The sequence below is a fragment of the Corallococcus sp. AB030 genome (assembly GCF_003668965.1).
Lineage (GTDB): Bacteria > Myxococcota > Myxococcia > Myxococcales > Myxococcaceae > Corallococcus > Corallococcus exiguus.
Genome location: NZ_RAWQ01000045.1, coordinates 1 through 50,640 on the forward strand (window position 1 = coordinate 1; position 50,640 = coordinate 50,640).

At 69.7% G+C, this 50,640-nt stretch carries 6 protein-coding genes; 5 read left to right on the forward strand and 1 reads right to left on the reverse strand.

Annotation, left to right across the window (positions count from 1 at the left end; genetic code table 11):
* On the forward strand, positions 1-510 hold a 510-nt coding region (locus D7Y15_RS13900), incomplete at its 5' end, for a hypothetical protein (protein ID WP_233604948.1).
* A 12-nt stretch (positions 511-522) separates the two neighbouring features.
* On the opposite strand, the gene D7Y15_RS13905 is transcribed toward D7Y15_RS13900, so the two are convergent.
* Positions 523-1,686, reverse strand: a complete 1,164-nt coding sequence (locus D7Y15_RS13905) for a hypothetical protein (protein ID WP_120581166.1) — start codon at positions 1,684-1,686, stop codon at positions 523-525.
* 178 nt (positions 1,687-1,864) lie between these two features.
* On the opposite strand from D7Y15_RS13905, the gene D7Y15_RS13910 reads away from it, so the two are divergent.
* The 4 genes from D7Y15_RS13910 to D7Y15_RS13925 form a co-directional block, all read left to right on the forward strand.
* On the forward strand, positions 1,865-2,698 hold the full coding sequence (locus D7Y15_RS13910; protein WP_121752881.1) for a mechanosensitive ion channel family protein: 834 nt from the start codon (positions 1,865-1,867) through the stop codon (positions 2,696-2,698).
* Positions 2,699-3,062: 364 nt separating this feature from the next.
* Positions 3,063-29,273 (forward strand): non-ribosomal peptide synthetase, encoded by a 26,211-nt coding sequence (locus tag D7Y15_RS13915; RefSeq protein ID WP_121752882.1) that lies wholly within the window; start codon positions 3,063-3,065, stop codon positions 29,271-29,273.
* 335 nt (positions 29,274-29,608) lie between these two features.
* A complete protein-coding gene (locus tag D7Y15_RS13920; RefSeq protein WP_121752883.1) occupies positions 29,609-49,453 on the forward strand; it encodes a non-ribosomal peptide synthetase in 19,845 nt (6,614 codons plus the stop codon).
* Between the two features lie 424 nt (positions 49,454-49,877).
* Positions 49,878-50,640, forward strand: a 763-nt coding sequence (locus D7Y15_RS13925; protein ID WP_233604949.1) for a condensation domain-containing protein, incomplete at its 3' end; no start/stop codon positions are given.

The following is a 50,640-nucleotide window of genomic DNA, read 5'->3' on the forward strand; positions in this document are numbered from 1 at the left end:
CCCCCTGCACCGCCTGCCTCCAAGCCGAGCGCCCCGGCCGCGGCGTCGTGCTCGGCGAGCCGGCTGAGCCCCATCCCCAAGCCCACCGCGAAGCCCCTGCCTCCGGCCGTGGCGTCCATGCGCGAGCGCATCATCAAGGCCGCCGTCGCGTGCGACTACGCGGGCCTCCAGAAGCTGGGGGACGAGAAGGGCCCGAGCGTGCGCTTCTCCTACGACCCCGACCAGGACATGGCCACTACCTGGCGCATCCAGGAGGAGTGGAAGGACAGCCCGCAGCCGGTGCTGGCGCGGCTGGTCCACGTCCTCAACCTCCCCTTCTACCAGGAGGGCAATCTGTACTGGTGGCCCACCGCCTTCCGTGAAGGCGCCACCGACGCGGACTTCGCCCTGCTCAAGGGCATCTATCCGGACGAGATGATCACCGACATGCGCAAGGAGAAGAGCTACATCGGCATGCGCGTGGGCATCTCCTCGGACGGCGACTGGCAGGCCGCCATCCAGGGCGACTGATCCGCCCCCAGGTCAGTCGCCGGTGACGAAGCGCGCGACGGCCTCCTGGACCTCCTCGTCACCCATCATCCCCACGTGGTCCGCCTGCGTCTCCAGCCGGTCCACGTGGAGCGGCCCGGGCGGCATGGCCCGCGCCGTCAGGACCGAACCATCTCCGTCCGCGAGCACCGGATCCTCGAACGTGGGCTTCCCGTCGATGAGCCGGAACGACTTGATCAACGGATGCCCCACGCCCACCACCGCCAGCGTGCGGAAGGGCGGCGGCGGTTCATCGTGCTCGGAGAGTGAGCGCGCCAGCTGCGAGCGCGCCTCCAGCATGCGCTCCAGCCACTGGCGATACGCGGGCAGCTCCCGCACCGCCGCGTCCTGGAACACGCCCCACCCGCCGTCGACCCACGCGCCCGGACGGTAGGCATCGAACGTCACCGGCTGGCCGCTCGCGTCCACGAAGAAGTCGCTCTCCATGGGCAGGAGCTGGAACGCGGACGCGAAGGTGAAGAGCGCCTCCGGTGACAGCAGCGACCGGTTGCGTCCCACCGGCGTGCCCAGGGTGAAGTCGTCGAACATGCCCGGCGCGCCCCGGAACGGCGTGCCCAGGAACACCACGCGCTTCACGTGCCGCGCGCCCGCCCACGTGGGCTCGCCCGTGTCGTCACCGGTGCCGTAGCGCAGGCAGTGCAACGTGATCAGCCCGCCCATGCTGTGCGCCACCAGGTTCACCTTCACCCGGCCACCCCGCGCCTCCGCGAGCGAATCCAGCAGCGCGCACAGCCGGTTCGCCGTCACGCGGTTGTCCTGCCGCCAGTCGTAGTCGAAGACGACGAAGCCCGGCAGCCGCTCGCGCCCGAACTCCAGGAAGCGCTTGTAGACGTCGTAGCGAGCCACCCATGGCAGCACCGTGAAGCGCGTCACCGGCCCGTCCGCCTCGAGCGGCCCGAAGCCCGGCGTCGCCCGCTGGCCAGGAAACGGCAGCGCCAGCGACCGCTCACCGCGCGTCAGCACGTCGCCCACGGACACCCAGGCCCGCTCATGCTCGCCGTCCGCCGTCGCGAGGAACGACCCGCGGTACCCAGGAACGAAGACCGTCACCTCCTCGCCCGCGGGCGGAGGCACCGCGACGCGGGAGGCCGTGCAGGCGCTCAGGAACAGCGAGACCGCGACCGGGAGGAGGCGCATGCGCCGCAACCTCAGCCTCGCGCTCCCTCCACGCAAGGCCCAGCCATCACGACCCCGGGCGGGTCATGACTGCCCTCGTGGAAAAATATGGATTCAAGGCAACCCGGCTTGCATGCCCCGACCCGTCCCGTGCAAAAGGCACGTCGCACACCCGGTCCGGGTCAAGGGAGTTCGAACCATGGATGAAATCGTCGTTCAATTGAAGTCACTTGCCCTGACCGAAGCGCTCCCGCTGCTGCTCAAGGTCATTGGGGCGCTGTTCGTCTGGTTCATCGGGCGGACGGTCATCGCCGGCTTCCGCAAGGTGCTGGACATGGGCCTGCAGCGGCGGCAGCTGGACGCCACGCTGATCCGCTACGTCGGTTCGCTGTTCACCGGCACGCTCACGATAATGCTGATCGTCGGCATCCTGGGGCTGATGGGCGTGGAGACCACGTCCTTCGCCGCGTTGATCGCCGCCGCGGGTATCGCCATTGGCGCGGCCTGGTCCGGGCTGCTGGCCAACTTCGCCGCGGGCATCTTCCTGCTGGTGCTGCGCCCCTTCCGCGTGGGCGAAGAGATTGAAGCGGGCGGCGTCGTGGGCATCGTCCAGGAGATCGGCCTGTTCGTCACCACGCTCGACACGTCGGACAACGTGCGGATCGCCGTGGGCAACAACCAGATGTTCAGCGACAACATCATCAACTACAGCCACCACCCGTACCGCAAGATGACGGTGAAGGTGCCGCTGATGCACGGCGTGGACGTGCGGGTGCTTCAGCAGGCCCTGGTGGATCGCATGGCCACGGTGAAGGGCGTCCAGGAGAAGCCCGTGCCGCAGGTAGAGGTCGCGGAGTTCACGTTCCAGGGCCCCATCCTGGCGGTGTGCATCTTCTGCAAGCCCACCGAGTACAACGACACGCAGGCCAACGTGGGCGATGCCATCGCGGAGATCCTCCTGGCCGCGAACTACATCGTGCCCACGGCGGCCCTGCTGACCGCGCCGCCGCCGCAGCTGGCGAAGGCGGGCTGAAAACGCAGTCGGTGACGGGTGGCGAGCAGGCCGGCGTCCGGCCTGCTCCCCCTCCTGGCGGGAGGACGACCCCGCGAGCAGGTTCCCCTCTGAGCGACACCGTGAGTCCTTCCGGTGATGAGTTCGGGGATCCCGCCTCTTCCAATAAATACGCGAATTCATTCGCACTTCCGGCTGGGCGCCCCCATGACAGCTCGGTTGCCCACGGAATAGTGTGGCCAGTGCGGATTTGACCCACCCTCCGCTTCTCACGAGAGAACGGCGCAGGGCGTCATCCCGGAATCAGCGGCAGGCCTTACTTCTCGCGAACGCCACCGCCCCGGGTGGCGCCCGCGATGGCGTCCCCGAGCGCGGAGTACATGAGATGAGCCAGGATCTGTCGAAGCGGATCGCGAACCTCTCACCGGAGAAGCGCGCAGAGCTGCTCAGGAAGATGGCCGCGCAGAAGGCCGTCGCCGGCAACTCCGTCCAAGGCCTCATCCCAGCACAGGACCGCACGCGCCCGCTGCCCCTGTCCTTCGCCCAGCAGCGCCTGTGGTTCATTGATCAGCTGCAGCCCGGCACGTCCCTCTACAACGTGCCCATGGCGGTGCGCCTGGAGGGCGCGCTCGACGTGGCCGCGCTGGAGCGCGCGCTGCGCGAAGTGGTGCGCCGACACGAAGTGCTTCGCACGACCTTCCGCGAGGACGAGTCCGGCCCCGTGCAGGTGGTGTCTCCGGAGCCGGCGCTCGCGCTGGAGCAGCACGACTTCACCGGCTCGCCACCGGAAGCAGCGTGGCGCCTGGCCCGTGAAGCCGCGGCCCGGCCCTTCGACCTCGCGAAGGGCCCGCTGCTGCGCGCGCTGCTGCTGACGTCCGCGCCCAGGGAGCACCTGCTCGTGGTGGTGGTGCACCACATCGTCTCCGACGGTTGGTCCATGACGCTGCTGGTGCGCGAGGTGGCGCTCCACTACGGAGCCTTCGCGCGAGGACAGGCCGTGCCCCTGCCTCCGCTGGGTGTGCAGTACGCGGACTTCGGCGTCTGGCAGCGCGAGTGGATGCAGGGTCCCCGGCTGGAGAAGCAACTCGATTACTGGAAGCGGCAGCTGGCGGGAGTGCCCTCCGCGCTGGAGCTCCCCACGGACCTTCCCCGCCCCGCGGCCCGCAGTGGCCGGGGAGCACGGCATGAGCTCCTGCTGTCGCGCGAGCTGACGGAGGCGCTCAAGGCGCTGGCGCAGCAGGAGGGCGCATCGCTCTTCATGGTGCTGCTGACGGGCTGGCAGGTGCTGCTGTCGCGCTATGCGGGGCAGGAGGACGTGACGGTGGGCTCGCCGGTGGCGGGCCGCACGCGCGGCGAGGTGGAGGGCCTCATCGGGCTGTTCGTCAACACGGTGGTGATGCGCACGCAGGTGGAGCCCTCCGCGTCCTTCCGCGCGCTGCTGCACCAGGTGCGGGAGACGGTCCTCGCGGCCCATGAGCACCAGGAGTTCCCCTTCGAGCGGCTGGTGGAGGAGCTGCGTCCGGAGCGCACCCAGGGGCGCACACCGTTCTTCCAGGTGATGCTCACGCTCCAGGCCTCCTTCCGCGGCGCGGCGTCCGTGGAGGGCGTGAAGCTGGAGGCGATGGAGCTGGACACGCTCACGTCGAAGTTCGACCTGATGCTCCAGGTGCTGGAGACGGAAGCGGGCCTCAAGGGCTTCCTCGAATACGACACCGACCTCTTCACCGCGCCCACCCTGGCGCGCATGGCGGAGCACCTGCGCGTGCTGCTGGAGGGCGCCGTCCGCCGTCCGCACGAGGCCGTCTCCCGCCTGCCGCTGCTCACCGACGCCGAGCGCCACGAGGTGCTCCTCTCCTGGCAGCCGCCCCGCCCCGCCCCGCTGCCGTGGAGCACGCAGCACGGCGCCTTCGAAGCCCAGGCGGACCTCACGCCGGACGCGGTCGCCGCCACGTTCGGGGACCAGTCGCTCACGTACGCGCAGCTGGAGGCACGGGCCTCGCGGCTGGCGCGCCACCTGCGCCGGCTGGGCGTGGGCACGGAAGTGCGGGTGGGCCTGTGCGTGGAGCGCTCGCTCGACATGCTGGTGGCGGTGCTCGCCGTGCTGAAGGCCGGGGGCACCTACGTGCCGCTGGATCCGGCGTTCCCCCCGGACCGCCTGGCGTACATGGTGGAGACGAGCGGGATGCCGGTGCTGGTGTCGCAGCGCTCGCTGGCGTCCATCCTGCCGCCGCATTCGGCGCGCGTGGTGTCGTTGGACGGAGACGCGGAGGCCATCGCGGCGGAGGACGGCGCGCCGCTGCGCGACGCGGCGCCACCGGAGGCCGTGGCGTACGTGCTCTTCACCTCCGGAAGCACCGGGCGGCCCAAGGGCGTGCAGGTGCCTCACGGCACGGTGGCGCGCTTCCTGGCGGCGTTGCGGGAGGCGACGGGCATGTCCTCGAAGGACGTGCTGGTGGCCGTCACCACGCTGTCGTTCGACATCGCGGTGCTGGAGCTGTTCCTGCCGTTGTCGGTGGGCGGGCAGGTCGTCATCGCGTCGCGGGACATCGCCGTGGATGGCTCTCGGCTGGCGGGGCTGCTGCGGCAGTGCGGGGCGACGGTGCTTCAGGCCACGCCCAGCACCTGGCGGCTACTCCTGGAGACGGACTGGCGGGGCCCGGAGCTGACGGCCCTCACCGGCGGCGAGGCCTTGCCGCGAGAGCTGGCCGAGTCGCTGCTCCAGCGCTGCCGCGTGCTGTGGAACGTGTACGGCCCCACGGAGACGACGGTGTGGTCCACCGCGCACGCGGTGGCGTCGGGCACGGGCAGCGTGCCGATTGGCCGGCCCATCTCCGGCACGCAGGTGTACGTGCTGGACAGCGGGTTGAACCCGGTGCCGCGCGGCGTGCCGGGTGAGTTGTTCATCGGCGGCGAGGGCGTCACCCGGGGCTACCTCCACCGGCCGGACCAGACGGCGGAGCGCTTCATCCCGGACGCGTACGGCGGCGTACCGGGCCTGCGCGTGTACCGCACGGGCGACCGCGTGCGGTGGGCCGCCCACGGCGTGCTGGAGTACCTCAACCGCGTCGACAACCAGGTGAAGCTGCGCGGCTACCGCATCGAGCTGGGAGAGATTGAAGCGGTGCTGAGCCAGGCCCCGGGCGTGCGCGACGCCGCCGTGGTGGTGCGCGGCAACGGCGCCGACGCGCGCCTCGTGGGCTACGTGGTGGCGCGGCCCGGACAGGCGCTGGAGTCCCAGGCCCTGCGCGCGCTCATGAAGGAGCGGCTGCCCGAGTACATGGTGCCGTCCGCGCTGGTCGTGCTGGACGCGATGCCCCTGACGCCCAACGGCAAGGTGGACCGCAAGGCGCTGCCCGCGCCGGACTTGTCCACGGAAGCAGCGCGCGAGTTCGTCGCGCCGCGCACGCCGATGGAGGCCCAGGTCGCGGAGCTCTACGCGTCGCTCCTCCAGGTGCCGCGGGTGGGCGCCACCGACAGCTTCTTCGAGCTGGGAGGGCACTCGCTGCTGGCCACGCGGCTGACGTCGCGGTTGCGCACGGCGTACCAGGTGGACCTGCCCCTGCAGGCGCTGTTCGAGTCCCCCACCGTGGCGGAGCTGGCGGTGCGCATCGCGGCCTCGGCGAAGGATGCGCGCTTCGCCGGTCCGCCTCCGGTGGTGCCGGTGCCGCGCACTCGGAACCTGCCCACGTCCTTCGCGCAGCAGCGCATCTGGGTGATGGAGCAGTTCGATCCAGGCTCGGCCGCGTACAACATGCCGTTCTCGCTGCGGCTGACCGGGGCGCTGAACCTGGAGGCCCTGCGCCTGGCGCTGGAGCTGGTGGTGCACCGGCACGAAGCGCTGCGCACCACCTTCCAGCCGACCGAGGACGTGCCCGTCCAGGTCATCGCGCCGCCCGAGCCGCTGGTGCTGCCGGTGGTGGACCTGCGAGCCCTGTCTCCGGAGCAGCGCGAGGCGGAGGTGCTGCGCCGCACGGAGGCCGAGGTGCGGCACCCCTTCAATCTGGAATCGGGGCCGCTGCTGCGCGCGTCGGTGCTGGTGCTGGATGTGCATGAGCACCTGGTGCTGCTGACCATCCACCACGCCGTGTTCGACGGCTGGTCCATGAGCGTCCTGATGCGGGAGCTGTCGGAGGCCTATCGTGCCTTCGTCGCGGGGGCGAAGCCGGTGCTGCCGGTGCTGCCCTTCCAGTACGCGGACTTCGCGGTGTGGCAGCGCCAGTGGCTGTCGGGCGCGGAGCTGGAAAGGCAGATCGCCTGGTGGCGCCGCGAGATTGACGGCATGCCGTCCGTGCTGGAGCTGCCCACGGACCGTCCCCGGGGTCCCCGAGGGGCGCACCCTGGCGCCCTGTTGCCGGTCGCCTTCCCCCTGGAGTTGTCGCGCGCAGTGGAGGCGCTCTGCACGCGCGAGGGCCTCACGCCCTTCATGTTCCTGCTCGCCGCGCTCCAGGTGTTGATTGGCCGCTACTCCGGCCAGGACGACGTGAGCGTGGGGTCCTCCGTGGCGGGCCGCAACGACGCGGAGCTGGAGGGGCTGCTCGGGTATTTCATCAACACGCTCGTGCTCCGCACCCGGATGGGCGGCGAACCCACGGTGCGGGAGCTGCTGAGCCGGGTGCGCACCACCACGTTGGGGGTGCTCGCGAACCAGAACCTGCCGTTCGAACAGCTCCAGCCGATGCGCGACCTGCGCGGGTCGCCGTTGTTCAACGTGCTGTTCCTCATGCAGAACATCCCGGAGGTGGACCTCTCGCTCGCGGGCGTGAAGGTGCAGGTCGAGGAGCGCATGGGCGCCTCCGCGAAGTTCGACCTCACGCTCTCCCTGTCGAGGACCGAGAAGGGCTTCACGGGAGAGCTGGAATACGACACCGACCTCTTCGACAGGTCGACCGTCGTGCGGATGATGCGGCACCTGCGGCTGCTCATGGAGGGCTTCGTCGCGCATCCGGACCGCCGCCTGTCGTCGGTGCAGTTGCTCGCGGGAGAGGAGCGCCAGCAGGTGCTGGTGGAGTGGAATGCGACGCGAGCGCCGTTCCCTGAAGCGTGCATGCACTCGCTCTTTGAAGAGCAGGTGCGCCGTGCTCCGGAGGCGCTGGCTGCTGTGTTCGAGGGGACGCAGCTGACCTACGCGCAATTGGATGCGCGCGCCAATCAGCTCGCCCATGCCCTTCGCCGTCGTGGCGTGGGGCCCGAGGTCCGCGTCGCGCTCAGTGTCGAGCGCTCCCTCGATATCGCCATCGGTCTGCTTGGCATCCTGAAGGCCGGTGGTGCCTGGGTGCCCGTGGATCCGCTCCTGCCCCGTGAGCGTCTTGCCTTCATGCTGGAAGACAGCGCGGCCCAGGTGCTCGTTACCCAGCAGCCACTGGTGGACCGCTTCCCCGAAGCACTGCATGCACGCGCGCTTTGCCTGGACACCGAGCGCGAATCGCTGGCCGAGGAGCCGACGAATGCGCCCGTGACGGGCGTGACGCCCGCGAACATGGCGTACCTCCTCTACACCTCGGGCAGCACCGGCACGCCCAAGGGCACGGCGGTGGAGCACCGCAGCGTCGCCAACCTCGTCACCCACGAGGCGGTGGCCTACGGCATCGGTCCCGGCAGCCGAGTGTTGCAGTTCGCCAGCCTCAGCTTCGACCTCTCCGTGGAGGAGATTTTCACCACGCTCTGCAACGGAGCCACGCTGGTGCTCGCACCGCTGGAGAAGCTGATGCCGGGCGCACCGCTGCCCGTGCTGCTGCGTGAGCAGGAGTTGAGTGTCGTCAGCCTCACCCCAGCGGCACTGGCAGCCACGTCGTCCGAGGGGCTGCCCAAGGTGCGCACCGTCATCTCCGGCGGCGAAGCCCTGCCCGCGGACGTCGTCGCGCGTTGGGCACCAGGACGGCGCCTGCTCAATACCTACGGCCCCACCGAAGCCACCGTCATCGCCACCTTCGGTGAGGTGGTGGCGGATGGAGAAGTGCCGTCCATCGGCAAGCCGCTGGCGAACGTGCACGTCTATGTGTTGGACCCGCACGGCCAGCCGGTGCCCGTGGGCGTGCGCGGTGAGTTGCACATCGGTGGCGTCGGCGTGGCGCGAGGCTATGCGGGACGCCCGGGACTCACCGCCGAGCGCTTCGTGCCGGACGCATTCTCCGGTGAGGAAGGGGCTCGCCTCTACCGCACGGGCGACGTGGTGCGCTGGCGCGCTGACGGACAGCTGGACTTCGTCGGCCGCATCGACGCGCAGGTGAAGGTGCGCGGCTTCCGCATCGAGCTGGGCGAAGTCGAGAACGCCCTACGCGCAGCCCCCTCCGTGAAGGACGCCGTCGTCCTCGCGCGCGAGGATGCTCCGGGTGACAAGCGACTTGTCGCCTACGTCGTGGGTGAGGCGCTCGACATCACGGCTCTCCGCGCGCACCTCAAGCAGCACCTGCCTGAGTACATGGTGCCCGCGGCCTTCGTCCCTCTGGACGTGCTGCCGCTGACGTCCAACGGCAAGGTGGACCGCAAGGCGCTCCCTGCTCCGGACGCGAGCGCGCTCCGGGCTTCGCACGCCTACGAGGCCCCGGCGACGCCGCTGGAGGAGAAGCTCGCGGCTCTCTGGAGCGAAGTGCTTCGCGTGCCCACTGTCGGCCGCACGGACAACTTCTTCGAGCTGGGTGGCCACTCGCTGCTCGCCACGCAGTTGGTGGCCCGCGTGCGTGCGGCACTCGACGTGGAGCTGCCCCTCCGCGCCCTCTTCGAAGCCCCCACCATCGCGACACTCGCGGAGAAGTTGCAGCGCGTCTCTACCGGTACGCGCCTGCCTCCACTCACGCGTGTTCGCACCGAAGGTCCCCAGCCTCTCTCCTTCGCTCAGCAGCGTCTCTGGTTCCTCGACCAACTGGCGCCGGACGATGCCTCCTACAACCTCCCCGTCGCGCTGCGCCTCCTGGGCCGCCTGGACGTCGAGGCCCTGCGCTGCGCCTTCGAGGCGCTGGTGGCGCGGCACGAAGCGCTGCGCAGCACCTTCTTTGAAGAAGAGGGCCAGCCCCTCCAGCGCATCCATGCCCCGGCCGCCTGGGCGCTCCCTGTGCAGGACCTCTCGTCCCTCGATGAGTCCGCTCGCGAAGCGGAGACGCTGCGGCTTGCCACTCTGGAAGCCCGGCAGCCCTTCCATCTCGTCCATGGACCGCTGCTGCGCACCGCCCTCCTGCGATTGGCTGAAGAGACGCACGTCCTCCTCGTGACGATGCACCACATCGTCTCCGACGGCTGGTCCATGGGCGTCCTCGTGAAGGAGTTGGCCACGAGCTACGCCGCATTCTCCGCGGGCCGTGAGCCGTCGCTCGCAGCACTGCCGGTGCAGTACGCGGACTTCGCCCTCTGGCAGCGCCAGTGGCTCCAGGGCGAGACGCTGGAGTCGCAGCTCGGATACTGGAAGCGCCAGCTGACGGGTGCTCCCGCTGCACTGGAGCTGCCCACGGACCGTCCTCGTCCGGCCGTGCAGTCACGTCGCGGCGCCACGGTGCCCGTGCACTTCCCTTCGCAGCTGACGGACTCGCTGCGCAGCCTCGCCCAGCGTGAAGGCGCCACCCCCTTCATGCTGCTGCTCTCCGCCTTCCAGCTGCTGCTGTCGCGCTACTCCGGCCAGGACGACATCAGCGTCGGCTCCCCCATCGCTGGCCGTACTCACGCAGAGGCCGAAAGCCTCATCGGCTTCTTCGTCAACACCCTCGTCCTTCGCACGCAGGTCCAGCCTCAATCGACCTTCCGCCAGCTGCTGGCCCAGGTGAAGGCCACCACGCTCGGGGCCTACGAGCACCAGCACGTTCCCTTCGAGAAGCTGGTGGAGGTCCTCCAGCCCTCTCGTGACTTGAGCCGCAGCCCGCTCTTCCAAGTCATGCTCGTCCTGCAGAACGCACCCGCAGAAGCCCTGCGCGTGCCGGGCATGGCCTTCCAGCCCATTCCCCTGGAGGGCAACTCCTCTCGCTTCGATTTGGCCCTCACCCTCTTCGAGGTGCCTCAGGGCCTCACCGGCTTCCTCGAGTACAGCTCCGACCTCTTCGACGCCTCCACCGCCCAGCGCCTCATGGGCCACTTCGGCGTCCTTCTCTCCTCCCTCGCCGCCCAGCCCGACGCTCGCGTGTCCACGCTGGAGGTGATGACAGCAGAGGAGCGGAAGCAGCTCCTCGTTGAATGGAACGAGACGGACGTCGCCTTCCCGCGCGACACCTGCATCCACCACGTCGTCGCGGAGCACGCCCAACGCGAGCCGGACGCGGTCGCCGTGCGCATGGGGGAGAGAAGCATCAGCTACGCGGGCCTCGACGCCTGGGCCCATGGCCTTGCCGTCCAACTCCACGCGGCCGGTGTCTCCCGTGGCAGCCGCGTCGCCGTCCTCGCTGAGCGCTCTCCAGAGTTGGTGGCGGGCCTCCTCGCCGCACTCAAGGTGGGCGCCGCCTACGTCCCCGTCTCTCCGGGCGTCCCTCCGGAGCGTCTGGCTTTCATGCTGGAGGACTGCGGTGCTTCTGTCCTCCTCACCCAGCAGCACCTGCGCGACTCGCTGCCGCCCCTCTCCGCTCGCATCCTCGCGCTTGAAGTGGAGACTGCGGCAGTCCAGCAGCCGCTGCTGGAGATGCCCGTGGGCCCGGAGGACCTAGCCTACGTCATCTACACCTCCGGCAGCACCGGACGGCCCAAGGGCGTCGCTGTCCACCACCGCGCATTGATGAACCTCGTCTCCTGGCACCAGCGCACCTATTCGCTGTCTCCCCAGGACTCCACCGCTCTCACCGCCGGCGTCGCCTTCGACGCTTCCACCTGGGAGGTGTGGCCTTCCCTCGCCTCTGGCGCCAGCCTCGTCGTCCCTCCCGAAGCCGTGCGTGCGGAGCCCTCCCAGTTGCTTCAGTGGCTGGCCCGCGAAGCCATCACCACCTGCTTCATGCCCACGCCTCTGGCCGAGGCCGTGCTGCGCGAGGAGTGGCCTCGCCCCATCGCCCTGCGTGCCCTGCTGACGGGCGGAGACGCCCTGCACCACGGCCCGCCTCCTTCGGTGCCCGCTGCCCTCTTCAACCACTACGGGCCCACCGAGAGCACCGTCGTCGCCACCTTCACCCCCGTCGCTGCCTCCTCGCGCGACGACGGCACGCGGCCTCCCATCGGACGGCCCATCGCCAACACCCGCACCTACGTCCTCGACGCTCACCTCCAGCCGGTGCCCGTGGGTGTCCCTGGTGAGCTCTTCCTCGCCAGTGAAGGCCTTGCCTGGGGCTACCTGGGTCAGCCTGCGCTGAGCGCGGAGCGTTTCATCCCGCACCCCTTCTCCTCCACGCCGGGTGCCCGCCTCTACCGCACGGGTGACGTCGTGCGCTGGCGCGCCGACGGCCAGCTGGACTACCTCCAGCGGCTCGACTTCCAGGTGAAGGTGCGTGGCTTCCGCATCGAACTGGGCGAAATCGAGGCCTCTCTCCTCGCCCATCCTTCCGTGCACGAAGCCGCCGTCCTCGCTCGTGAGGACGTCCCCGGGGACAAGCGCCTCGTCGCCTATGTCGTAGGTGAGGCGCTCGATGTCTCCGTCCTCCGCGCCCACCTCAAGCAGCACCTGCCCGAGTACATGGTGCCCGCCGCCTTCGTCCCCCTGGAGGCGTTGCCTCTCAACGCCAACGGCAAGGTGGATCGCAAGGCCCTCCCCGTCCCGGACGCTTCGCCGCTCGCGGACTTCGTCGCTCCTCGCGACGCCACCGAAGAGAAGCTCGCGGGCGTCTTCGCCCAGGTGCTGCGCGTGGAGCGCGTGGGCATCCACGACGACTTCTTCGCGCTCGGAGGCCACTCCCTGCTGGCCACCCAGCTCGTCTCTCGCATCCGCGCCACCTTCGATGCGGAGCTGCCTCTGCGCTCCCTCTTCGAAGCCCCTACCGTCGCCGCCCTTGCTGAGCGCCTGCGTACCGCCACGTCCGGCTCACGCCTGCCACCGCTCACCCGCGCCACCCACGACGGCCCGCCGCCACTGTCCTTCGCCCAGCAGCGCCTGTGGCTGCTGGACCAACTCCAGCCAGGCAGCGCCGCGTACAACATCCCCGCGGCCCTTCGGCTGAAGGGCCAGGTGGACATCGAATCCCTGCGCCGTGCGTTCGAAGCGCTGGTCGCCCGGCACGAGACGCTGCGCACCACGCTCGTCCAGCATCAGGGCCAGCCCGCGCAGCACATCCACGCGCCCACTGCGTGGACGATGCCTCTGCTCGACGTGTCCTCACTGCCCGAGCCCCAGCGGGAAGAAGAGGCGCGGCGCCTCGCGAACGTGGAGGCCCTGCGGCCCTTCGACCTGGAAGCCGGTCCGCTGCTGCGCACGTCCCTGGTGCACCTGGGCGATGCGGAGCACCTGCTCCTCGTGACGATGCACCACATCGTCTCTGACGGCTGGTCCATGGGCGTCCTCGTTCGTGAGCTCACGGCGCTCTATGCGGCGTTCGACGCGGATCAGGTGCCTGCCCTCGCGCCGTTGCCCGTGCAGTACGCGGACTTCGCCGTCTGGCAGCAGGCATGGCTCCAGGGCGAAACACTGGAGGCCCAGCTCGCCTACTGGAAGGAGAAACTCGCGGGTGCTCCCGCCGCGCTGGAGCTGCCCACGGACCGTCCGCGTCCGCCCGTGCAGTCGCATCGGGGTTCGACGGTCCCCTTGCGGCTCGCACGGCCCGTGTCCGATGCGCTCAAGGTCCTGGCCCAGCGTGAAGGCGCTACCCCCTTCATGCTGCTGCTGGCCGCCTTCCAGGTGCTCCTGTCGCGCTACTCCGGACAGGACGACATCAGCGTGGGCACGCCCATCGCCGGCCGCACGCAGGCGGAGACCGAAGGCCTCATCGGCTTCTTCATCAACACGCTGGTGTTGCGCGCCCGCGTCCAGCCGGAATCCACCTTCCGCGAGCTGCTGGCCCAGGTGCGAGGCACCACACTCGCCGCCTACGAGCACCAGCATCTGCCCTTCGAGAAGCTCGTCGAAGCGGTGCAGCCCGTGCGCGACCTGAGCCGCAGCGCGCTCTTCCAGGCGATGTTCGTCTTGCAGAACGCGCCCACCGAAGCCCTGAGCGTGCCGGGACTGTCGTTCGAACAGCTCCCGCTCGAATCGGCTTCGGCGAAGTTCGACCTGACGCTGACGCTGCAGGAGTCGCCCCAGGGCTTCATGGGCGTCCTGGAGTACAGCAGCGATCTCTTCGACGCATCGACCGCCCAGCGCATGGTGGGCCACTTCGGCGTCCTGCTGGAGGCAATCGCCGCTCAGCCGGGCTCGACACTCTCTCGCCTGCCGCTGCTCACCGCTCCGGAGCGACAGCAACTGCTCGTCGATTGGAACAGGACGGACGCGGAGTTCCCGCGCGACACCTGCTTCCACGAGGCCTTCACGGCCCAGGCCCTTCGCACGCCTGAAGCACTGGCCGTCGTCTGCCGCGACCAGCAGCTCACCTTCCAGGAACTGGACGCGCGCTCCAACCAACTGGCGCACCGGCTGGTGAAGCTGGGCGTCGGCCCCGACGTGCGCGTGGTGCTGTGCGTGGAGCGCTCCGTGGAGGCCCTCGTCGGCATCCTTGGAATCCTCAAGGCCGGCGGCGCGTACGTGCCGCTCGACTCCCGCTATCCGCGCGAGTGGCTCGCCCACGTCCTCACGGATACCGGCGCGCCCGTGGTGCTCACCCAGCAGCGCTTGCGCGACGCCCTGCCGCCGCACACGGCGCACGTCGTCTGCCTTGACCTGGACGTGGCGGACTTCGACGGGGAATCCCGCGAAGCGCCCGGCGTGGCCGTGTCTTCCGAGCAACTCGCCTACGTCATCTACACGTCCGGCAGCACCGGCCGCCCCAAGGGCGTGATGATCCAGCACCGCTCCGTGATGAACCTGCGGCAGGGGCTGGCCACCACCGTGCACCAGGGCCGAAGCACGGCGGAGCGGGTCAGCGTCAACGCCCCGCTGTCCTTCGACGCCTCCGTCCAACAGCTCGTGCAGGTGCTCGACGGCCACACCCTCTGCATCGTCCCCGACGAGGCCCGCGCCGACGCCGGTGAGCTGGTGAAGCGCATCGTTCACGACGCGCTGGACGTCCTCGACTGCTCTCCCGCGCACCTGCGCCTGCTGGTGGATGAAGGCCTGTTGGAGAAGGACACCCTCCCCCAGCGCGCGCTGGTGGGCGGCGAGGCGGTGGATCCCGGCACCTGGAGCCGCCTGGCCCAGCACCCGCGTCTGCGCGCCTTCAACGTCTACGGCCCCACCGAGTGCACCGTCGACGCCACCGCCTGCGCCTTCGACGCCTCTCCCATTCCCACCATCGGCCGGCCCCTGCCCAACGTCCGTGCTTACGTGTTGGACAAGTCCCTTCGCCCGGTGCCCGTGGGCGTCGCGGGTGAGCTCTTCCTCGGCGGTGAAGGCGTGGCGCGCGGCTACCTCAACCGCCCCGACCTGACCGCGGACCGCTTCATTCCGGATGCCTTCACCTCCACGCCCGGTGCACGCCTCTACCGCACGGGCGACGTGGTGCGCTGGCGCGTGGACGGGATGCTCGACTACCTGGGCCGCGCCGACTTCCAGGTGAAGGTCCGCGGCTTCCGCATCGAGCTGGGTGAAATCGAGTCCACGCTCCTCAAGCATCCCCAGGTGCATGCCGCCGTGGTTCTGGCCCGCGAGGACATCCCCGGCGACAAGCGGCTCGTGGCCTACGTGGTGCCTGCGGAAGGCACGGACTCCGCACTGACGGCGGACGTCCTCAAGGACTGGCTCAAGCAGCTCCTGCCGGAGCACATGCGGCCCTCCACCTTCCTGGTGCTGGAGGCCCTGCCGCTCAACCCCAACGGCAAGGTGGACCGCAAGGCCCTGCCCGCGCCCCAGGGCACCGCGCTCGCCTCCACCTACGTCGCGCCGCGAACCGCCGCCGAGGAGCAGCTCGCGGCCCTCTTCACGCAGGTGCTGCGCGTGGAGCGCGTGGGCATCCACGACGACTTCTTCGCGCTCGGAGGCCACTCCCTGCTGGCCACCCAGCTCGTCTCTCGCATCCGCGCCGCCTTCCGCACGGAGCTGCCGTTGAGGGCCCTCTTCGAGGCCCCCACGGTCGCCGCGCTCGCCCAGCGCCTCCAGGTCCAGACGCCGAGTCTCCGCCTGCCCCCACTCACCCGGACGGCCGAAGAGGGGCCGCGGCCGCTGTCCTTCGCCCAGCAGCGCCTCTGGTTCTTGGATCAGCTCACTCCAGGAGATGCGTCGTACAACCTCCCGACGGCGCTCCGGCTGACGGGCCAGGTGGACGTGGAGTCCTTGCGCCGCGCCTTCGAGGCGCTCGTCACCCGTCACGACTCCCTGCGCACCACCTTCCGCGAGCACCAGGGACAGACCGTCCAGCACGTCCATGCGCCCGCTACGTGGGGCTTGCCGCTCGTGGACCTGTCCGCGCTGCCCGAGGCCCAGCGGGAAGCCGAAGCCCGGCGGAAGGTCGACGAGGATGCGCACCAACCCTTCCACCTGGAAGCGGGGCCGCTGCTGCGCACCGCCCTCGTGCGGCTGGCGGCCGAGGAACACCTGCTCCTGGTGACGATGCATCACATCGTCTCCGACGGCTGGTCCATGGGCGTGCTCGTCCGGGAGCTGGTGACGTTCTACGAGGCCTTCACCCAGGGCATCGCGCCGGACCTGTCACCGCTGCCCGTGCAGTACGCGGACTTCGCGGCGTGGCAGCGCCAGTGGCTCCAGGGCGAAACGCTGGGGACCCAGCTCGCCTACTGGAAGCAGCAGCTCGCGGGTGCTCCGGTCGCGCTGGAATTGCTGACGGATCATCCGCGTCCGTCCATCCAGTCGCATGAAGGCGCGGCCCTCTCCATCCAGATTCCGAGGGAGACGTCCGAAGCCCTCAAGGCGCTGGCCGGACGCGAAGGCGCCACGCCCTTCATGGTTCTGCTCGCGGCGTACCAGGTCTTCCTGTCGCGCTACGCCGGCCAGGATGACATCAGCGTGGGTTCCCCCATCGCAGGCCGCACCCAGGCGGAGACCGAGGGCCTCATCGGCTTCTTCGTCAACACGCTCGTCCTGCGCGCACGCGTGGAGCCGAAGGCGACCTTCCGCGAGCTGCTGGCCCAGGTGCGAGGCACCACGCTCGCCGCCTACGAGCACCAGCACCTGCCCTTCGAGAAGCTCGTCGAAGCCGTGCAGCCCGCGCGCGACGCGAGCCGCAGCCCGCTGTTCCAGGTGATGTTCGCGCTGCAGAACGCGCCCACGGAGGAGCTGCGCGTCCCGGGCCTCGCCTTCCGGCAGGTGGCCGCAGAGGCGCGCTCCGCCAAGTTCGACCTCACCCTGACGTTGCAGGACTCGGCGCAGGGGTTCGTCGGGTGGCTGGAGTACAGTACCGCGTTGTTCAAGCAGGGCACGGTGGAGCGGATGGCCCGCCACCTGCGCACGCTGCTGGAGGACGTGGCCTCAAGGCCCGAGCAGTCCGTGGCCGAGCTGGCGCTGCTCTCCCGAGAGGAACGCCAGCGCATCCTCGTGGACTGGAACGACACCACCGTCGCCAGTCCCACGGACGTGCCCGTCCACGTCCACTTCGCTCGACAGGTCCAGCGCACTCCTGACGCCGTGGCACTTGAACAGGGTGACGCCACGCTGACGTACGCGCAGCTCGAAGTCCGTGCCAACCAGCTCGCACATCACCTGCGCGCGCTGGGCATCGTCCCGGGTGCGCGCGTCGGCGTCGCCATCGAGCGCTCGTTCGAGCTGGTGACGGCGATCCTCGCCATCCTCAAGGCTGGCGCCGCCTTCGTGCCCGTGGATCGCAATGCGCCCGTGGAGCGCACCGCCACCTTGCTGGAGGACGCGGACGTCGGCGTCGTCCTCACCCACCAGCCCTTCGCCTCCAAGCTGCCCGCTTCCGGCACTCGCGTCTGGCTGGACGCGCAGCAGGACGTCATCGCCGCACGGCCCACGCATGCGCTCGACGTCTCCGTGGAGGGAGAGTCTCTCGCCTACGTCATGTTCACCTCGGGCTCCACGGGGCGTCCCAAGGGCGTCTGCGTGCCGCACCGGGGCATCACCCGACTGGTGCTCGGCAGCACCTTCATGCGCTTCGGGCCGGATGAGGTCTGGCTCCAGTTCGCGCCCGTCGCCTTCGACGCCTCCACGCTGGAGATGTGGGGCGCGCTGCTGCATGGCGCGAAGCTCGTCCTCGCTCCGCCCCATGCGCTCTCCCTGGAGGAACTGGCCACGCAGCTTCGCCGCCACCGGGTGTCGGCGTTGTTCCTCACGACCGCGTTGTTCGAACAGATGGCCCTGCACCAGGGTGAAGTGCTCGCGGGCGTGAGTCAGCTGCTCACCGGCGGTGAGCTGATGCCCTGGGCTCGCTTGCGCGACCACCTGGCGCGGCTCCCCGATGACGCGACGCTGATGCACGCGTACGGCCCGACGGAGAACACGACCTTCTCCACCACGCTGCCGTTGCATCGGGGAGCGGTGGTGGAAGGTCCGGTGTCCATCGGCCGGCCCATCCCCAACTCCACCGCCTACGTCCTGGATGCCCACCTGCACCCGGTGCCCGTGGGCGTCGCGGGCGAGGTGTACGTCGGTGGCCCGGGCCTCGCCTGGGGCTACCTGCACCGCCCCGACCTGACCGCGGAGCGTTTCGTCCCCCACCCCTTCACTTCCATTCCGGGCGAGCGGCTCTACCGCACGGGCGACAAGGCCCGCTGGTTGGAAGACGGCACGCTCGACTTCCTGGGCCGCGTCGACTTCCAGGTGAAGGTGCGCGGCTTCCGCATCGAGCCAGGCGAAATAGAGACCGCCCTGCACGCGGCGCCAGGCGTCAACGAGGCGGTGGTCGTCGTCCGAGGTGTCGACACGGATAAGCGCCTCGTCGGCTACGTCACCGCGCACGAAGGGCACGCCCTGGAGGCGGATGACCTCAAGGCCCACCTGCGCCGGCACCTGCCCGAGTACATGGTGCCGTCGGCCCTCGTGGTCCTGGAGGCCCTGCCCCTCAACGTCAACGGCAAGGTGGACCGCAAGGCCCTGCCCGAACCGGAAGACACGTCGCGCTCTGTCGGATTCGTCGCGCCGCGCACCGCCACCGAGGAGCTGCTCGCGGCCCTCTTCGCCGAAGTGCTCCGCGTGGAGCGGGTGGGCCTCCACGACGACTTCTTCGCGCTCGGAGGCCACTCCCTGCTGGCCACGCAGCTCGTCTCGCGCGTACGCGCCGCGTTCGGCGTGGAGTTGCCCCTGCGAGCCCTCTTCGAAGCACCGACCGTCGAGGGCCTCGCGCCGAAGCTGGACGGTGACGGGGCCGCGACGCTCCGCGCACCGCCGCTGCGGCCCGTCGCGCGTGAAGGAGCCATTCCGCTCTCCTTCGCCCAGCAGCGCCTCTGGCTGTTGGATCAGCTCCAGCCGGGTGATGCGTCTTACAACATCCCCACCGCCCTGCGGCTGACGGGCCAGGTGGACGTGGAGTCGTTGCGCCGCGCCTTCGAGGCACTCGTCGCCCGCCACGAGTCCCTGCGCACCACGCTCTCCGCTGCGCACGAAGAGCCGTCGCAATGCATCCAGCCGCCCTCTGGCTGGGAGCTGCCCGTCATCGACCTGACGTCCCTCCCCGAATCGCAGCGTGAGGAGGAGGCCCGGCGCGCGGCGGCGACGGAGGCCCATCGTTCCTTCCGGCTCGCCACGGGCCCGCTGCTGCGCAGCACGTTGGTGCGGCTGAATGAAGCGGAGCACCTGCTGCTGGTGACGATGCATCACATCGTCTCCGACGGCTGGTCCATGGGTGTCCTCGTCCGCGAGCTGGCGGCCTTCTACGAAGCCTTCAGCGAGGGGAAGGCGCCCTCGCTCGCGCCGCTGCCGGTGCAGTACGCGGACTTCGCGATGTGGCAGCGCCAGTGGCTCCAGGGTGAAGCGCTGGACGCACAGCTGGGTTACTGGAGGCAGCAGCTCTCCGGGGCCCCCGCCGCGCTGGACCTGCCCACGGATCGCTCGCGGCCGCCCGTGCAGTCACACCGCGGTGCCACGCTGGACGTGCGCATCCCCACCCAGCTCTCCGAGTCCCTCAAGGCCCTGGCCCAACGCGAAGGCGCCACGCCCTTCATGCTGCTGCTGGCGGCCTTCCAGGTGCTCCTGTCGCGCTACTCGGCACAGGACGACATCAGCGTGGGTTCGCCCATCGCGGGCCGCACCCAGGCGGAGACCGAAGGCCTCATCGGCTTCTTCGTCAACACCCTGGTCCTGCGCGCCCAGATGGATCCGCGCGCGACGTTCCGTGAGCTGCTGGCCCAGGTGCGAGGTACGACGCTCGCGGCCTACGACCATCAGCACCTGCCGTTCGAGAAGCTGGTGGAAGCCGTGCAGCCCACGCGCGACCTGAGCCGCAGCCCTCTGTTCCAGGCCATGTTCGTCCTGCAGAACACGCCCACCGAAACACTGCGTCTGCCGGGATTGTCCTTCCAGACCCTGCCGCTGGAGTCCCACTTCGCGAAGTTCGATCTCTCCCTCGGTCTGCGTGAAAACCGGGACGGATTCGCCGGCACGCTGGATTACGCAACGGACCTGTTCGACGCCGCGACCGTCCAGCGGATGGCCGGACACTTCGGTGTGTTGCTGGAAACCATCGCGAAGCAGCCGGACACGCGACTGGGCGACTTGCCGCTGCTCACGGACGCTGAGCGCCAGCAACTCCTCATCGAATGGAACCCGCCTGCCTCGCAGGTGCCTCGGGAGTCCAGCATCCCCGCGATGGTGGAAGCGCAGGTGCATCGCAGTCCGGATGGACTGGCCGTCATCACGCCGGAGCGGCAGCTGACGTACCGGGAGCTGGACGCGAAGGCGAACCAACTCGCGCACCGTCTGCGCGGACTTGGCGTCGGGCCCGAAGTCCGCGTCGGCCTGTGCGTCGAGCGCACCGAGGACCTCGTCATCGGCGCTCTCGGCATCCTCAAGGCCGGTGGTGCCTACGTGCCACTGGACCCCAGCTACCCGCGTGAGCGCTTGGGCTGGCTGCTGGAAGACGCCCAGGGCCCTGCACTCGTCGCGCACTCCCATCTGCTTTCCGCTCTGCCCGAGACCACCGCCACGCCGGTGTGCCTCGACTCGGACGTGGAGCTGGCGAAGCAGCCGACGACGGCTCCGGTGGTGGACATCCACGCCGGACACCTCGCCTACCTCATCTACACCTCCGGCAGCACCGGCCGCCCCAAGGGTGTCGCCATCTCCCACGGCAACGCCGTCTCCTTCCTCCACTGGGCCTTGGAGACCTTCTCGCCGGAGGAACTGAAGGGGACCCTCGCCGCGACGAGCCTCAACTTCGACCTCTCCGTCTTCGAACTCTTCGCGCCGTTGAGCAGTGGTGGTGCGGTGGTCGTGGCACGCAACGCCCTGCACCTGGCGGAACTGAGCACCGCTTCCCACGTCACCCTCGTCAACACCGTGCCCTCCGCCATGGCGCAACTGCTGCGCCTGGGTGCAATGCCGCCTTCCGTGCGCGTCATCAACCTCGCCGGTGAAGCCCTCCCGGAGACGTTGGCGAAGCAGGTCTACGCCGTGCCCACGGTTGAGAAGCTCTTCAACCTCTACGGCCCGTCCGAAGACACCACCTACTCCACCGCCTCTCTCGTCGGCCGTGACGAAGTGCCTCTCATCGGCAAGCCGCTGCCCGCGACGCGTGCCTACGTGTTGGACGCGTCTCTCCAGCCGGTGCCCGTGGGTGTCGCAGGCGAGCTGTACCTCGCCGGTGAAGGCCAGGCTCGTGGCTACCTGCTGCGCCCGGAACTCACCGCGGAGCGCTTCGTACCGGAGCCCTTCGGTCCTCCCGGCGGCCGCATGTACCGCACGGGCGACCGTGTCCGTTACCGCCTCGACGGGCGCCTGGAGTACCTGGGCCGCATCGACTTCCAGGTGAAGGTGCGCGGCTTCCGCATCGAGCTGGGCGAAATCGAAGCCGCGCTCCGCCGCGCCCCGGGACTCAAGGACGTTGTCGTCGTCGCCAAGGGTGAGGCCGCCGACAAGCGCCTCGTCGCCTACGTCACGCCCAAGGCCGAGGCCTCCCTGGAGGTCGAGTCCCTCAGGGCCCACCTGCGCCAGTGCCTCCCCGAGTACATGGTGCCCGCCGCCTTCGTCGTCCTTCTCTCCCTGCCCCTCAACTCCAATGGCAAGGTGGACCGCAAGGCCCTGCCGGAGCCGGAGGCGCAGCAGGCAGGCAGCACCTACGAAGCACCGCGCACGCTCACCGAGGAGCAGCTCGCGAACCTCTTCGCCGAAGTCCTCCGCATGGAGCGAGTCGGTGTGCGGGACGACTTCTTCGCCATGGGAGGCCACTCCCTGCTGGCCACCCAGCTCGTCTCGCGCGTGCGGGCCACGTTCGAGGTAGAGCTGCCGCTGCGGACCCTCTTTGAAGCCCCCACCGTTGAAGCGCTCGCACCGAAGCTCGCGGGCGCCCGGTCCGCCGCGCTCCGTGCACCGCCGCTGCAGCCTTCGCCGCGCGAAGGCGTCATTCCGCTGTCCTTCGCCCAGCAGCGACTCTGGCTGTTGGATCAACTCCAGCCGGGAGACATCTCCTACAACATCCCCACCGCCCTGCGGCTGACGGGACAGGTGGACCTGGAGTCCTTGCGCCGCGCATTCGAGGCGTTGGTGGACCGCCACGAATCGCTGCGCACCACGCTCTCCGCGGCGCACGAAGAGCCGTCGCAATGCATCCAGCCTCCCTCCGGTTGGGAGCTGCCCGTCATCGACCTGACGTCCCTCCCCGAGTCGCAGCGTGAGGAGGAGGCCCAGCGCGCTGCGGCCACGGAAGCCCTGCGTGCCTTCGACCTCTCCACGGGCCCGTTGCTGCGCAGCACGCTGGTGCGGCTGGGACAGGACTCGCACCTGTTGCTGGTGACGATGCACCACATCGTTTCCGACGGCTGGTCCTTGGGCGTCCTCGTCCGGGAAGTGGCGGCTTTCTACGAAGCCTTCAGCACCGGCCGCGCTCCCGTCCTCCCGCCACTGCCCGTGCAGTACGCGGACTTCGCCATGTGGCAGCGAGGCTGGCTCCAGGGTGAGTCCCTGGACGCGCAGCTGGGCTATTGGAAGCAGCAGCTCGCGGAGGCTCCGTCCGCGCTGGACCTGCCCACGGACCACCCGCGTCCGCCCGTGCAGTCCCGCCGCGGTGCCACGCTGGACGTGCGCATCCCGTTGGAGGTCTCCCAGGCCCTGAAGGCCCTGGCCCGGGATGAAGGCGCCACGCCCTTCATGCTGCTGCTCGCGGCATGGCAGCTGCTCCTGTCGCGCTACTCCACGCAGGACGACATCAGCGTCGGTACGCCCATCGCAGGCCGCACCCAGGCGGAGACCGAGGGCCTCATCGGCTTCTTCGTCAACACGCTGGTGCTACGCGCCCACGTGCAGCCGCAGGACTCGTTCCGACAGCTGCTCTCCCAGGTGCGCGGTACGACGCTCGCGGCCTACGAGCACCAGCACCTGCCCTTCGAGAAGCTGGTGGAGGTCCTCCAGCCCGCGCGAGACCTGAGCCGTAGCGCGCTCTTCCAGGCGATGTTCTCCCTGCAGAACACGCCCATGGAGACGCTCCGACTGCCTGGACTCTCCTTCCAGACCGTCCCGGTGGACACGCGGTCCTCCAAGTTCGACCTCACGCTGACGTTGCAGGAGTCGCCCCAGGGCTTCGGCGGAACATTGACGTACGCCACGGACCTCTTCGATGCGTCCACCATTCAGCGCATGGCGGGCCACCTGGGCGTGTTGCTGGAGGCCATCGCCGCCCAGCCGGACGCGACGCTCGCGAGCCTGCCGCTACTCACCGCTCCGGAGCGGCAGCGGCTCCTCGTGGATTGGAATGGCCCCAGCGCTGAGTTCCCTCGCGACCTCTGCCTCCATGACGCCTTCAGCGCCCAGGCACTCCGCACGCCTGACGCGCTGGCCGTCATCTGCCGCGAGGAACAGCTCACCTTCCGTGAGTTGGACACGCGCGCCAATCAGCTTGCGCACCGGCTGGTGAAGTTGGGCGTCGGCCCCGACGTGCGCGTCGTGCTGTGCGTGGAGCGCTCCGTGGAGGCCCTCGTCGGCATCCTCGGCACTCTCAAAGCTGGCGGCGCCTACGTCCCCATCGACCCCAGCTACCCGCGTGACTGGCTCGCCCACGTCCTCCAGGACACCGGCGCTCCCGTCGTCCTCACCCAGCAGCGCCTGCGCGACTCGCTTCCTCCGCACTCCGCGCACACCCTCTGCCTGGACTCCGACTCCGCGGACCTCTCACGTGAGCCCGCGCACGCGCCTGTGACGCATGTCACGCCGGAGCACCTCGCCTACATCATCTACACCTCCGGCAGCACCGGCCGCCCCAAGGGCGTGATGATTCAGCACCGCTCCGTGCTCAATCTTCGCGTCGCTCTCGCCGCCACCGTGCACGCGGACGCGCGGCCGGGAGAGCGTGTCAGCGTCAATGCGCCGCTGTCCTTCGACGCCTCCGTCAAGCAGCTCATCCAGGTGCTCGACGGCCACACCCTCTGCATCGTCCCAGACGAGGCGCGCGCCGACGTCGGTGAGCTGGTGAAGCGCATCGGTCACGACGCGCTGGACGTCCTCGACTGCTCTCCCGCGCACCTGCGCCTGCTGGTGGACGAAGGCCTGCTGGAGCGCAAGGCCATCCCCCACCGCGTCCTCGTGGGCGGTGAAGCCGTGGACCCCGCCACCTGGCGTCACCTGGCCCAGGCTCCGCGCCCGCGCGTCTTCAACGTCTACGGCCCCACCGAGTGCACCGTCGACGCCACCGCCTGCGCCTTCGATGCGTCTCCGACTCCCACCATCGGCAGGCCCCTGCCCAACGTCCGCGTCTATGTGCTCGACCGCACGTTGCGCCCCGTACCCGTGGGCGTCGCCGGTGAGCTCTTCATCGGTGGCGAGGGCGTCGCGCGCGGCTACCTCAATCGGCCGGAGCTGACCGCGGACCGCTTCATCCCGGATGCCTTCACCTCCACGCCCGGTGCCCGCCTCTACCGCACGGGAGACGTGGTGCGCTGGCGCGCGGACGGGCTGCTCGACTACCTGGGCCGTGCTGACTTCCAGGTGAAGATCCGCGGCTTCCGCATCGAGCTGGGTGAGGTCGAAGCCGCGCTCCTCAAGCATCCCCAGGTGCACGCCGCCGTGGTGCTGGCTCGCGAGGACATCCCCGGCGACAAGCGGCTTGTCGCCTACGTGGTGCCTCCGGAAGGCACGGAGTCCGCGCCCACACCCGAGTCCCTCAAGGACTGGCTCAAGCAGCTCCTGCCCGAGCACATGCGCCCCTCCGCGCTCCTCGTGCTGGAGGCGCTGCCGCTCAACACCAACGGCAAGGTGGACCGCAAGGCCCTGCCCGCCCCCCAGAGCGGCGCACTCGCCTCCAGCTACGTCGCCCCGCGCACTCCCACAGAGGAGAAGCTCGCGTCCATCTGGGCAAGAGTCCTACGCCTGCCTCAGGTGGGCGTGACGGATTCCTTCTTCGAACTGGGCGGACACTCACTGCTGGCTACCCAGGTCGTGTCGCGCGTGCGCGCCGGGTTCAACGTGGAGCTCCCGCTGCGTGCCCTCTTCGAGTCCCCCACCGTGGAAGCACTCGCGGTTCGCCTCTCGGGACTCACCCGCACGAGCACTTCGCAGCTCACCCGCGTCTCGCATGACGGTCCGCTGCCGCTGTCCTTCGCCCAGCAGCGGATGTGGCTCATTGATCAGCTCGAACCGGGCAGCCCCCTCTACAACATGCCCGTCGCCGTCCGGCTGGAGGGCCACCTGCGCGCGGACATGCTCGAGCGCGCGATGCAGGAAGTCGTGCGCCGACACGAAGCCCTGCGCACCACCTTCACCCAGGTGAACGGTGAACCGGTCCAGCGCATCCACTCCGACAGTCCGGTGCCCCTGGGGCTCGTGGACTTCACGGCCGTGCCGGAGGCGCAGCGCGAGCCCGAGACGCGGGACCGAGTGGACGCGGAGATGCGCCGGCCCTTCGACCTGCGCACCGGTCCGCTCATCCGCACGCTGCTCTTCAAGCTTTCCGAGCGTGAGCACGTCCTCGTCGTCACGATGCATCACATCGTCTCTGACGGCTGGTCGCTGGGTGTGCTCGTACGTGAAGTCACCGCCCTCTACGCGGCCTTCTCCGCTGGGCAGCCGTCGCCCCTGCCTGCGCTCTCCGTGCAGTACGCGGACTACGCGGACTGGCAGCGCCGCACGCTTTCGGGTGAGACGCTGCGTCAGGAGATGGCCTACTGGGAGGGGAAGCTCTCCGGTGCGCCAGCCGTGCTGGAGTTGCCCACCGATTTCCCCCGCCCGGCCGTCCGGAGCACCGCGGGTGCGACCCTCGGCTTCACCCTGTCGCGTGAGTTGACGGAAGCCCTCCGCAGCCTGGGCCACCGTGAAGGCGGCTCGCTCTTCATGGTGCTGCTCGCGGCATGGCAGGGCCTGCTGTCGCGCTACACGGGCCAGCAGGACATCAGCGTGGGCTCGCCCATTGCCGGCCGCACGCGTGCGGAGACGGAGGGCCTCATCGGCTTCTTCGTCAACACCCTCGTCCTGCGCGCGAAGGTGGACGAAGGCCAGTCCTTCCAGGCGCTGCTCCAGCAGGTGCGCGCCACGGTGCTGGAGGCCTACGAGCACCAGGAGGTGCCGTTCGAGAAGCTGGTGGAGGTCCTGCAGCCGACGCGCAGCCTCAGCCACACGCCTCTCTTCCAGACGCTGCTCGCGCTCCAGAACGTGCCCACCGAGGACGTGCATCTGCCGGACCTCCGGCTGCGAAGGCTGGAGGCCACCCACTCGACGTCGAAGTTCGACGTGAGCGTCTTCTTCACGGAGACGTCCGAAGGGCTGCTAGGCACGCTGGAGTACAGCACCGCCCTCTTCAAGCAGAGCACCGTGGAGCGGATGGCCCGCCACCTGCGCACGCTGCTGGAGGCCGTGGCCGCGAAGCCCGAGCAGCCCATGGCCCACCTGCCGCTCCTCTCCAACGACGAGCGCCAGCGCCTCCTCGTGGAGTGGAACGACACGGGCGTCACCAGCCCGACGGAGGTTCCCGTCCACGTCCACTTCGCCCGGCATGCCCAGCGCACGCCCGACGCAGTGGCCCTGGTGCTGGGCGACGTGACACTGACGTATGGGCAACTGGACGCACGCGCGAACCAACTGGCGTGGCACCTGCGCGCCCTGGGCATCGCCCCGGGTGCGCGCGTGGGCCTCGCCGTCGAGCGTTCCTTCGACCTGGTGACGGCGCTCCTCGCCATCCTCAAGGTGGGCGCGGCCTTCGTCCCCGTGGACCGCAATGCGCCCGTGGAACGCATCGCCATGCTGATGGAGGACGCGGACGTGGGCGTGGTGGTCACGCACCAGCCCTTCGCTTCGCTCCTGCCCGCTTCCGGCACCCGCGTCTGGCTGGATGCCCAGTCCGCGGAGATCGCTTCGCGGCCCACGCATGCGCCCGACGTTGGCGTGGACGGTGAAGCCCTGGCCTACGTGATGTTCACCTCGGGCTCCACGGGCCGTCCCAAGGGCGTCTGCGTGCCCCACCGGGGCATCACCCGCCTGGTGCTCGGCAGCACCTTCATGCGCTTCGGGCCCAACGAAGTCTGGCTCCAGTTCGCACCCGTGGCCTTCGACGCTTCCACGCTCGAAATCTGGGGCGCGCTGCTGCACGGCGCGAAGCTCGTCCTCGCTCCGCCGCACTCCCTCTCCCTGGAGGAACTGGCCGCCCAGCTCCGCCACCACCGCGTGACGTCCCTGTGGCTCACCGCCGCCCTCTTCGAGCAGATGGCCCTGCACCAGGGTGAAGCGCTCGCGGGCGTGCGTCAGGTCCTCGCCGGTGGCGATGTGCTGCCTGCCGCCCGAGTGCGCGAACACCTCGCGCGTCTTTCGGACGGTGCGACGTTCATCAACGGCTACGGCCCCACGGAGAACGCCACCTTCTCCACCACCTTCTCCATGCAGCACGGCACGCGCATGGAAGGCGCCATCCCCATTGGCCGGCCGCTCTCCAACTCCACCGTCTACGTGCTCGACTCGCACCTGCACCCGGTGCCCGTAGGCGTCGCGGGTGAGGTGTACGTCGGAGGCCAGGGCCTGGCCTGGGGCTACCTGAATCGTCCCGAGCTGACCGCGGAACGCTTCGTCCCCCACCCCTTCGCCTCCACGCCGGGTGAGCGCCTCTACCGCACGGGCGACCAGGCCCGTTGGAGGGAGGACGGAACCATCGACTTCCTCGGTCGCGTCGACTTCCAGGTGAAGGTGCGTGGCTTCCGCATCGAGTTGGGCGAAGTCGAAGCAGCCCTGCGCTCCGCCACTGGCGTCAACGAGGCCATCGTCGTGTCCCGAGGCGCCGACGCGGACAAGCGCCTTGTCGCCTACGTCACCGCGAGCGAAGGCCACTCGCTGGAAGCGGACACCCTCAAGGTAAGCCTCAAGCAGAGGCTGCCCGAGTACATGGTGCCGTCGGCCGTCGTGGTGCTGGACGCCCTGCCCCTCAACTCCAACGGCAAGGTCGACCGCAAGGCGCTGCCGGAGCCCGACGCCCACGCCATTGAGGCCCGGGACTTCGTCGCTCCCCGCGACGCGCTTGAAATGCAGCTCGCTCGCATCTGGGAGGACGTCCTCGGCGTCCGCTCCGTCGGCGTCCGCTCCAGCTTCTTCGAACTGGGCGGCCACTCCCTGCTCGCCGTGCGCATGCTCGCGTCCATCCGTGAGCGTCTCGGCCTGAGCCTCCCTCTGTCCGTCCTCTTCCAGCAGCCCACCATCGAGCAGCTCGCGCAGGTGCTCCGCGATGACTCACAGGACTGGACGCCCCTCGTCCCGCTGGAGCGCGGAGAGCCCGGGCACCGGCCGCTCTTCCTTGTCCACCCGGGCGGCGGCAACGTCCTCGCGTACTCGGAACTGGCGCGCCGCCTGGGGCCCTCGCTGCCCGTCTACGGACTCCAGTCTCGCGGCCTCGACGGGCGCCCCGTCGTCGAGTCCATCGAGGAGATGGCCACCCTCTACATCGACGCCATCCGCACGGTGCAGCCTCACGGCCCCTACCAACTGGGAGGCTGGTCTCTCGGCGGCGTCATCGCCTACGAGATGGCCCGTCGCCTGCGCGAGGCCGGTGAAGCCGTGGACCTGCTCGCCCTCATCGATGCCCACGTCCACGGCCTGACGAAGCCCACTCAGGAAGCCACGCACCTCGACTCCGAGGCCCGCGCAAGGCTCGCCTTCGCCCATGCCACCGCCACCGCCTTCGGCCAGGAGCTCTCCGCTTCGGACGAAGCCCTGGCACAGGGCGACGACGTGATGCTGGACCACCTGCTGCAGGAAGGACTCCGGGCGCGCATCCTCGACGCGCAGTCCGGCCCGGCCCAGCTGCGTGCCCTCTTCAACGTCTTCCGGGCCAACCTCTTCGCCCACGAGAAGTACGTGCCCCAGCCGTACGACGGCACCGCCCTGCTCCTGAGCGCCAGCGAAGCCGCTGCCGATGTCCCGCGTCACCGCGGGTGGGAGCCCCTGGTGCGTGGCGGGCTAGAGGTGCACGACGTCCCCGGTGGCCACCACGCCCTGATGCAGGACCCGCACCTCGGGTCTGTCGTCGAGCGCCTGCGTGAGGTGCTCGCACGGGCCTCCGGCACCGCGCCCCGGCAGTCCACGGGGAGCTGACTCAGGGGGTTGGAGTGAAGCGAGCCAGGGAGGAGACGCTGGGTGCAGGTCTCACCCCGGAGGACATCTGACGTCCTTGCCTCCCTGGCTTCGGGGAACCAGAACAATCCCGCAAATACTCGAATTCATTCGAGTGGGTGCTTATCCGCCCTCATGACAGGGACGTCTTAGGCGGAATAATCTCACTCATATGAATTTGACCCACCCTCGCGCTTCTTTGGGAAGAGCGGCGCAGGGAGTCAATCCGGCACCAGCAACACGCCCGAGTTTCGCGAGCGCCACGGCCTCCAGTGGTGCTCGTACGCAGTGGCGGCCCCCAGTGCGGAGTACATGAGATGAGCCACGAGCTGTCGAAGCGGATCGCCAACCTCTCACCGGAAAAGCGCGCCGAGTTGCTCAAGAAGGTGGCCGCGCAGAAGGCCATCGCGGGCACCTCCGCGCAGGGCCTCATCCCGGTGCAGGACCGCACGCGTCCGCTGCCGCTGTCCTTCGCGCAGCAGCGCCTCTGGTTCATTGATCAGCTTCAACCCGGAACCTCCCTCTTCAACGTGCCCATGGCGGTGCGCCTGGAGGGTGCGCTCGACGTGGCCGTGCTGGAGCGCGCGCTGCGCGAAGTCGTGCGCCGTCATGAGGTGCTTCGCACCACCTTCCGTGAGGACGTCTCCGGCCCCGTGCAGGTGGTGTCCCCGGAGCCGGTGCTCACCCTGGAGCGCAAGGACCTCACGGGCTCACCGCCGGAGGAAGCGTGGCGCCTGGCGCGTGACGCCGCGGCCCAGCCCTTCGACCTCGCGAAGGGCCCGCTGCTGCGCGCGCTGCTGCTGACGTCGGCACCGGGAGAGCACCTGCTCGTCGTGGTGGTGCACCACATCGTCTCCGACGGCTGGTCCATGACGCTGCTGGTGCGCGAAGTGGTGCTGCTCTACGGCGCGCTCGCGAGAGGACAGGCAGCGCCCCTGCCGCCGCTGGGCATCCAGTACGCCGACTTCGGCGTCTGGCAGCGCGAGTGGATGCAGGGCCCTCGGCTGGAGAGGCAGCTCGATTACTGGAAGCGCCAGCTGGTGGGAGTGCCCTCCGCGCTGGAGTTGCCCACCGACTTCCCCCGCCCCGCCACCCGCGACGGCCGAGGCGCCCGGCATGACGTGCTGCTGCCGCGCGAGTTGACGGACGCGCTCAAGGCCCTCGCCCAGCAGGAAGGCGCCTCCCTCTACATGGCGCTGCTGACGGGCTGGCAGATGCTGATGGCCCGCTACTCCGGCCAGGAGGACGTCACCGTCGGCTCCCCCATGGCCGGCCGCACGCGTGGTGAGGTGGAGGGCCTCATCGGACTCTTCGTCAACGCCCAGGTGCTTCGCACGCGGGTGACGGACACGGCGTCCTTCCGCACGCTGTTGCGTCAGGTGCGGGAGACGGTGCTGGGGGCGCAGGAGCACCAGGAGTTGCCCATCGAGCGCCTCGTGGAGGAGTTGAAGCCCGAGCGCATCCCGGGCCGTACTCCCTTCTTCCAGGTGATGCTCACCTACCAGGCCTCCTTCCGCGGCTCCGCCTCCGTTGAAGGCGTCAAGCTGGAGGCCCTGGAGCTCGACACCTTCTCCGCCAAGTTCGACCTCACCCTCCAGGTGCTGGAGACCGACGCCGGCCTCAAGGGCTACCTCGAGTACACCACCGACATCTTCACCGCCTCCACCGCCGCACGCATGGCCGAGCACCTGCGTGTGCTCCTTCAGGAGGCCGTCGCTCAGCCGGATCACCGCGTGTCGTCGCTACAACTGCTCGCGGGAGCAGAGCGCCAGCAGATGCTGGTGGAGTGGAATGCGACGCGGGCACCCTTCCCTGAAGCGTGCATGCACTCGCTCTTCGAGGAGCAGGTGCGCCTCGCTCCGAACGCGGTGGCCGCTGTCTTCGAGGGGACGCAGCTGACGTACGCGCAGCTGGATGCGCGCGCCAATCAGCTCGCCCATGCCCTTCGCCGTCGTGGCGTGGGCCCCGAGGTCCGCGTCGCGCTCAGTGTCGAGCGCTCCCTCGATGTCGTCATCGGTCTGCTTGGCATCCTGAAGGCCGGTGGTGCCTGGGTGCCCGTGGATCCGCTCCTGCCTCGTGAGCGTCTGGCCTTCATGCTGGAGGACAGCGCGGCCCAGGTGCTCGTCACTCAGCAGCCGCTCGTGGACCGCTTCCCCGAAGCACTGCATGCGCGCGCTCTCTGCCTGGACACCGAGCGCGAATCGCTGGCCGAGGAGCCGACGAATGCGCCCGTGACGGGCGTGACGCCCGCGAACATGGCGTACCTGCTCTACACCTCGGGCAGCACCGGTACGCCCAAGGGCACGGCGGTGGAGCACCGCAGCGTCGCCAATCTCGTCACCCACGAGGCGGTGGCCTACGGCATTGGCCCCGGCAGCCGCGTGTTGCAGTTCGCCAGCCTCAGCTTCGACCTCTCCGTGGAGGAGATTTTCACCACGCTCTGCAACGGCGCCACGCTGGTGCTCGCGCCGCTGGAGAAGCTGATGCCGGGCGCGCCGCTGCCCGTGCTGCTGCGTGAGCAGGAGTTGAGTGTCGTCAGCCTCACCCCCGCGGCACTGGCGGCCACGTCGTCCGAGGGGCTGCCCAAGGTGCGCACCGTCATCTCCGGCGGCGAAGCCCTGCCCGCGGACGTCGTCGCGCGTTGGGCCCCGGGACGGCGCCTGCTCAATACCTACGGCCCCACCGAAGCCACCGTCATCGCCACCTTCGGTGAGGTGGTGGCGGATGGTGAAGTGCCGTCCATCGGCAAGCCGCTGGCGAACGTACACGTCTATGTGTTGGACCCGCACGGCCAGCCGGTGCCCGTGGGCGTGCGCGGCGAGTTGCACATCGGTGGCGTCGGCGTGGCGCGAGGCTATGCGGGACGCCCGGGACTCACCGCCGAGCGCTTCGTGCCGGACGCATTCTCCGGTGAGGAAGGGGCTCGCCTCTACCGCACGGGCGACGTGGTGCGCTGGCGCGCTGACGGACAGCTGGACTTCGTCGGCCGCATCGACGCGCAGGTGAAGGTGCGTGGCTTCCGCATCGAGCTGGGCGAAGTCGAGAACGCCCTGCGCGCAGCCCCCTCCGTGAAGGACGCCGTCGTTCTCGCCCGCGAGGATGCCCCGGGCGACAAGCGGTTGGTGGCCTATGTCGTGGGTGAGTCCCTCGACGTCACGGCCCTCCGCGCATACCTCAAGCAGCACCTGCCCGAGTACATGGTGCCCGCGGCCTTCGTCCCCCTGGAAGCGCTGCCCCTGACGTCCAACGGCAAGGTGGACCGCAAGGCACTCCCTGCTCCGGACGCGAGCGCGCTCCGGGCTTCGCACGCCTACGAGGCTCCGGCGACCCCGCTGGAGGAGAAGCTCGCGGCCCTGTGGAGCGAAGTGCTTCGCGTGCCCACTGTCGGCCGCACGGACAACTTCTTCGAACTGGGTGGCCACTCGCTGCTCGCCACACAGTTGGTGGCCCGCGTGCGTGCGGCGCTCGACGTGGAACTTCCCCTCCGCGCCCTCTTCGAAGCCCCCACCATCGAGGCCCTCGCGCAGCGCCTCCAGCTCACGGCGACCGGCACGCGACTGCCGCCCCTCACCCGCATCGCGCACGAAGGCCCGCCCCCGCTGTCCTTCGCCCAGCAGCGCCTGTGGCTGTTGGATCAGCTCCAGCCTGGCAACGCCGCTTACAACATCCCAGCCGCCCTCCGGCTGAAGGGCTACGTGGACGTCGAGTCCCTTCGTCGCGCCTTCGAGACCCTCGTCGCCCGGCATGAAACGCTGCGCACCACCTTTGTCGAGCACCAGGGCCAGCCCGCGCAGTGCATCCACGCGCCTTCGACGTGGACGCTCTCCCTGCTCGATGTGTCCTCGCTGCCCGAGCCTCAACGGCAGGAAGAAGCGCGTCGCCTCGCGAACCTCGAGGCCCACCGTCCCTTCGACCTGGAAGCGGGTCCGCTCCTTCGCACCTCCCTGGTGCGCCTGGGCGACGCGGAGCACCTGCTGCTGGTGACGATGCACCACATCGTCTCGGACGGCTGGTCCATGGGCGTCCTCGTCCGCGAGCTCACCGCCCTGTACGCGGCGCTCCACGCGGAGCAGGCGCCCACGCTCGCACTGCTGCCCGTGCAGTACTCGGATTTCGCCGTGTGGCAGCAGGGATGGCTCCAGGGCGAAACGCTGGAGACCCAGCTCGCCTATTGGAAGGAGAAGCTCGCGGGGGCTCCCGCCACGCTGGAGCTGCTCACGGACCGTCCGCGTCCGCCCGTGCAGTCGCACCGGGGCGCGACGGTTCCCGTGCGGCTCGCCTTGCCGCTGACCGAGGCCCTCAAGACCCTGGCCCGGCAAGAAGGCGCCACGCCTTTCATGCTGCTGCTCTCCGCCTTCCAGGTGCTCCTGTCGCGCTACTCCGGCCAGGACGACATCAGCGTGGGTTCTCCCATCGCCGGCCGCACCCAGGCCGAGACCGAAGGCCTCATCGGCTTCTTCGTCAACACGCTGGTGCTGCGCGCCCACGTGGATCCACGCGCGACCTTCCGGGAGCTGCTGGCGCAGGTGCGCGGCACGACGCTCGCGGCCTATGAGCACCAGCACCTGCCCTTCGAGAAGCTGGTGGAGGTCCTCCAGCCCGTGCGCGACCTGAGTCGCAGCGCGCTCTTCCAGGCGATGTTCACCCTGCAGAACGCGCCCATGGATGCGCTTCGCGTGCCGGGCCTGTCGTTCGAACAGCTCCCGCTCGAATCGAACTCCGCGAAGTTCGACCTGTCCCTGACGCTTCAGGACTCGCCTCAGGGCTTCATGGGCGTGCTGGAATACAGCAGCGACCTCTTCGACGCCGCCACCGTCCAGCGCATGGTGGGCCACCTGGACGTCCTGCTGGAGGCCATCGCCGAGCAGCCGGACTCGACGCTCGCGGGCCTGCCCTTGCTCACGGCTCCAGAGCGCCGGCAGCTCCTCGTGGACTGGACCAGGACGGACGCGGAGTTCCCTCGCGACACCTGCTTCCACGAGGCCTTCACGGCCCAGGCCCTTCGCACGCCTGAAGCCCTGGCCGTCGTCTGCCGCGACCAGCAGCTCACCTTCCAGGAGCTGGACGCGCGCTCCAACCAACTGGCGCACCGGCTGGTGAAGCTGGGCGTCGGCCCCGACGTGCGCGTGGTGCTGTGCGTGGAGCGCTCCGTGGAGGCCCTCGTCGGCATCCTGGGCATCCACAAAGCCGGCGGCGCCTATGTGCCCCTCGACTTCCGCTACCCGGGCGAGTGGCTCGCCCACGTCCTCACGGACACCGGCGCGCCCGTGGTGCTCACCCAGCAGCGCCTGCGCGACGTGCTTCCCCAGCACACCGCCCACGTCGTCCTCCTCGATCCGGATGCGGAGGAGTTCGCGGCCGAGTCCCGCGAAGCGCCCGGCGTGGCCGTCTCCGCCGAGCACCTGGCGTACATCATCTACACCTCTGGCAGCACCGGCCGCCCCAAGGGCGTGATGATCCAGCACCGCTCCGTGATGAACCTGCGGCAGGGACTGTCCACCACCGTGCACCAGGGCCGGGGCGCGGCGGAGCGGGTCAGCGTCAACGCCCCGCTGTCCTTCGACGCCTCCGTCCAACAGCTCGTGCAGGTGCTCGACGGCCACACCCTCTGCATCGTCCCGGAAGAGGCCCGCTCGGATGCGGGTGAGCTGGTGAAGCGCATCGGGCAGGACGCGCTGGAGGTCCTGGATTGCTCTCCCGCGCACCTGCGCATGCTGATGGATGAAGGCCTGCTGGAGAAGGACGTCCTCCCCCGGCGCGCGCTGGTGGGCGGCGAGGCGGTGGATCCCGGCACCTGGAGCCGCCTGGCCCAGCATCCGCGTCTGCGCGCCTTCAACGTCTACGGCCCCACCGAGTGCACCGTCGACGCCACCGCCTGCGCCTTCGACGCCTCTGCGTCGCCCACCATCGGCCGGCCCCTGTCCAACGTCCGTGCTTACGTGTTGGACAAGTCCCTTCGCCCGGTGCCCGTGGGCGTCGCGGGTGAGCTCTTCCTCGGCGGTGAAGGCGTGGCCCGCGGCTACCTCAACCGCCCCGACCTGACGGCGGAGCGCTTCATCCCCGATGCCTTCTCCGCCATCCCGGGCGCGCGCCTCTACCGCACGGGCGACGTGGCGCGCTGGCGCGCGGACGGGATGCTCGACTACCTGGGCCGCGCCGACTTCCAGGTGAAGGTGCGTGGCTTCCGCATCGAGCTGGGTGAAGTCGAAGCCGCGCTCCTCAAGCATCCCCAGGTGCACGCCGCCGTGGTGCTGGCGCGCGAGGACATCCCCGGCGACAAGCGGCTCGTCGCCTACGTGGTGCCCACGGAAGGCACGGACTCCGCGCCGACGACGGACGTCCTCAAGGACTGGCTCAAGCAGCTCCTGCCGGAGCACATGCGGCCCTCCACCTTCCTGGTGCTGGAGGCCCTGCCGCTCAACGCCAACGGCAAGGTGGACCGCAAGGCCCTGCCCGCGCCCCAGGGCACCGCGCAGGCTTCCACCTATGTCGCGCCGCGCACTCCCACGGAAGAGCAGCTCGCGGCCCTCTTCGCGCAGGTGCTGCGCGTGGAGCGCGTGGGCATCCACGACGACTTCTTCGCCCTGGGCGGACACTCGCTGCTGGCCACCCAGTTCGTCTCCCGCGTGCGCGCCACCTTCCGCGTGGAGTTACCGCTCCGGGCCCTCTTCGAGGCCCCCACGGTGGCCGCGCTCGCCGAAGGCCTCCGGACACGGACACCCGGCCACCACCTGCCTCCACTCATCCGGGCTTCGGCGGACAGCCCGCGACCGCTGTCCTTTGCCCAGCAGCGCCTCTGGTTCCTGGATCAGCTCACGCCGGGAGACGCGTCGTACAACCTCCCCACGGCGCTGCGGCTGACGGGCCCGGTGGACGTGGAGTCATTGCGCCGCGCCTTCGAAGCGCTCGTCACCCGTCACGACGCCCTGCGCACCACCGTGCACGAAGTCCAGGGACAGGCCACCCAGCACGTCCACGCTCCGGCCACCTGGACCTTGCCGCTCATGGACCTGTCCGCGCTGCCCGACGCGCAGCGTGAAGCCGAAGCCTGGCGCAAGCTCGAGGAGGAGGCGCACCAGCCGTTCCATCTGGAAACGGGCCCGCTGCTGCGCACCGCGCTCGTGCGGCTGGCGGCCGAAGAGCACCTGTTGCTCGTGACGATGCACCACATCATCTCCGACGGCTGGTCCATGGGCGTGCTCGTGCGCGACCTGGTCGCCTTCTATGAAGCGTTCAGCGCCGGCCAGACGCCCGCGCTCGCCCCGCTGCCCGTGCAGTACGCGGACTTCGCGGAGCGGCAGCGCCAGTGGCTCCAGGGCGAAACGCTGGAGACCCAGCTCGCCTACTGGAAGCAGCAGCTCGCGGGGGCACCCGCCACCCTGGCGCTGCCCACGGATCATCCGCGCCCGTCCATCCAGTCACACGCGGGCACGTCCCTCGCAGTCCGCATTCCACGGGAGACGTCCGAAGCCCTCAAGGCGCTGGCCGGGCGAGAGGGGGCCACCCCCTTCATGGTGCTGCTCGCGGCCTGGCAGCTGTTCCTGGCGCGCTACTCCGGCCAGGACGACGTCAGCGTGGGCACGCCCATCGCCGGCCGGACCCAGGCGGAGACCGAGGGCCTCATCGGCTTCTTCGTCAACACGCTCGTCCTGCGCGCCCAGGTGAATCCACGCGCGACCTTCCGCGAGCTGCTCGCGCAGGTGCGCGGAACCACGCTCGCGGCGTTCGAGCATCAGCACCTGCCCTTCGAGAAGCTCGTCGAAGCCGTGCAGCCCGTGCGGGACGCGAGCCGCAGCCCGCTGTTCCAGGTGATGTTCGCGCTGCAGAACGCGCCCACCGGGGACCTGCGAATCCCGGGCCTCACCTTCCAGCAGGTGGCCGCGGAATCGCGCTCCGCCAAGTTCGACCTCACCCTGACGTTGCAGGACTCGGCGCAGGGCTTCGTGGGCTGGTTGGAGTACAGCACCGCGTTGTTCAAGCAGGGCACGGTGGAGCGGATGGCCAGCCACCTGCGCATCCTGCTGGAGGCCGTGGCCTCAAGGCCCGAGCAGTCCGTGGCCGGGCTGTCGCTGCTCTCCCGCGAGGAGCGACAGCGCATCCTCGTGGACTGGAACGACACCACCGTCGCCAGCCCCCTGGACGTCCCGGTCCACGTCCACTTCGCGCGGCAGGCCCTCAGCACGCCCGACGCGGTGGCCCTGGTGCTGGGGGAGGCGTCGCTGACGTACGCCCAGCTCGAAGCCCGCGCCAACCAACTCGCACATCACCTGCGCGGCCTCGGCATCATGCCCGGCGCGCGCGTGGGCCTCGCCATCGAGCGCTCGTTCGAGCTGGTGACGGCGCTCCTCGCCATCCTCAAGGCTGGCGCTGCCTTCGTGCCCGTGGATCGCAATGCGCCCGTGGAGCGCATCGCCACCTTGCTGGAGGACGCGGACGTCGGCGTCGTCCTCACCCACCAGCCCTTCGCCTCCAAGCTGCCGGCCTCCGGCACCCGCGTCTGGCTGGATGCGCAGCAGGACGTCATCGCCGCACGGCCCACGCATGCGCTCGACGTCTCCGTGGAGGGAGAGTCTCTCGCCTACGTCATGTTCACCTCGGGCTCCACGGGGCGTCCCAAGGGCGTCTGCGTGCCGCACCGGGGCATCACCCGCCTGGTGCTCGGCAGCACCTTCATGCGCTTCGGGCCGGATGAAGTCTGGCTCCAGGCTGCCCCGGTTGCCTTCGACGCCTCAACGCTCGAAATCTGGGGCGCGCTGCTGCACGGTGCGAAGCTCGTCCTCGCTCCGCCGCACGCACTCTCCCTGGAGGAGCTGGCCACGCAGCTTCGCCGCCACCGGGTGACGTCGCTGTGGCTCACCACCGCTCTCTTCGAGCAGATGGCCCTTCACCAGGGCGAAGCCTTGGCGGAGGTGCGCCAGGTCCTCACGGGCGGAGACGTGATGCCCTGGTCGCGCCTGCGCGCTCATCTCCCCCGCCTCGCCGAAGGGGCGACGCTGGTGCACGCCTACGGCCCGACGGAGAACACGACCTTCTCCACCACGCTGCCGTTGCACCGCCACACGCGCGTGGAGGGTCCCGTCTCCATTGGCCGTCCCATCCCGAACTCCACCGCCTATGTGTTCGATGCGAACCTCCATCCAGTGCCCGTGGGCGTCGCGGGCGAGGTGTACGTCGGTGGCCCGGGCCTCGCCTGGGGCTACCTGCACCGCCCCGACCTGACCGCGGAGCGCTTCGTCCCCCATCCCTTCGCTTCCATTCCGGGAGAGCGCCTCTACCGCACGGGCGACAAGGCCCGCTGGAGGGAGGACGGCACGCTCGACTTCCTGGGCCGCGTCGACTTCCAGGTGAAGGTGCGCGGCTTCCGCATCGAGCTGGGTGAAATCGAAGCCGCCCTGCGCGCATTCCCGGGCGTCAACGAGGCCGTCGTCATGGCCCGGGGCTCGGACGCGGACAAGCGCCTCATCGGCTATCTCACCGCGCACGAAGGCCACACCTTGGACGTGGAGGCGCTGCGGGCCCACCTGCGGCAGCGGCTGCCGGAGTACATGGTGCCTGCCTCGCTCCTGGTCCTGGAGGCCCTGCCCCTCAACGCCAACGGCAAGGTGGACCGCAAGGCCCTGCCCGAACCGGGGGACGCACCGCGCGCGGCCTCCTTCGTCGCGCCGCGCACCGCCACCGAAGAGCAGCTCGCGGCCCTCTTCGCGGAGGTGCTGCGCGTGGAGCGCATGGGCCTCCACGACGACTTCTTCGCCCTCGGTGGCCACTCGCTGCTGGCCACCCAGCTCGTCTCGCGCGTGCGCGCCGCGTTCGGCGTGGAGCTGCCGCTGCGAGCCCTGTTCGGAGCGCCCACCGTCGAAGCCCTCGCGCCGAAGCTCGACGAGGCCCCGTCCTCCGCGCTTCGTGCTCCGCCGCTGAGGCCCGTGTCCCGCGAGGGGGCCCTGCCGCTCTCCTTCGCCCAGCAGCGCCTGTGGCTGTTGGATCAGCTCCAGCCGGGTGATTCGTCATACAACGTCCCCACCGCGCTGCGGCTGTCGGGCCGGGTGGACGTGGCGGCACTGCGAGGCGCCTTCGAGGCGCTCATCGCCCGCCACGAGTCCCTGCGCACCACGCTCGCCGCGTCCCACGAGGCGCCGTCGCAGCGAGTCCACACCTCCGTGGCGTGGGAGCTGCCGGTCGTCGACCTGAGCGCGCTGCCCCAGGAGCAGCGCGAGGAAGAAGCCTGGCGCATCGTGGCCGAGGAGGCCCGCCGTCCGTTCCAGCTCGCCACGGGACCGCTGCTGCGCGGGCTGCTGGTGCGCCTGGGAGCGGAGGAGCACGTGCTGCTGGTGACCATGCACCACGTCATCTCCGACGGCTGGTCCATGGGCGTCCTCGTGCGCGAGATGGCCGCCTTCTACGAGGCCTTCAGCACGGGCAGCACGCCGGCCCTCCCGCCGCTGCCGGTGCAGTACGCGGACTTCGCGACGTGGCAGCGCGACTGGCTCCAGGGAGAGGTCCTGGACGCGCAGCTGGCTCACTGGAAGCAGCGGTTGGCGGGTGCGCCGGCGGCGCTGGAGCTGCCCACGGACCGGCCCCGTCCGCCCGTGCAGACGCACCGGGGTGCCACGGTGGAGGTGCGGATTCCCGCCCCCCTCGTGGAGGCCCTCAAGGCCCTGGCCCAGCAGGAAGGCGCCACGCCCTTCATGGTGCTGCTGGCGGCCTACCAGGTGCTCCTGTCGCGCTACTCCGCGCAGGATGACATCAGCGTGGGTTCCCCCATCGCGGGCCGCACCCAGGCGGAGACCGAGGGCCTCATCGGCTTCTTCGTCAACACGCTCGTCCTGCGCGCCCACGTGGATCCGCGCAAGACGTTCCGGGCGCTGCTGGTCCAGGTGCGCGACACCACGCTCGCCGCCTTCGAGCACCAGCACCTGCCCTTCGAGAAGCTCGTGGAGGCCGTGCAGCCCACGCGCGACCTGAGCCGCAATCCGTTGTTCCAGGCCATGTTCGTCCTGCAGAACATGCCGGGCGAGGTGCTGCGCGTGCCGGGGCTGTCCATGCGGACGCTGCCGCTGGAGACCCGCTCCGCGAAGTTCGATCTCTCCCTGGGACTGAGGGAGGCCCCCACGGGCATCACGGGCACGCTGGAGTACGCAACGGACCTGTTCGACGCGGCGACCATCCAACGCATGGCCGGACACTTCGGCGTACTGCTGGAGGCCATCGCATCAGAGCCGAACACGAGGCTTGGCGACCTGCCCCTGCTCACCGACACGGAGCGCCAGCAGCTCCTCGTCGAGTGGAATCCGCCTGCCTCGCAGGCGCCGCGGGAGTCCAGCATCCCCGCGATGGTGGAGGCCCAGGTGCGCCGCACGCCGGATGCGCTGGCCGTCATCACGCCCGAGCGGCAGCTGACGTACCGGGAGCTGGACGCGAAGGCGAACCAGCTCGCGCACCGTCTGCGCGGACTTGGCGTCGGGCCCGAAGTCCGCGTCGGCCTGTGCGTCGAGCGCACCGAGGACCTCGTCATCGGCGCTCTCGGCATCCTCAAGGCTGGCGGCGCCTACGTGCCGCTGGACCCCAGCTACCCGCGTGAGCGCTTGGGCTGGCTGCTGGAGGACGCCCAGGGCCCTGCACTCGTCGCGCACTCCCATCTGCTCTCGGCGTTGCCCGAAACCAGTGCCACGCCGGTGTGCCTCGACTCGGACGTGGAGCTGGCGAAGCAGCCGACGACGTCTCCGCTTGTGGACATCCACGCCGGACACCTCGCCTACCTCATCTACACTTCTGGCAGTACCGGCCGTCCCAAGGGCGTTGCCATCTCCCATGGCAACGCCGTCTCCTTCCTCCACTGGGCCTTGGAGACCTTCTCGCCGGAGGAGTTGAAGGGCACCCTCGCCGCGACGAGCCTCAACTTCGACCTCTCCGTCTTCGAGCTCTTCGCTCCGTTGAGCAGTGGTGGCGCAGTGGTGGTGGCACGCAACGCCTTGCACCTGGCGGAGCTGCCTACGGCCTCTCACGTCACCCTCGTCAACACCGTGCCCTCCGCCATGGCTCAGCTGCTGCGTCTGGGCGCGGTGCCGCCGAGCGTGCGCGTCATCAACCTCGCCGGTGAAGCCCTGCCGGAGACGCTGGCGAAGCAGGTCTACGCCGTCCCCACGGTGCAGAAGCTCTTCAACCTCTACGGGCCTTCCGAGGACACCACCTACTCCACCGCCTCTCTCGTCGGCCGTGACGAAGTGCCCCTCATCGGCCGCCCGCTACCCGCGACGCGCGCCTACGTGCTGGACGCCTCATTGCAGCCGGTGCCCGTGGGTGTCGCAGGTGAGCTGTACCTCGCGGGCGAAGGCCAGGCGCGCGGCTACCTGCTGCGCCCGGAACTCACCGCGGAGCGCTTCGTACCGGAGCCCTTCGGTCCTCCCGGCGGCCGCATGTACCGCACGGGCGACCGCGTCCGTTACCGCCTCGACGGGCGACTGGAGTACCTCGGCCGCATCGACTTCCAGGTGAAGGTGCGTGGCTTCCGCATCGAACTGGGCGAAATCGAAGCAGCCCTCCGCCGCGCTCCAGGCCTCAAGGACGCCGTCGTCGTCGCGAAGGGTGAGGCCGCCGACAAGCGCCTCGTCGCCTACGTCACTCCCAAGGCCGGGGCCTCGCTGGAGGTGGAAGCCCTCAAGGCGCACCTGCGCCAGGGCCTCCCTGAGTACATGGTGCCCGCCACCTTCGTGGTGCTCGACGCCCTGCCCCTCAACTCCAACGGCAAGGTGGACCGCAAGGCCCTGCCGGAGCCGGAGGCGCCCCAGTCCGGCAACACCTACGAAGCGCCTCGCACGGAAGTCGAAGCGAAGCTGGCCTCCATCTGGGCGGAAGTCCTGCGCCTGCCCCAGGTGGGCGTGAAGGACTCCTTCTTCGAACTGGGCGGGCACTCGCTGCTGGCCACGCAAGTGGTCTCTCGCGTGCGCGCGGAGTTCAGCGTGGAGTTGCCCCTGCGCGCGCTCTTCGAGTCCCCCACCGTGGAGGCGCTCGCCGGGCGGCTGCACGGGAGCGCCACCTCCCAGGCTCCGAAGCTCACCCGCGTCTCGCATGACGGTCCGCTGCCGCTGTCCTTCGCGCAGCAGCGACTGTGGCTGTTGGATCAGCTCCAGCCCGGGGACGCGTCGTACAACATCCCCACCGCGCTCCAGCTCTCGGGACACCTGGACATCGAGGCCCTGCGCCGTGCCTTCGAGGCGCTCGTCGCCCGTCACGACGCACTGCGCACCACCTTCCACGAGCATCAGGACCAGCCCATCCAGGCGGTCCACGCGCCCAGTGGTTGGACGCTGCCGCTCGTGGACCTCTCAACCCGGCCTGAGACGCTGCGGGAAGACGAGGCGCGCAGGCTGGCCAACGAGGAAGCACGGAAGCCGTTCGACCTCGCCAGGGGACCGCTGCTGCGCACCACGTTGGTGCGGCTGGCCGAGGACTCACATCTGTTGCTCGTGACGATGCACCACATCGTCTCCGACGGCTGGTCCATGGGTGTGCTCGTCCGCGAGCTCGTCTCGCTATACGCCACGTTCCATGACGGCAAGGAGCCCGGCCTCACGCCGCTGCCCCTGCAGTACGCGGACTTCGCCGCCTGGCAGCGGAACTGGCTCCAGGGCGAGGCACTGGACGCGCAGATCCACTACTGGAAGCAGCAGCTCTCCGGAGTTCCCGCCGCGCTGGAGCTGCCCACGGACCGCCCGCGACCGCCCGTGCAGTCCCACCGGGGCGCAACGGTGGACGTGCGCATCCCCGGGGACGTCGCCCGTGCGCTCAAGGCGCTCGCGGGACGCGAGGGTGCCACGCCGTTCATGACGTTGCTCGCGGCGTTCCAGGTGCTCCTGTCGCGCTACTCCGCGCAGGATGACATCAGCGTGGGTTCCCCCATCGCGGGCCGCACCCAGGCGGAGACCGAAGGCCTCATCGGCTTCTTCGTCAACACGCTCGTCTTGCGCGCCCACTTGAGCCCGCGCGCGACGTTCCGCGAGCTGTTGGCCCAGGTGCGAGGCACGACCTTCGCGGCCTTCGAACACCAGCACCTGCCCTTCGAGAAGCTCGTGGAGGCCGTGCAGCCCACGCGCGACCTGAGCCGCAGCCCGCTCTTCCAGGCCATGTTCGTCCTGCAGAACACGCCCACCGAGGCGCTGCGTCTGCCGGGACTGTCCTTCCAGGCCCTGCCGCTGGAAGCACACTTCGCCAAGTTCGACCTCTCCTTGGGTCTGCGTGAAGGCCGGGACGGATTCGTCGGTTCATTCGACTTCGCGACGGACCTGTTCGATGCCGAGACCATCCAGCGCATGGCCGGGCACTTCGGCGTGTTGCTGGAGGCCATCGCGACGAAGCCGGACACCCGACTGGTTGACCTGCCTCTGCTCACGGATGCTGAGCGCCAGCAACTCCTCGTCGAGTGGAATCCGCCTGCCTCGCAGGTGCCACCGGAGTCCAGCATCCCCGCGATGGTGGAGGCCCAGGTGCGTCGCACGCCGGATGCGCTGGCCGTCATCACGCCCGAGCGGCAGTTGACGTACCGGGAGCTGGACGCGAAGGCCAATCAACTCGCGCACCGCCTGCGCGGCCTGGGTGTCGGGCCTGAAGTCCGCGTCGGCCTGTGCGTCGAGCGCACCGAGGACCTCGTCATTGGTGCCCTCGGCATCCTCAAGGCCGGTGGCGCCTACGTACCGCTGGACCCCAGCTATCCGCGCGAGCGATTGGGCTGGCTGCTGGAGGACGCTCAGGGTCCTGCCCTTGTCGCGCACTCCCATCTGCTCTCGGCGCTGCCTGAAACCAGCGCCACGCCGGTGTGCCTCGACTCGGACGTGGAGCTGGCGAAGCAGCCGACGACGGCTCCGCTTGTGGACATCCACGCCGGACACCTCGCCTACCTCATCTACACCTCCGGCAGCACAGGCCGTCCCAAGGGCGTCGCCATCTCCCATGGCAACGCCGTCTCCTTCCTCCACTGGGCCCTGACTACATTCTCGCCGGAGGAGTTGAAGGGCACCCTCGCCGCGACGAGCCTCAACTTCGACCTCTCCGTCTTCGAGCTCTTCGCGCCGCTCTCCAGTGGTGGCGCGGTGGTCGTGGCACGCAACGCACTCCACCTGGCGGAGCTGCCCACCGCTTCCCACGTCACCCTCGTCAACACCGTGCCCTCCGCCATGGCGCAGCTGCTGCGCCTGGGCGCGGTGCCGCCTTCCGTGCGCGTCGTCAACCTCGCCGGTGAAGCCCTCCCGGAGACGTTGGCGAAGCAGGTCTACGCCGTCCCCACGGTGCAGAAGCTCTTCAACCTCTACGGGCCTTCCGAGGACACCACCTACTCCACCGCCTCTCTCGTCGGCCGTGACGAAGTGCCCCTCATCGGCCGCCCGCTACCCGCGACGCGCGCCTACGTGCTGGACGCCTCATTGCAGCCGGTGCCCGTGGGTGTCGCAGGTGAGCTGTACCTCGCGGGCGAAGGCCAGGCGCGCGGCTACCTGCTGCGCCCGGAACTCACCGCGGAGCGCTTCGTACCGGAGCCCTTCGGTCCTCCCGGCGGCCGCATGTACCGCACGGGCGACCGCGTCCGTTACCGCCTCGACGGGCGACTGGAGTACCTCGGCCGCATCGACTTCCAGGTGAAGGTGCGTGGCTTCCGCATCGAACTGGGCGAAATCGAAGCAGCCCTCCGCCGCGCTCCAGGCCTCAAGGACGCCGTCGTCGTCGCGAAGGGTGAGGCCGCCGACAAGCGCCTCGTCGCCTACGTCACTCCCAAGGCCGGGGCCTCGCTGGAGGTGGAAGCCCTCAAGGCGCACCTGCGCCAGGGCCTCCCTGAGTACATGGTGCCCGCCACCTTCGTGGTGCTCGACGCCCTGCCCCTCAACTCCAACGGCAAGGTGGACCGCAAGGCCCTGCCGGAGCCGGAGGCGCCCCAGTCCGGCAACACCTACGAAGCGCCTCGCACGGAAGTCGAAGCGAAGCTGGCCTCCATCTGGGCGGAAGTCCTGCGCCTGCCCCAGGTGGGCGTGAAGGACTCCTTCTTCGAACTGGGCGGGCACTCGCTGCTGGCCACCCAGGTGGTGTCGCGCGTGCGCACGGACCTGGGCGTGGAGCTGCCCCTCCGCGCCCTCTTCGAGTCCCCCACGGTGGAAGCCCTGGCCGCGCGGCTGCACGGAAGCGCGAGCGCCCATGCTCCGAAGCTCACCCGAACCCCGCACGACGGCCCGCTGCCTCTGTCCTTCGCGCAGCAGCGGCTGTGGTTGCTGGATCAGCTCCAGCCCGAGGATGCGTCCTACAATCTCCCGGTCGCGCTCCAGCTCTCGGGCCACCTGGACGTGGAAGCCCTGCGCCGTGCATTCGAGGCACTCGTCGCCCGTCACGAGGCCCTGCGCACCACCTTCCATGAACATCAGGGGCAGCCCACGCAGCGGATCCAGGCTCCGGCGGCATGGACGCTGCCGCTCATGGACCTCTCTTCGTTGCCCGAAGAGGAGCGGGAGAAGGAGGCTCGGAAGCTGGCCGACGAGGAGGCCCGGCGACCCTTCCGCCTCGCCACGGGTCCCCTGCTGCGCAGTGCGCTGGTGCGGCTGACCGAGGACTCACATCTGTTGCTCGTGACGATGCATCACATCGTCTCCGACGGCTGGTCCATGGGCGTGCTCGTCCGCGAACTCATCTCGCTGTACTCCGCGTTCCATGACGGCAAGGAGCCCGGCCTCACGCCGCTGCCCGTGCAGTACGCGGACTTCGCCGCCTGGCAGCGGAACTGGCTCCAGGGCGAGGCACTGGACGCGCAGATCCACTACTGGAAGCAGCAGCTCTCCGGAGTTCCCGCCGCGCTGGAGCTGCCCACGGACCGTCCGCGGCCGCCCGTGCAGTCCCACCGGGGCGCCACGATGGAGGTTCGCATCCCCGGGGACGTCGCCCGTGCGCTCAAGGCGCTCGCGGGACGCGAGGGGGCCACGCCCTTCATGGTGCTGCTCGCCGCGTTCCAGGTGCTCCTGTCGCGCTACTCCGCGCAGGAAGACATCAGCGTGGGTTCCCCCATCGCGGGCCGCACCCAGGCGGAGACCGAAGGCCTCATCGGCTTCTTCGTCAACACGCTCGTCTTGCGCGCCCACTTGAGCCCGCGCGCGACGTTCCGCGAGCTGTTGGCCCAGGTGCGAGGCACGACCTTCGCCGCCTTCGAGCACCAGCACCTGCCCTTCGAGAAGCTCGTGGAGGCCGTGCAGCCCACGCGCGACCTGAGCCGCAGCCCCCTGTTCCAGGCCATGTTCGTCCTGCAGAACACGCCCACCGAGGCGCTGCGTCTGCCGGGCCTGTCCTTCCAGGCCCTGCCGCTGGAAGCACACTTCGCCAAGTTCGATCTCTCCCTCGCCCTGCAAGAGGTCCAGGGGGAGCTGGTCGGTTCGCTGGAGTACGCAACGGACCTGTTCGACGCCGCGACCGTCCAGCGCATGGCCGGACACTTCGGCGTGTTGCTGGAGGCCATCGCGAAGAAGCCTGAGTCACGACTCGGGGACCTGCCGCTGCTCACTGGCTCCGAGCGCCAGCAACTCCTCGTCGAGTGGAATCCTCCTGCCTCGCAGGTGCCGCGCGAACTCAGCATCCCCGCGATGGTGGAGGCCCAGGTGCGTCGCACGCCGGATGCGCTGGCCGTCATCACGCCCGAGCGGCGGTTGACGTACCGGGAGCTGGACGCGAAGGCTAATCAACTCGCGCACCGCCTGCGCGGCCTGGGTGTCGGGCCTGAAGTCCGCGTCGGTCTCTGTGTCGAGCGCACCGAGGATCTTCTCATTGGCACCCTTGGCATCCTCAAGGCCGGTGGTGCCTACGTGCCGCTGGACCCCAGCTATCCACGTGAGCGCCTGGGCTGGCTGCTGGAGGATGCGCAGGGGCCTGCCCTCGTCGCGCATTCACATCTGCTCTCGGCGCTGCCTGAAACCAGCGCCACGCCAGTGTGCCTCGACTCGGACGTGGAGCTGGCGAAGCAGCCGACGACGGCACCCGCGGTGGACATCCACCCCGGCCATCTCGCCTATCTCATCTACACTTCTGGCAGCACCGGCCGTCCCAAGGGTGTCGCCATCTCCCATGGCAACGCCGTCTCCTTCCTCCACTGGGCCCTGACTACATTCTCCCCGGAGGAGTTGAAGGGAACGCTCGCCGCGACGAGCCTCAACTTCGACCTCTCCGTCTTCGAACTCTTCGCTCCGCTCTCCAGCGGTGGCGCGGTGGTGGTGGCTCGCAACGCCTTGCATCTGGCGGAGCTGCCTACGGCCTCTCACGTCACCCTCGTCAACACCGTGCCCTCCGCCATGGCGCAACTGCTGCGCCTGGGTGCAGTGCCGCCTTCCGTGCGTGTCATCAACCTCGCCGGTGAAGCCCTGCCGGAGACGCTGGCGAAGCAGGTCTACGCCGTCCCGACGGTGCAGAAGCTCTTCAACCTCTACGGCCCGTCCGAGGACACCACCTACTCCACCGCCTCCCTCGTCGGTCGTGACGAAGTGCCCCTCATCGGCAGGCCCCTGCCCGCGACGCGTGCCTATGTGCTGGATGCCTCGTTGCAGCCGGTGCCCGTGGGTGTCGCAGGCGAGCTGTACCTCGCGGGCGAAGGCCAGGCGCGCGGCTACCTGCTGCGTCCGGAGCTCACCGCCGAGCGCTTCGTCCCCGAGCCTTACGGGCCTCCCGGCGGCCGCATGTACCGCACGGGCGACCGCGTCCGTTACCGCCTCGACGGGCGCCTGGAGTACCTCGGCCGCATCGACTTCCAGGTGAAGGTGCGCGGCTTCCGCATCGAACTGGGCGAAATCGAAGCAGCCCTTCGTCGCGCTCCAGGTCTCAAGGACGCCGTCGTCGTCGCCAAGGGTGAGGCCGCCGACAAGCGGCTGGTCGCCTACGTCACGCCCAAAGTGAATGCGTCGCTGGAGGTGGAAGCCCTCAAGGCGCACCTGCGCCAGGGCCTCCCTGAGTACATGGTGCCCTCCACCTTCGTGGTGATGGACGCCCTGCCCCTCAACTCCAACGGCAAGGTCGACCGCAAGGCGCTACCCGAACCCGATGCCCACGCCATCGAGGCCCGGGACTTCGTCGCTCCCCGCGACGCGCTCGAAATGCAGCTCGCTCGCATCTGGGAGGACGTCCTCGGCGTCCGCTCCGTCGGCGTCCGCTCCAGCTTCTTCGAACTGGGCGGCCACTCCCTGCTCGCCGTGCGCATGCTCGCGTCCATCCGTGAGCGTCTCGGCCTCAGCCTCCCTCTCTCCGTCCTCTTCCAGCAGCCCACCGTCGAGCAACTCGCGCAGGTGCTCCGCGACGACTCACGGGCCTGGACGCCCCTCGTTCCCCTGGAGCGCGGAGAGCCTGGACAGCGGCCCCTCTTCCTCGTCCACCCCGGTGGCGGCAACGTCCTGGCCTACTCGGAGCTGGCGCGCAGGCTCGGGCCGTCACTGCCCGTCTTTGGACTCCAGTCTCGCGGCCTCGACGGGCGCCCCGTCGTCGAGTCCATCGAGGAGATGGCCACCCTCTACATCGAAGCGATCCGCACTGTGCAGCCGCAGGGCCCCTACCAGTTGGGAGGTTGGTCCCTGGGCGGCGTCATCGCCTACGAGATGGCTCGCCGCCTGCGCGAGGCGGGTGAAGCCGTGGACCTGCTCGCACTCATCGACGCCCACGCGCCCGGCATCACGCCGCCTTCCGAGACAGAGCCCCACTTCTCTTCAGAAGCCCGAGTGAGGATCGCCTTCGCCCAGACCACGGCCACCGCCTTCGGCCAGGAGCTCTCCGTCTCGGCCGAAGCGCTGGCACAAGGCGACGACGACGCGATGCTGGACCACCTGCTCCAGGAAGGCGTCCGGGCGAGCATCCTCGACGCGCACTCCGGGGCCGCCCAGCTGCGCGCCCTCTTCCGCGTCTTCCAGGCCAACCTCTTCGCGCAGGAGAAGTACGTGCCCCGGCCGTACGACGGCACCGCCCTGCTGCTGAGCGCCAGCGAGGCCGCGGCCGGGCTTCCACGTCACCGCGGCTGGGAGCCTCTCGTCCGTGGCGGCCTGGAGGTGCACGACGTCCCCGGCAGCCATCATGAGCTGCTGCAGGACACGCACCTCGAGCCCATCGTGGAGCGACTGCGGCTGATCCTCGCCCGTGCGTCGAGCAGCGAGTCGCGCGCACCCACGGGAAGTTGAAGTCCGTCCGCCCCGCGCCAGCCTGTTCAGGCGCGGGGCTTCAGCTCCAGGAAGCCAGGCGCGCCGCACGGATCACTCCGCCGGGTTCGTTGGCGTCCAGAATTCGCGGGCCCCCGAACCTGAGATCCGGCTTTTGCGGTCGAGCGGTCACGCCGGCGTCAGAGCCGCCTCCTATGGTGGGGTCTGTAAACACAGGGATTTATTCATCCCCAGGGTGTGCCTCAGGAGCGCAGGGCCGGCCTCATGACACGCCATGTCGTTACCGAATAATGTAACCACCGCGAATTTGCCCACTGCCGCGCTTCCCCCGTGAGCGCGGTTCAGGACGGCAATCCAGCAACAGCAGCAGTCTGAGATCTCACGAGGGCCACCGTCCCGGGTGGTCCTCGTGCGCCATGGCATCCCCCAGTGCGGAGTACACGAGATGAGCCAGGATCTGTCGAAGCGGATCGCCAACCTCTCACCGGAAAAGCGCGCCGAGTTGCTCAAGAAGATGGCCGCGCAAAAGGCCACGGCTGGCAACTCCGTCCAAGGCCTCATCCCGGTGCAGGACCGAACGCGTCCGCTGCCGCTGTCCTTCGCGCAGCAGCGCCTCTGGTTCATTGATCAGCTTCAACCCGGCACCTCCCTCTTCAACGTGCCCATGGCGGTGCGTCTGGAGGGTGCGCTCGACGTGGCCGTGCTGGAGCGCGCGCTGCGCGAAGTCGTGCGCCGTCATGAGGTGCTTCGCACCGTCTTCCGCGAGGACGTCTCCGGCCCCGTGCAGGTGGTGTCCCCGGAGCCGATGCTCACCCTGGAGCGCAAGGACCTCACGGGCTCGCCGACGGAAGAAGCGTGGCGCTTGGCGCGTGAAGCCGCGGCCCAGCCCTTCGACCTCGCGAAGGGCCCGCTGCTGCGCGCGTTGCTGCTGACGTCAGCACCGGGAGAGCACCTGCTCGTCGTGGTGGTCCACCACATCGTCTCCGACGGCTGGTCCATGACGCTGCTGGTGCGCGAGGTGGCGCTGCTCTACGGCGCGCTCGCGCGAGGACAGGCAGCGCCCCTGCCGCCGCTGGGCATCCAGTACGCCGACTTCGGCGTCTGGCAGCGCGAGTGGATGCAGGGGCCCCGGCTGGAGAAGCAGCTCGATTACTGGAAGCGGCAGCTGGCCGGAGTGCCCTCCGCGCTGGAGTTGCCCACCGACTTCC

Excerpts from the sequence above, each read along its gene's own strand:
- D7Y15_RS13905 (WP_120581166.1), bottom strand. The coding sequence starts at position 1,686 with ATGCGCCTCCTCCCGGTCGCGGTCTCGCTGTTCCTGAGCGCCTGCACG.
- D7Y15_RS13910 (WP_121752881.1), top strand. The coding sequence starts at position 1,865 with ATGGATGAAATCGTCGTTCAATTGAAGTCACTTGCCCTGACCGAAGCG.
- D7Y15_RS13915 (WP_121752882.1), top strand. The coding sequence starts at position 3,063 with ATGAGCCAGGATCTGTCGAAGCGGATCGCGAACCTCTCACCGGAGAAG.
- D7Y15_RS13920 (WP_121752883.1), top strand. The coding sequence starts at position 29,609 with ATGAGCCACGAGCTGTCGAAGCGGATCGCCAACCTCTCACCGGAAAAG.